Genomic DNA, 47730 nt, shown 5'->3' on the forward strand with positions numbered 1-47730 from the left:
CATCGCCAGAACACCGCCGCCTGCGTTTCTCTTTCCAATTCAACAATGTCAAAGACCAAACCGGCTTCCGCCAGCCCCGCCAACCAATCCGTCGGCGGCGAGGAGCGGCGTATCTAGTCGCCACCCCCGAGAGTGTCAATCAGCCTTTTTCGACTTTTTGCGACACCCCCGTCCCGCTTTCGTGCGGCCAGGGGGCAGGTTCGCGGGAAATCCCCTGATCGATCAGGGAAATTCCCCCTCGGCGCGCTCCGAGAGGCCAAAAACTATATCGGGGTTCTTCGTGGTTGAACGCCCTGTTGAACGTCCAGCCTGCGGTAACGGCGCAGGCGCGCCTGAGTTCCCCGGAGAGGGTTCCGCAAGGTCGCGCCTTCCGCCCCATCGCCGACCGGTGTTACTCCTGCTGCAAATCGCAGTTCGGGGGGACGCTCATGGCGCAGGACGCCGCAGACGCTCAGGCCAATGAGGGCGCGAAGGCGCCGTCCATGCGCACCGTGGTGGTGGCTTCATCCGCCGGCACCGCGTTTGAGTGGTACGACTTCTTCATCTTCGGGACCCTGGCGACAGTCATCTCGCGAAACTTCTTCGCGGGGCTCAATGAGACCGCAGGCCTGGTCGCGGCCCTGGCCCTGTTCGGCGCCGGCTTCGCCTTCCGCCCGCTGGGCGCGCTGATCTTCGGGCGCATGGGCGACCGGGTCGGACGCAAGGCCGCCTTCCTGATCACCGTCACCCTGATGGGCGGGGCGACGCTCGCCATCGGCTTCCTGCCCACCTACGAGCAGGCTGGCCTGATCGGTCCCGCCCTGTTGATCGTCCTGCGCATCCTCCAGGGCCTGGCGCTTGGCGGGGAGTATGGCGGCGCGGCCATCTATGTGGCCGAGCATGCGCCGGACCATCGGCGGGGGGAATATACAGGCTGGATCCAGACCTCGGCCGCCTTCGGCCTGATCGGCGCCCTGGTGGTGATCCTGGTCACCCGCCGCGTCGTCGGCGAGGAGGCGTTTGTCGACTGGGGCTGGCGCCTGCCCTTCCTGGTGTCGGCGGGCCTTCTGGCCATCTCCATCTTCATGCGCCTGAAACTGGCTGAGAGCCCCAGCTTCGAGCGGCTCAAGGCCGCGGGCGAGGAGGCCAAGGCCCCCTTCGCCGAGGCCTTCGGTCAATGGGGCAATCTGAAGCTCGTGCTTCTGGCCCTGTTCGCCTTCATGAGCGCCCAGGGCGCGGTCTGGTACACTGCCTTTTTCTACACCCAGATCTTCCTGGAGCGGTTCCTGAAGGTGGCGCCGGCCACGGTGAACACCCTGATGATCTGCGCAACGCTCGCCAGCGCGCCGCTCTATGTGTTTTTCGCATGGCTGTCGGACCGGGTCGGACGCAAGTGGGTGATGTGGTTTGGCATGACGCTGGCCCTCGTCGCCTTCTTCCCCGCTTTCAAGGCCTTGACCCTGGCGGCCAACCCGGCCCTGGCCGAGGCCCAGGCCGCCACCCCCGTCGTGGTGGTCGCCGACCCGGCCGACTGCGCCCTGCAGTTCGACCCCGTGGGCCGGGCGCAGTTCATCTCGGCCTGCGACATCGCCAAGACGTCCCTGGCCAATGCAGGCGTCTCCTATGACAACCTCGCCGCGCCGGCCGGGACGCTGGCCCAGGTGCGGGTGGGTGAAACGGTCGTCTCCTCCATCGACGGCAGCCAGCTCGCAGCCGATGACCTGAAGGCCGCAAGGGCCCAGGTGGATGGCGAGATCCGCGCAGCCCTGGCGGCTGCCGGCTATCCGCCCCAGGCCGACCCGGCGCGGACCAACCTTGCGGCGGTGTTCGGCATCCTGATGATCTTCGTGGTGGCGGCCACGGCCCTCTACGGCCCCATGGCGGCGACCCTAGTGGAGCTGTTTCCCACACGGGTCCGCTACACGGCCATGTCCCTGCCCTATCATATCGGCACGGGCTGGGTGGGCGGCTTCGTGCCGTTCAGCGCCTTCGCCATCGTGACGGCGACGGGCAACATCTATTCAGGCCTCTGGTACCCGGTGATCTTCACCGCCATCAGCGTGGTGGTCTGCCTGTTCCTGCCGGAGACCAAGGGCAAACCCCTGGACTAGATCTGCGGGGCGGCCAGCATCACCTCGACCGCGATACCGGAGTCGGCATAGGCGCGCAGGGCTTCGGCCTGGGGCATGACGGTGATCAGGCTCACCACCTTCAGGCCCTGGCGCGCCAGGTCGATCAGGTGGTCTGGCGTCGCGGCCTCTGGCGCGACCCGCTCGGCGTCGCGGCGGGCCATGCCGACGATCTCAGGATCGGCGTCGAGCGGGATGATCAGCACATCGGCGCTGGCCAGGGCGCGGCTGGCCCGCAGGGTGATCAGGTCGGCCGGTCCCCGTCCGGCGACGAACTGCAAGCGGCCCGGCTGGGGCGCGTCTTCCGAGAGCGCCTTGCGCAGTAGAGCTTCGGCGGCCTCCATATTCCCCGCCATGGCCGCGTCCGCGGCCGGGCCTTCGAGCGCCTGGCGCAGAAAGGCGCGACGCCGGGGCAGCTCGGGCAGGGCTTCGCGCACCTCGTCCTGCATCCTGCGGAACAGGGCGGCGATGCGCCCGGTCCCCTCTGGGATGCGGGTCTCGATGGTATTGCGCAAAAGGGTGGCCAGCATGGGCGAGGCGCCGCCGGTGCCCACCGCAGCCACCACCTCGCCCCGGTCGATGACCGCCGGCGTCGTGAAGTCGCAGAGCGGCGGGCGGTCGACCACATTGACCGGAACCCGGGCGGCCCGGGCGGCGGTGACCGCGGCCTGGACGAACAGATCATCGGCGCTGGCGATGAAGACCAGACTCGCGCCGGCATAGGTGGCCGGCAGATAGGCCTGGGCGTCATCGACCCGCACCAGGCGGGCCGGCGAGCCCTCGAACAGGCGAGCCTTGGCCTCGGCGCCCTCGCCGGACCCGGCGATCACGATCTTGGCGCCGGCCAGGGGGAAAAAGGCGGGAAAGGCGTCCAAGATCCTGCTCCTTCAGCCGGTGACGCAGCCGCGATAGGGCGCCCCGGCGGCGCCGTCCAGGCTCGCCTCGACGCCCTTGGTCGTCAGTTCGACCCCACCGGCCGAAAAGCGCGCCCCTGAGCCCGAGGGCGCGTGCGGCAGGCGGTAGGAGCGTCCGCCGGCCTGAACCACAGCATGTTCCCCCGACAGGGCGTAGGCGGCGACGAACCGCTTCCCTTCACGGCAGGCATAGGTCATCGGCGCGTCAGTGGCGTCCTCCGGGCCAGGCGCCGAGCGCAGGGGCGAGACGAAGCCGGCCGACGGCGCCGTTGGCCCAACGGTGGAGCAGGCGGTCAGAGACGCGGCGGCGGCGGCCACCAGCGCCAAACGCAGCGGCAGGCCAGGCCCAAGAAGCGAAGTCATTTGAGCGTCTTCATATAGGCCACGATGGCCGCGCGATTATTGGCGTCCGGAACGGCGACCATCATGCGCGTCCCTGGCGCGAACGCCATCGGCTTCGCCAGATAGGCGTCCAGGGCCGCGTCGCTCCAGGTCCCGCCCTTGGCCTTCAGGCCCGCGGAATAGGCATAGTCACTGCGGCCTGCGATGGGGGCGCCGGCCACCCCGGTCAGGGTGGGCCCCGCCGGCGTGCTCTTGTCCCCGTGACAGGTCTTGCACTGAAGATTGAACAGACGTGCGCCCGTCGATGAGGCCGCCTGAGCCTGGGTCAGACCCGGCGCCGCCGCCAGGAGGAGGCCAGCCAGCAGGACCGGGAGGCGGAGGTTGGTGGCGCGGACCGATGGGGTCATGAGGGTCTCCAGGAACGGGGCCGATCACGGCGTCGGGAAATTAGGTAGCGCAGTTAGATCACGGGCGCATCAAGACTGGGCCCGTCGGCTCGGGTCGGGGCTTACCTTGCCACCTGAGCGGCGTTAAGATCATGCTCCAGCTCTGCAACGCCTAAGGATCGTCATGGCCATCACCCTCGATGTGAATGGAAAGCCGCTTAAGGTGGAGGCGGCCGCCGATACGCCCCTGTTGTGGGTGTTGCGGGATGAACTGGGCCTGACTGGAACCAAGTACGGCTGCGGGATAGCTCAATGCGGCGCCTGCACCGTCCTGGCCGACGGCGCGCCGATCCGCTCCTGCCTGACGCCGATCTCGGCGCTGGGGAGCGCGAAGATCACCACCATTGAGGGCCTGGGGGGCGACCACCCCCTGCAGCAGGCCTGGGTGGCGCTGGACGTGCCCCAGTGCGGCTACTGCCAGTCGGGCCAGATCATGTCGGCCGCAGCCCTGCTGGAGCAGTCGCCCAAGCCAACGGACGAAGAGATCGACGGCGCCATGGCCGGCAATATCTGTCGGTGCGGCGCCTATCAGCGCATCCATGCGGCGATCAAGGTGGCGTCGGGCCAGGCCCCGGCCACAGCTTCCCCCCAGACTGACGCCTGACCGGACGGGATGAGAGCCATGAACGCACCCTTTTCCCGCCGCGCCGCCCCTTCGGGCGAGGGCCTGTCGCGCCGCCAGCTAATCATCACCGCCACCGCCGTGGGCGGCGCCCTGATGGTCGGCTGTTCCCCCACCGACCTGCTGGCGGCCGGCGCCGAGGGCGAGACCGGCCCGTTTGGCGCCTTCGTCAAGATCGCCCCGGACGGTGCGGTCACCCTGGTCTGCAAGCACATCGAGTTTGGTCAGGGGACCCATGCGGGTCTGGCGGCCATCGTCGCCGAGGAGCTGGACGCCGACTGGAGCAAGGTCGGCTGGGAGCATGCGCCTGCCAACGCCAAGCTCTACGCCAATGGCGGCCTCGGCGCGCAGCTTACCGGCGGGTCGACAGCGATAAACAATTCCTGGGACCAGCTGCGCAAGGCCGGGGCCGCGGCCCGGGCCATGTTCGTCCAGGCCGCCGCCAACCGCTGGAACGTTCCGGCCGGTGAGATCACGGTCAAGGACAGCGTCGTCGCCCACGCCACCTCGGGCCAGTCGGCCGACTTCGCCGCCCTGCTGGCTGACGCGGCGCAGGTGGCGCCGCCGGCCGAGCCGACGCTGAAGGACCCGGCCCAGTTCACCCTGATCGGCACCGACCGGGTTCGGCGCAAGGACAGCCTGGCCAAGAGCACCGGCCAGACCCGTTTCACCATGGATGTCCAGGCCGAGAATCTGCTGGTGGCCATGGTCGCCCACCCGCCGCGCTTCGGCGCCAAGGTGGCGAGCTTTGACGCCACGGCGGCCAAGGCGGTGCCCGGTGTCGTCGAGGTCTATGAAATCCCCACCGGCGTGGCCGTGGTGGCTGAAACAACCTGGGCCGCCAAGCAGGGCCGCGACGCGCTGACCGTCAACTGGGACGAGGCCAAGGCCGAGACCCGCAGCTCCGCCGCCATCGCCGAGCGCTTCCGCGATCTGGCGGCGGGTTCAGCGACGCTGGCCAGAGGCGAGGAATGGCAGGGCTTCGAAACAAAGGGGGATGTGTCGGCGCAAGCCGGCGGTCAGGCCCTCGAGGTCGCCTATGACTTCCCCTACCTCGCCCACGCCACCATGGAGCCGATGAACTGCGTGGCCCAGGTGGACGGCAACAAGGCCAGGCTCGCCTTCGCCTCCCAGGGGCCGACCCTGGACCAGCTGAACGTGGCCAAGGTGGTCGCCAACCTGCCCGGCGCCATCGAGATCGAAACCCTGCCGGCCGGGGGCTCCTTTGGCCGGCGGGCCAACTTCCAGTCCGATTTCGTGGTCGAATGCGTCCAGATCGCCCGCAAGGTGGGCGGAAACCGGCCGGTGAAACTGGTCTGGACCCGGGAAGACGACATGGCGGCGGGCTATTACCGCCCCCTGGTCCACCACCGGGTGCGGGTCACCACCGATACAGACGGCTATCCCAACACCTGGACCCATCGAATCGTCACCCAGTCGATCATGAAGGGCGCCCCCTTCGGCGGCGGCGGCGTCGACGAGACCGCGGTGGAAGGCGCCAAGGGCTCCCCCTATCTGAAAGCCACCCCGCATGTGGACGCCCAGCTGCTCACCCCCGACGCGGGCGTGCCGGTGCTCTGGTGGCGTTCGGTGGGCGCGACCCACACGGCCTATGTGATGGAGCACACCATCGAGCAGCTGGCCCGCCGGGCCGGCCAGGATTCGGTGGCCTATCGCCGGGCCCTCTATGAGAAGGCCGGCGCCAAGCGGCATCTGGCCGTCCTCGACCTGGCCGCCGAAAAGGCCGGCTGGGGCGAGCCCGCGCCTGAGGGCTGGACCCGCGGCGTGGCGGTGCACGAGAGCTTCGGCTCAGTCGTGGCCCAGGTGGCCGAGGTGAAGATGGAGAATGGCGAGCCCAGGGTCGGTCGCGTGGTCACCGCCATCGACTGCGGCACAGCCATCTCGCCCGACCAGATCGCCGCCCAGATGGAGGGGGGCACCTGCTACGGCCTCTCGGCCGCCCTCTATGGCCAGGTGACCCTGACCGAAGGCCGGGTCGACCAGACCAATTTCGACACCTACCGGGTGCTACGCCACAACGAGGCCCCCAAGGTCGAGACCTATGTCGTCGCCCAGCCCGCCGGGACCCATCCCACAGGCGTCGGCGAACCCGGCACCCCGGTGATCGGCCCAGCCGTGGCCAATGCGCTGCTGGCCCTGACCGGCGAGGCGATCACCGCCCAGCCGTTCGTGAAGGTCTAGGCGCCCGCCAGATCCTCGGGCCGATCGACGTCGAACAGGACGCCGTCGTCATCAGTCTCGATGAGGGCGAGGCGCGGGCCGAGGCCGGCGAGGGCTGTGCGCGCGCCTTCGTCGCCGGCGGCCTTACGGAGGTGACCGAGGAGGTCGGGCCCGAACAGCACCGGATGGCCCCGGCGGCCTTCGCAGATCGGGGCCGCCGCAGCCGCACCCGCCTTCACAGCCTCCACAAGGCGCGGAAGCAGGGCTGCCGGAACCTTCGGCATGTCGCCCAGAAGGACGAAGGTCCCGGCCGTATCCGCGGGAAGCGCTTCAGCCCCGGCCCGAAGGGACGCGCCCATGCCCTCGGCGTGATCTGCGGCGTGGACGCTCCGCAGGCGGGCGCCCTCGCCCCGTCTTTCTGCAAACGCCCACGAGACCTTGGCGACTTCATCGGCGTCAGATCCGGTCACCAGGATGATCGTCGAGGCGGGGCTCGCGAAGGCTGCCCCGAGCGCACCCTCGATCAGCGGACCGCCCTCGAAGGGCGCCAGCAACTTGCGGCCGCCGAACCGGCGGCCGGCGCCGGCCGCCAGGATGATGGCGCTCCAACTCGCCTCTTTGCGCGCGGCCCCTGTCGTCATCGCCTGCCCTCCCCTATGTTGCGCTAACGCCATGACGCCCTACGACGCCTCACCTTCGCAAGCGCCGTCCACGACGGCCGCACCGCTGATCGACGGCTTCGGCCGGACGGTGACCTATCTGCGGGTCTCGGTCACCGATCGATGCGATCTGCGCTGCGTCTATTGCATGGCCGAGCACATGGTCTTCCTGCCCAAGAAGGACCTGCTGACCCTCGAGGAGCTGGACCGGGTCAGCTCGGCCTTCATCGCGCTCGGCGTGCGCAAGCTGCGGATCACCGGCGGCGAGCCCCTGGTGCGCAAGGGGGTCATGGGCCTGATCGAAGGCCTGTCGCGACATCTGAAGTCCGGGGCGCTGGACGAGCTGACCCTGACCACCAACGGCACCCGTCTGGCGGAATTCGCCGGGCCCCTGGCCGGCGCCGGCGTGCGCCGCGTCAATGTCTCCATCGACACCCGCAAGCCCGACCTGTTCCGCCGCCTGACCCGCGGCGGCGACGTGGCCAAGGTGCTGGCCGGGATCAAGGCCGCGCAAGCCGCCGGCATCGCCGTCAAGATCAACGCCGTGGCCCTGGCCCAGGACAACGCCGCCGAGCTGCCGGACCTGATCGCCTGGGCCCATGGCGAGGGCATGGACGCCACCCTGATCGAGACCATGCCGCTCGGCGAAATCGACGAAGACCGCACCGACCAGTTCCTGTCGCTGACCAAGGTCCGCCAGGAGCTGGAGAGCTTCTGGACCCTGGAGGACATCCCCCTCTCCACCGGCGGGCCGGCCCGCTATGTCCGCATCGCCGAGACCGGCGGACGGCTGGGCTTCATCACGCCCATGACCCACAATTTCTGCGAGGGCTGCAACCGGGTGCGGCTAACCTGCACCGGCACCCTGCACACGTGCCTGGGCCAGGAAGACGCCAGCGATCTGCGGGGCGTCATGCGGGCCGGCGCCGATGACACAGCCCTGATTGAGGCCATCCGCCTGGCGGTGGACGGCAAGCCCAAGGGTCACGACTTCCGGATCGAGCGATCGGCGGCGCCGGCGCTGGCCCGCCACATGTCCACCACAGGGGGCTGAGGCGGTGACCCGGGTCCTGCTGTTTGGTCGCCTGAGCGACATCGCCGGCTGGCGGGAAAAGATCCTGGATCCCTCGCCCGCCCGCCTCTCGGACCTGCGCGCCCTGTTGACCGCTGACGACGCCGCCCTGGGCGAGGCCCTGGCCGCGCCCGGCGTCCAGGTGGCGCTGGACCAGGTGCTGGTGCGCGATGACGCGGCCCTGTCGCCCCGCTCTGAAGTCGCCTTCCTGCCGCCCATGAGCGGGGGCTAGGCCATGATGATCAGCCTCACCGACCAGGGCTTTGATCCCGGCCCGCTGCTGTCGGGCTTCTGCCGCGGGCGGGCCGAGACCGGCGCGGTGGCGAGCTTCACGGGTCTCGCCCGGGCCGAGGGCGGCGAGACGAAGATTTTGGAGCTGGAGGCCTATCCCGGCTTCACCGAGGCCCAGATCGGCGCCATCGCCGAGACGGCCCGAACGCGGTTTGATCTGCAGGACCTGATGATCGTCCATCGGATCGGCCAGATCGCGCCGGGCGAGCCCATCGTCTTCGTGGCGACGGCCGCCGCCCACCGCCGGGCGGCCTCTGAGGCCTGCGACTATCTGATGGACTATCTGAAGAGCCGCGCCCCCTTCTGGAAGAAGGAGCATGGCCCCGACGGCGCCCGCTGGATCGAACCGCGCGCCCAGGACCACGAGGACATCGCCCGCTGGGCCTAGACGCCCTGCGAGCCCTAGACGCACAGAGGAGCCGATCATGAACGCGCCTGCCTTCGCCCCCGGCGGCAAGATCGATGAGGCCAAGACCCTGGTCCCGGTCCGCATCGCCGTCCTCAGCGTCTCCGACACCCGCGATGAGACCACCGACACCTCTGGTCAGGTCCTGGCTGACCGGATCACTGGCGCGGGCCATGTCCTGGCGGGGAGGACCATCGTCCGCGACGAGGTCGAGGCGATCCGCGGCCAGGTGAAGGCCTGGGTGGCGTCGGGCGAGGTGGACGCGGTGATCACCACCGGCGGCACCGGCATCACCGGCCGGGACGTGACGCCCGAAGCCCTGCAACCCCTGTTCGACAAGACCCTGGACGGCTTCTCGGTCGTCTTCCACATGGTCAGCTACCAGACGGTGGGCCTCTCCACCCTACAGAGCCGCGCCACCGCCGGCATCATGAGCGGTGTCTTCGTCTTCTGCCTGCCCGGCTCCAACGGGGCGGTGAAGGACGGTTGGGACAAAGTGATTTCCGCCCAGCTCGATAGCCGCCACGGCCCCTGCAACATGGTCGACCTCATGCCCCGGCTGATGGAGCGATGAGCGGCCTGACCCATATCGACGAGACCGGCCGCGCCCATATGGTCGATGTCTCCGGCAAGGCGATCACGACCCGCGAAGCCGTGGCCGAAGGCTTCGTGCGGATGACGCCTGCGACCCTGGCGCTCGCCCTGTCCGGCGACGCCAAGAAGGGCGATGTGCGGGCCACCGCCGAAATCGCCGGCATCATGGCCGCCAAGCGCACCAGCGAGCTCATCCCGCTCTGTCATCCCCTGGCCCTATCCAAGGTCGAGGTCCGCGTGGCCCCGGGCGAAGGCGGCCTGTCGGTCACTGCGCGGGTGCGCACCACCGGCCAGACCGGCGTGGAGATGGAGGCCCTGACGGCCGTCTCGGTCGCCTGCCTCACTGTCTACGACATGCTGAAAGCCGCCGAGAAGGGCATGGTCATCGAGGCTGTGCGCCTAACCGCCAAGTCCGGCGGCGCCTCTGGCGACTGGTCCGCCGCATGAAGCTGCTGGCCGTCGAGGACGCCCGAGCCCGCATGCTGGCCGAGATCGCCCCCCTGCCCGCCGAGACCGTCCCCTTGCGCGCAGCCATCGGCCGGGTCCTGGCCGAGGATGTCAGCGCCATTCGCGACCAGCCGCCCTTCGACGCCTCGGCCATGGACGGCTGGGCGGTGCGCAGCGGCGACACGCCTGGGACCTTGCGCATCATCGGCGAAAGCGCTGCGGGTCACGGCTTTACAGGCGCCCTTGGCCCCGGCGAGGCCGTGCGCATCTTCACCGGCGCGGCGGTTCCGGCCGGCGCCGACGCCATCGTCATCCAGGAAGACGCCCGGCTCGACGGCGACTTCGTGACCACCCCGGAAACCCCCGCAGGCCAGCACCTGCGCCCCCGGGGCGGCGACTTCAAATCTGGCCAGGCCCTGTTGAGCGCCGGCCAGCGCATCGATCCCTGGCGCCTGTCGCTGGCCGCCTCGGCCGGCCGCGCCGAGGTGTCGGTCCATCGCGCGCCCAGGGTGGCCATCATCTCCACCGGCGAGGAGATCATCGAGGCGCCCGGCGTACCGGGGCCTTTCCAGATCTATGATTCCGGCGCGCCAGCCCTGCTGGCCATGGTCCGCGCCTGGGGGGCGGAGGCGCAAAAGCTAAAGCCCGTCCGCGATGACCTGGACGCCGTCATCGCCGCCCTACGCGACGCCGAGGCCGACCTGATCGTCACGGTCGGTGGGGCTTCGGTGGGCGACCACGACCTGGTGCGGGCTGCGGGCGAGGCCCTGGGTCTGTCGATGAAGGTGGCCAGCGTCGCCGTGCGGCCGGGCAAGCCGACCTTCTTCGGGGTCCTGGCCGATGGCCGCCGGATGCTGGGCCTGCCGGGCAATCCGGCCTCGGCCTTTGTCTGCGCCGAGCTGTTCCTGCGCCCGATCCTGGCCGCCTATCAGGGGGATCCCAGGCCCTTCGCCACCATCACCGCCCGCGCGGCGACGCCGCTGGGCGCCAACGGGCCACGGGAGCACTGGATGCGGGCGAAACTGACCCATCAGGAGGGCGCGATCAGCGTCGATCCCTATGGAGATCAGGATTCCTCGCTGGTCACCGTGTTCGCCGCGGCTGACGCGCTGTTGCGCCGTCCGCCGGGCGCGCCCGGCGTCGAGGCTGGGGGGCTGGTCGAGGTGCTGCCGCTGGCCCGCGCATAGCGCAGGGCGACGATCTCGCCGATCACCGACAGCGCCACCTCCCAGGGGGCCTTGCCACCGATGTCCAGGCCGATGGGGGCGTGCAGCCGCGACAGGGCCGCCTCACTGAGTCCGGCCGCCCGCAGGCGGGCCAGCCGCTCGGCCAACCGCGCCCGGGCGCCCAGCAATCCCACATAGAACGCCTTGGACGGCAGGGCGGCGCGCAGGGCGACCTGGTCGGTGGTCAGGTCATGGGTGGCGATGGCCACAGCCGTCCAGGGATCGAGGCCGATGGCCGCCAGGGCCTCTCCTGGCTCGTCCCGTCGATAGGCCACCTTGGCCAGGGGCGGCGGCTCGGTCGGTCCCTTGGGTCGCACCAGGGTGGTCTCGAAGCCCGACTGGCCGCCCAGGGCGGCGATGGCCAGGGCGGTGGGATCAGAGCCGACCACCACCAGACGGGGGACCGGCTCATAGTCCCGACGGATCGCGCCCGGCCAAGGCTCGGCGTCTTCAGGCGCCACGCAGACCCGGCGATGGCCGTCGCTTATCCAGACGCAGGGTTTGCGCTCAATCTGGGCGGTGACGAGTTTTGTCAGGGCGGGGTCGTCGCCTGCGACCTTCTCCAGGAAGATCTCGATCCGGGCCCCACAGAGCAACTGGATGTCGGGCCACGGGCTGCCCTCCCCATAGACCAGGGTGCGGGGTTCGCCGTCCTCCAGACAGGCCTGGGCGTGCGCGGCGACGTCAGATTCAACGCAACCCCCGGAAAAGTAACCGGAAACCACGCCCTGCCCGAAGACCATCTGGGTCCCCACAGGTCGCGGACCGCCGCCGCCCAAAGCCGTCAGCGTGGCCAGGACCAGGGGCGCGCCCGTCGCCGCGGCCGTTTGCAGGGCGGGTCGGACATCCTCATCGAGGCCGAAGATCGGCCATTGGGGCAGCGGTTCGATCATGGCTCAGATTAACCCCCGTGAAAGGTTCCAGATACGGGTTCTTTAGGCCTCACAGATAAGCATGCTCCCCGACAAGTGCAGTTCTTCAGAGCGTCCGCCCGCCCATGACCTCTCCGCTCGACAAGCTCGGCCTCGGTTCTGGCCAATTCGTCCTGGACCAGGCCTCGGTTCGCGGGCGTCCGGCCCAGGCCGAGATTCAGGACATCCTGTCCGTCGCCGCCCGGGCAGGTCTGTCGCTGTTCGACGTGGCCGGTCGTTCGGCCCAGGGCGAGACCCTGATCGGCGAAGCCCTGCCCAAGCCCATCCCCTTCCGGGTCTCCGTCACCACCATCCGCGCTGATCGCGGCCCCGACATGGTGGAGGCCGAGGTGCGCGCCTCGCTTCGCCGTCTGGGCGTGGCCCAGGCCGACTGCGTGCTCGTGCCCTCGGCTGCGGAACTGTTCGGCCCGCACGGCATGGCGCTGTGGACCCGCCTGCAGCAGCTGCGCGACGCCGGCGTCTGCCGCCGCATCGGCGTGGCGGTGTTCGCCTCAGACGATCCGGTGGGCCTGGCCCGCCGCTTCCGGCCCGACGTCATCCAGGCGCCGGCCAGCCTGCTGGACCAGCGCCTGCTGATCGACGGCACCCTGGCCACCCTGGCCGGCATGGGCATCGAGGTTCAGCTGCGCTCGATCTTCCTGAACGGCCTGATCTTCCTGCCGCCGGACCGGGCGCCCAACCATCTGAAGGCCGCAGCCAGCCGCATTTCCCGTGCCCGACGCCTGATTGCCGAGGGTCGCAGCGATCCGCTGCAGGCGGCCCTGGGCTTCGCCCTGTCGCGGCCCGAAGCCACGACCGTCCTGGTGGGCGTCACCTCGGCCGCCGAGCTGTCGGCGGTGATCGCGGCGGCCTCCAGCCCGCCCCCTGACCTGGACTGGGACGACATGGCTATCGACGATCCGGTGGCGCTCGACCCCAGCCAGTGGGCGGCCGCCTAGCGGCTCCAGACCCCATAGGGATCCACCGAGGTCCGGCCCAGGGCCTGGGCCACCGCCGGATGGGTCAGCTCGCCCTTCAGCACGTTCAGGCCCCGCGCCAGATGCGGGTCATCCTTCAGCGCCTCAAGCCCACGATCAGCCAGGGCCAGGCCAAACGGCAGGGTCGCGTGCACCAGGGCTTCTGACGATGTCCGCGGGGCGGCGCCCGGCATGTTGGCCACGCAGTAATGCACCACGCCGTCGACCACATAGGTGGGCTCGGCATGGGTGGTCGGCCGGGAGGTCTCGAAACAGCCCCCCTGGTCGATGGAGACGTCCACCAGAACCGAACCCGCCTTCATCCGCGCCAGATGCTCGCGGCGGACCAGCTTGGGCGCCGCCGCGCCTGCCGTCAGCACGGCGCCGATCACCACATCGGCCCGCAGCACCTCCTCCTCCACCGCGTCCAGAGTGGAGTAGCGGGTCAGCACCCGGCCCAGGAACATGTCGTCCAGCTCCCGCATCCGGGGAATGGAGCGCTCCAGGACCACCACCTCGGCGCCGAGCCCTGCGGCCATGCGCGCGGCGTTCATGCCGACCACGCCGCCGCCCAGGACGCAGATCCGGGCCGGCCGCACGCCCGGAACGCCCGAGAGCAAGAGCCCCATCCCGCCATTGTGCTTGAGCAGGGTCTCTCCGGCGGAAAAGACGGCGATCCGGCCGGCCACCTCCGACATGGGCGCCAGCAGCGGCAGCCCGCCGGCGCGGTCGGTCACCGTCTCATAGGCGATGGCCGCACAGCCAGAGGCCAGCAGCCCCTCGGTCTGGGCCGGGTCGGGCGCCAGATGCAGATAGGTGAAGAGGATGTGGTCAGGCGTCAGCCGCGCCCATTCCTGCGCCTGGGGCTCCTTGACCTTCACGATCAGCTGCGCGCCGGAGAAGACCGCGGCGGCGTCGGCGACCACCTTCGCGCCGGCCCGCTCATAATCCTGGTCGGCATAGCCGGCGCCCTCGCCCGCCCGGGTCTCGACCAGCACCTCATGGCCGTGCGCCACATATTCTCGAACCGCCGTGGGCGGCAGCCCGACACGATGTTCGTTCGGCTTGATCTCGCGGGGCACACCAACGCGCATAACCGCCTCCTGAAGGGCAGATTGTTTTATCAATCCCCAGGTCTGAGGGCGTAACCGTGTTTCGTCAACCCAGGACGCAGGCGTCCAGATTGTCCCGCCGGATGGTTCCGGCCGCGGCCTGGATCCGCCCCGTGCGGCGACGGACATAGGGGCCTGGGGTGTCGGCCTTGTAGCGCAAGGGACTGGGCAGGACGGCGGCCAGGCGGGCGGCCTGGGTGCGGGAGAGGTCCTTGGCGTCAACCCCGAAATTCTTCCGCGCCGCAGCCTGAGCGCCGTAGACGCCAGGGCCGAACTCGATGGAGTTCAGATAGACCTCCATGATCCGCGGCTTGCCCCACATCACCTCGATAAGGACGGTGAAATAGGCCTCAAGGCCTTTGCGGACATAGGAGCGGTCAGGCCACAGGAAGACATTTTTGGCCGTCTGCTGGCTGATGGTGGAGCCGCCCCGCACGCGATCGGAGGATTCGTTGTGCGCCAGCGCCTTGCGGATCGCTTCAAGGTCAAAACCGTGGTGACTGCAGAAATTGGCGTCTTCGGCGGCGATCACCGAGCGCACCAGATGGGGCGAGATGTCATCCAGGTCTAGCCAGCTGCGGCTGAAGCCTTGGCCCTCGAACAGGCGCTGGACCATCAGGATGGTGATCGGCGGCGGCAGGAAGCGATAGGCGGCGACCGTAAGCACTGGACCCACGAAGCCGATCATCAGGGCCAGGACCAGGAGGCCTCGCACGATGCGCCCAAGGCTCCGGCGCCGGGCGGGCTTCGCGCCATCGGCCGTCGGCGGCTCGGGCCTATCCCCAGGGGCGGTCGTGTCAGTATCGCTCAAGCTCGGCCATCCTTGCCTTGACCCTAGGCGGGGCTGCTAACGATGGGAAGACGGCGCGGCAAGCGTCCTAGCCCTGCAGGAGAGCGGCTCCATGAATGTCAGCCAGGCCGTGGCCCAGCGGATCTCCGTCCGCGCCTTCCGTCCCGACCCCGTGCCGGGCGCTCTGGTGCGCGAGATCCTGGAGGCCGCCGCCCGCGCGCCCTCGGGCGGCAATCTCCAGCCCTGGCGGGTCCACGCCCTTACCGGCGCGCCCCTGGAGGCGCTCAAGGCCAAGGTGAGGGAGAACCCGTTCGGCGAGACGCCGGAATACGACGTCTATCCGGCCAATCTTTGGGAGCCCCTGCGCACCCGGCGCTTCCAGTGCGGCGAGGATCTCTATGCGACCATCGGCATCCCGCGGGAGGACAAGGCTGCACGCCTGGCCCAGCTGGCCAAGAACGGCGAGCTGTTCGGCGCGCCCGTGGGGCTCTTCTTCAGCCTCGACCGCAAGGTGGGTCCGCCGCAATGGTCCGATGTGGGCATGCTGATGCAGACCATCATGCTGCTGGCGGTGGAGCAGGGCCTGGCCACCTGCGCCCAAGAATACTGGGCCCGCTATCCGCAGACGCTGGCTGAGGTTCTGAACCTGCCACAGGACCAGATGATCTTCTCCGGCATGGCGCTCGGCTATGCCGACGCGGCGGCCCCCATCAACACCCTGCGCACCCGCCGCGACCCCTTCGAGGTCTGGGGCGAGATGCTGGGGTTCGAAGGCTGAGGCGGGCGCCTAGGGCGCTTCGGCTATGCCGGCCGCGCCGTCCTCGTCGCCCCACGCCACGCGCTTGCCGTCGGCTGAGATGGCCAGGGCGGTGATGGCTGCGCCCTTTTCGGCCTTCAGCATCTCGATCTTCTGGCCCTCAAGGTCGCAGATCCAGAGCCGACCATCCTCGAGGCCTGCGGCGACCCGACGACCGGCAGGCGTTCCGGCCACCTGGGCCACCAGGGTGGAGGCGTCATAGCCGACCTCCGCGGCCTCCTTGCCCATGGGCCCGGCCGATCCGCCGAACGGCCAGATGACCACCCCTTGGGCCCCAGAGGTGGCCAGGAACTGGCCCTTGGACATGAAGACCAGGCTCTTCACCTTGGCCGGATAGCCGCCCATCCGCATGTTCTTCTCGTCGGCCACTCGCCAGCCGTGCAGCTGGTTTTCCTGCATTGATGACATCAGGAACTTGCCGTCCGGGCTCCAGGCGAGCGCGATATGGCTGCCGGCCCAGGCCAGGATGGTGGGCTTCTGTTCGGCGATCCGCGCAAACCACAGGTGGGCGCCGCCATAGACCGCCACCGCCAGACGCCGGCCCTTGGGATCGAAGGCCAGCCCCAGCGCCGAGGATTCGTGAGCGAAGGTGCGGGCGAAGTCCGGGTCGGCGGCGTCGCGCACATGGACCGTCTTTCCGGCCGCAAAGGCGATCAGCCCCGACTCGGGGCTGGCGGTCACCGCGTCGATCCAGCGCCCCTTGATTTCGGCGATCTCCTGAGGCCCGGATGTCCGCGACCAGACCAGGCGGCCATCATCGCCGCCGGTGACCACGCCCTCGCCCGATGGGTGCAGGCAGGCGCAGAGGATCGCGCCGTCATGGGCCTCGATCACCTCTCCGGTGTCGAATCTGACCGTCCCATCCCCGAGGGCGAAGACCCCCTGACCGGACTTGGTGAACAGGGCGGCAGAGACATAGGCGTCAAAATCATAGGGCATAGGGCTGCATAGACGGCGAACGCGGGTCTTGCCCAGGGGGCCGATGCAAGGAATCCAGGCGTCCGACGACGCCAGTTGCGGCGCCGCCCCGGTCCAACTGCATGAAACCCCCCGGCCGCCGGCGCCTTGAGACTTTACAATCGCGTTTCGACAGGCGAATGGTCGAGACGAAACGGACGGTCGCGGGCCTACGCGACCCTATGGGAAGGAATTGCATATGGCGGCGAAGCTGAGTGGCGGGGGCGGCTCCAAGTTCGACCTCGGCCAGAACAGCGACATCAACGTCACGCCCTTCGTGGACGTGATGCTGGTGCTCCTCATCATCTTCATGGTGGCGATTCCCGCCGCGACGGTGTCGATCAAGCTCGACCTGCCGCCGGCCATCCCGCCGCCGCCCGGCACCGTGGTGGAAGAGCCCACCCTGATCAACGTGCAGGAAGGCGGCGCGATCTTCATCGGCGAGCGCCCGACCACCCTGGCGACCCTGGCGTCGGATCTGGCGTCTGAGCTGGCCGTGCCGGTCCCCACCGAAGAGCGTGTCTATATCCGCGCCGACCGTACGGTGCGCTATGGCGAGTTCATGTCGGTGATGAACCAGCTGCAGACCGACGGCTACTTCCTGGTCGCCCTGATCAACGAAGAGCTCTCCTGATCCTCAAGGGCGTGACAACGTCGCGCCCAGACAGGCTCTGAACATGCGAACGCCCGCCGGATCACCGGCGGGCGTTTTCATTTGGGGTCTGGTCCAGGCCGCCGGCTAGGCCGCGCAGGCCTCGAAGCCGGCCTTGAGCTTGGCCTCATCCAGATTGCGGCCGATGAAGACCATCTTGCTGGACCTCGGCTCGCCCTCGCGCCAGTCCCGTTGGAAATCGCCCTCCAGGATCATGTGAACCGCCTGGAAGACCAGCCGGCGATCCTCGCCGGCCACGTCCAGAATGCCCTTGGCCCGCAGGATGTCGGGGCCCTGCTCCTGCAGGAGGGCGTTGAGCCAGTTGGTGACCCGGGTCCCGTTCAGGGGCTGATCGAAGGTCAGCGACACGCCGCGAATGCCGGCCTCGGCCACATGGTCGTGGCCGTGGTCATGTCCATGATGGTGGTCGTGCCCATGGTCGTGCCCATGGTCGTGATCGTGGTCGCAGGACTCGTCATGCACATGGCCAGGCTCGCCGTGGGCCGGATTGAGGAATTCCGGGTCCAGGCCCGTGATCCGCTCCAGGTCGAAGCCGCCCCGACCCAGCACCGCCTCCAGCGGCACATTCGACCGCTGGGCGCGATGGATGGGCGCCAGGGGGTTGATCCGCCGGATCTGCGCCTCCACCGCCGCCAGCTCGGCCGGGGTCACCAGGTCGGTCTTGTTCAGGATGATCTGGTCGGCGAAGGCGATCTGCTCGACGGCCTCGTGGCTGTCGGCCAGGCGCAGGGGCAGGTGCTTGGCGTCCACCACCGTGGTCACCGAGTCCAGTTGCGCCTTGGCCCGGACGTCGTCATCGACGAAGAAGGTCTGGGCCACAGGGCCTGGGTCGGCCAGGCCCGTGGTCTCGACGATGATGGCGTCGAACTTGCCCTTGCGCTTCATCAGGCCCGACAGGACGCGGATGAGGTCGCCGCGCACCGTGCAGCAGACGCAGCCATTGTTCATCTCGAAGACTTCTTCGTCGGCGCCGACGATGAGGTCGTTATCGATGCCCACCTCGCCGAACTCGTTGACGATGACGGCATAGCGCTTGCCGTGGTCCTCGCTGAGGATGCGATTGAGCAGGGTGGTCTTGCCGGCGCCGAGATAGCCGGTCAGGACGGTGACGGGGATTTTATCGGTCATGGGCCTCATCTAATCCCTGACCCGGCCCGAGGGAACAGGCTGGGGCGCGGTTCGGCGCCTAAGACACCCTTGACCTGGGCCTGGACGTTATAGACTAACACCGTTCGCGCCACGTCGGGGCGCCGCCCCGGAAACGCCCCAGTGTCCAAGGACCAAGAGACAAGGACTGCGACGCCCGCGCCAGGCCCCCTGGACGGCTTCCGCGCCGACCGGGTCTATCTGGGCGCCGATCATGGACGCAACGAGCGGCGAGTCTGGCTGGCGGCGGGCATCTGCGCCCTCACCCTGACCGCCCAGCTGGCCGGCGGCCTGGCCTTCAATTCCATGGCCTTGGTGGCCGGCGGCATCCATATGGCCGCCCATGTGGCCGCGCTCAGCGTGGCCGGCCTCGCCTATCTGCTGGCCCGCCGCTACGCCGCCGACCGGCGTTTCAGCTTCGGGGCAGGCAAGGTGGGCTACCTGGCGGCCTTCGCCAATGCGGTCGCCCTGGGGATCACCGCACTGCTGCTGGCCGGCGAGAGCCTCACCCACTTCAGCGGCGGCGCCGAGACCCACTTTCATGAGGCCTCGCAGCTCGCCGTGGCGGTCCTGGCCGTCAATCTCCTCTGCATGTGGCTGCTGCGCCCGGCCCGGGTCGCGCACGACCGCCAGGACGACGATGACGTCAATCTGCGCGGCGCCCATCTTCACCTGGCCGCCGATGTGGTGGTCTCCATACTCTCTATCGCAGGCCTGCTGGCGGGCGGGCGGCTGGGCTGGACCTGGGCTGATCCGCTGGCGGGGCTGCTTGGCGCCCTGCTGGTGGGCCGTTTCGCCTGGACCCTGGGGACCAGCGCCGGCGCCGTGTTGCTGGACATGACCCCGAGCCCCCGCCTGACCGGCGAGGTCCGCGGGCGGCTGGAGGCCCTGGGGGTCCGGCTGATCGACCTGCATCTCTGGCGTCTGGGGCCTGGCCACCACGCCGCCATCGCCGTGGTGGACGATCCCGAAGGGCGTCCGGCCCAGACATTCCGCGCCCAACTGGCCGACCTGGCCGGTCTCAGCCACCTGACCGTTGAGGTGCGCCACGCCCCGCGGGAAGAGTCCCGGGAATCCCCCGGGCCTGCGTTGACTCACCAGTCTGCGTCTGTATAAGTCCGCGGCTCTCGCCCGCGGGGTTTCTCGCGGGCGTAATCCTTTTTGTATTCAAGTCCAAGGCGCGAACCATGTACGCGGTGATCAAGACCGGCGGCAAACAGTACCGGGTCCAACCTGGTGACCTGCTTGTGGTTGAAAAGCTGGATGGCGAACCCGGCGCGAACGTCGCGTTCGGCGACGTCCTGATGCTGGGCGACGGCGAGACCGTGACCCTCGGCGCCCCCGTGGTGGACGGCGCCAGCGTCGAGGCGACCCTGATCGAAACCCGCAAGGGCGAGAAGGTGAAGATCTTCAAGAAGATCCGTCGCCAGGGCTACCGCCGGACCCGCGGCCATCGCCAGTTCGAGAGCGTCCTGCGCGTCACCTCGATCGCCGGCGTCGGCAAGACCGACAAGTGGGACGGCGAGGTCGACCTGACCCCGAAGTCCGTGTTGGACGCCCGGGCCCGCGGCCTGAGCACCGAAGTCCGCGCGCCGGTCGAGGCCAAGCCGGCCAAGGTCGCCGCTGAGCCCGCCGACGAGGCCGAGGCCCCCAAGGCCGCCGCCAAGCCGAAGGCCGACAAGGCGGCCCCCAAGGCTGACGCGGGCGAAAAGAAGGCTGCGCCGAAGAAGGCCGCCGCCAAGAAGGAATCGGACGCCGAATAGGCGTCCCACGGTTTAGGAGAGCACCATGGCTCACAAGAAATCTGGCGGTTCGTCGCGCAACGGTCGCGACTCGGCTGGCCGTCGCCTCGGCGTAAAGAAGTTCGGCGGCGAAGCTGTGCTGGCCGGCAACATCATCGTGCGCCAGCGCGGCACCAAGTATTACCCGGGCGCAAATGTGGGCATTGGTCGCGACCATACCCTCTTCGCGCTTGAGACCGGCGCGGTGAAGTTCATCACCAAGCGCGACGACCGCACCTATGTGACGGTGGTCCAGGCGGAGATGGCCGCCGCCGAATAGGCGGACCGCCTCTCTCCCGGTTCCGCCTCTCACGCACTGAGGCGGACCGGACAGGAAAACTCCGAACGGGGAGTCCGGCCGCCGGACTCCCCGTTTTCGTTTTCCAAGGGCTCCCGTCAGAGGGGCCGGGAGGATCAGATGAGCATTCCAGCCGACGGGCCGCCCGTCATCGCCACGTCCCGGTTACGGTTGCGCGCGCCCCGGGCCGCCGATGCGCCGAAGATCGCCGCCCTGGCCAATGATCCGGACGTGGCGCGGATGACGACCCGCATGCCGCACCCCTACAGTCTGGCCGACGCCGAGACCTTTCTGGAGGCCTGCGCGAGCCAGGATCCGGCGCGGGAGACCGTGTTCGCCATTGAGCAGGATGGCGAAGGGCTGGTGGGTATGCTGGGTTTTCATCCGGACGAGGACGGCCGCACGGAGCTCGGCTACTGGCTCGGCCGGCCGCACTGGGGCCAGGGCCTGGCCACCGAGGCGGCTGGGGCCGCCCTGGTCTGGGCGGGTCTGGGCTGGAAGCGGCGTTACCTGCTGGCCGGCCACTTCGCCGACAACCCGGCCTCGGGCCAGGTGCTGTGCAAGACCGGCTTTCTCTATACCGGCGACGTGGTCCTGCGCCATTCGCTGGCCCGGGGCGCGCCGGCGCCCACTCGCATGATGGTCTGGCTCGCCTAGCCCATCCCCATCTATGATATCGGGACCCGTCCCGCCGGTCCGACGCCGGCGGGACGGACCCACCCTGGAACGCCGATGAAATTTCTCGACCAGTGCAAGATCTATATCCGCTCAGGGAACGGCGGCGGCGGCGCCGTCTCGTTCCGGCGGGAGAAGTATATCGAGTACGGGGGCCCGGACGGCGGCGACGGCGGCCGGGGCGGCGACGTCTGGATCGAGGCGGTGGACGGCCTCAACACCCTGATCGACTACCGCTACCAGCAGCATTTCAAGGCCGAGACCGGCGAGCACGGCATGGGCCGCAACCGGCACGGCCACGCCGGCGCCGATGTGGTGCTCAAGGTGCCGGTGGGCACTCAGGTGCTGGACGAGGACAAGGAAACCCTGATCGCCGACATGGATCAGGCCGGCCAGCGTCTGCTGCTGCTCAAAGGCGGCAATGGCGGCTGGGGCAATGACCGGTTCAAGGGTCCGATCAATCAGGCGCCACGCCACGCCAATCCCGGCCAGGATGGCGAGGAGCGCTGGATCTGGCTGCGGCTGAAGCTGATCGCCGATGTGGGCCTGGTGGGCCTGCCCAACGCCGGCAAGTCCACCTTCCTGGCGGCGGTCTCGGCGGCCAAGCCGAAGATCGCCGACTATCCCTTCACCACGCTCGCGCCCAATCTTGGGGTTGTCGACCTCTCCACCAACGAGCGCTTCGTCATCGCCGACATTCCGGGCCTGATCGAAGGCGCCTCGGAAGGCGCAGGCCTCGGCACCCGGTTCCTCGGCCATGTGGAGCGCACCGCCGCGCTGATCCACCTGGTGGACGCCACCCAGGACGATGTGGCCGAGGCCTACCGGACCATCCGCCAGGAGTTGGCCGCCTATGGCGAGGGCCTGGAGGACAAGCGGGAAATCCTGGCCCTCAACAAGGTCGACGCCCTGGATGACGAGACCCGCGCGGCCAAGGCCGCCGAGCTGACAGAGGCCGCCGGCCACGCCCCGGCCCTGATCTCCGGGGTTTCCGGCGAAGGGGTGACCGAGGTGCTGCGGGCCGCCTGGGGCCAGGTGCGCGAGCGTCGGGCCGAGGAAAAGGCCGCGGTGGAAGGTCCCGAGCCGGGCTGGGCGCCGTGAGCCCGCTCGCCGGCGCCCACCGCATCGTCGTCAAGGTCGGCTCGGCCCTGCTGGTCGCCGCCGACGGGACGCCTGACCGCGCCTGGCTGAACGCCCTGTGCCTCGACCTCGCCCGCTTGCGGGCCCGGGGACAGCAGGTGCTGATCGTGTCCTCGGGCGCAGTCGCCCTGGGGCGGCGTCGGCTGGGTCTCACCCGCCGGGCGCTCACCCTGCCGGAAAAGCAGGCCGCGGCGGCGGCTGGCCAGTCGGCCCTGATGCGCGCCTGGGAAGAGGCCCTGGAGCCCCACGGCCTGTCGGCGGCCCAGATCCTGCTGACCCGGGACGACACCGAGGTCCGCCGGCGCTGGCTGAACGCCCGCGCCACCGTGGACACCCTGCTGGAGCTGGGCGTCGTGCCGGTGGTCAACGAGAACGACACCGTGGTCACCGAGGAGATCCGCTACGGCGACAATGACCGCCTGGCCGCCCGCGTCGCCCAGATGATCGGCGCCGACGCCCTGGTGCTGCTGTCGGACATCGACGGCCTCTACACGGCCGATCCCCGGCGGGACCCCGCCGCCACCCACATTCCCCGGCTCGCCCAGCTGACCCCGGAGATCGAAGCCATGGCCGGGGGCGCCAACGCCGGCGCAGGCGTCGGCACGGGCGGCATGGCCACCAAGCTGGCCGCGGCCCGGATCGCCCAGTCGGCGGGCTGCGCCACCCTCATCACGCTGGGCTCGCGCGCCGCCCCGCTGGGCGCCGTTGAGAACGGCGCCAAGGCTACGATCATCGAGCCCGCCGTAACCCCCAGCGCCGCCTACAAGGCCTGGATCGCCGGCTCGCTCTCGCCGTCCGGAACCATCCTGGTGGATGAGGGCGCCGCCCGGGCGCTGCAGGCGGGCAAAAGCCTGTTGGCCGCCGGGGTCCGCGGAATCGAGGGACGCTTCGGAAAGGGCGACGCCGTCAGCGTCCGTCTGGAGAGCGGGTCGGAGATTGGCCGCGGCCTCACGCGCTACGACGCCGCGGAGGCTGAGCGGATCTGCGGCCTGCGCTCCGACGCAATCGAGGGCGTGCTGGGCTATACGTCCGGCCCGGTGATCCACGCCGATGATCTGGCCGTGCTGCTGCCTGCGCCCGCCTGAGGCTGCGAGCGCCCTCGCAAGCCTTGAATTGCCCGGTCGCCGAAAGGGGCCTAGGTAAGGCTCATCCTGAGCATAACTGACGGATCGGACGATGGACGGGGCGAGGCCAGACAGGCAGGACCAGCGCGGCGCGCGCCTGACGGCGCTGAGCCCGGGCATGGCCATTCCCTATGGCGGCGATCGCCTGGCGATCGTCGACGACGCCCTCGCCGCCCGCTTCCAGGCCGGCGACCGGCTGATCATCCTGCAGGACACGGGCGACCTGTTGCATGTGCCGGCCGCTGAGCAGGCCATCGCTCAGGAAGCCGTCAGCCGGGCCCAGGCCGCCTTCGCCCGCATGGGGGAAATCGGCGACGACAAGATCAGCGCTTTTTTTGACGCCTTCGCCGCGCGCCTGGCCACGGACTCCGTCTGGGACGCCATCGCCGCGGCCAACGCCGAGGACCTGACCGGCGCGCAGAGCCGGGGCCGTTCCACCACGCGCCTCGCCCTCAGCTGCCAGATGCGTGACGACATGATCGCTGGCCTGCGGGCCTGGCGGGACGCCGCGCCCGCCCGGGGCCGGGTGATTGACGCCGTCGACCATGACGGCTGGCGGGTGGAGCAGGTGACCGCCCCCCTCGGCGTCGTAGCCTTCGTCTTCGAGGGCCGGCCCAATGTGTTCGCCGACGCCACAGGCATGCTGCGGGCCGGCAACACCGTGGTCTTCCGGATCGGCTCCGACGCCCTGCGCACAGCCCGCGCCATTGTCGAGGGCGCCCTGGATCCGGCCCTGGATGAGGCCGGTCTGCCCGCGGGCGCGGCAGTCTTGCTGGATTCCCCGGCCCATGCCGCCGGCTGGGCCATGTTCGCCGACTCCCGGCTTGGCCTGGCGGTCGCCCGCGGCTCAGGCCCTGCGGTCACCCAGCTGGGGGGCGTGGCCCGGCAGGCCGGCGTGCCCGTCAGCCTGCATGGGACCGGCGGCGCCTGGATGACGGCCGACGCCGCGGCTGACCCAGAGCGCCTGTTCGCCGCCGTCTTCCATTCCCTGGACCGCAAGGTCTGCAACACGCTCAACGTCTTCTGCGTCACCCGCGACGCGGCCGAGACCCTCGTCCCCATCTTCCTCTCGGCCCTCGACGCCGCCGCCGCCCGCCGAGGCCACGGGGTGAAGCTGCATGTGGTCGAGGGCGACGAGGCGGTTCTGCCGCAGGCCTGGCGCCTCGCCAGGGTTCAGGTGTCCCGCGCCGAAGGCCTGAGCGACGAGGCCAAGGTCGATCTCCTGCCGCTGGCCGAGCTGGGTCGCGAATGGGAGTGGGAAGAGACGCCCGAGCTGACCCTGAAGGTCGTGGATGACCTCGGCCACGCCATCAGCCTGTTCAACCGCTACAGCCCGCAGTTCTGCGCTAGCCTGATCAGCGAGGACGCCGAGGCCCAGGCCCGCTTCTACGCCAGCCTCAACGCCCCCTTCGTGGGCGACGGCTTCACCCGCTGGGTGGACGGCCAGTATGCGCTGAACAAGCCCGAGCTTGGCCTGTCCAACTGGGAATTCGGCCGGTTGTTCGCCCGGGGCGGCGTGCTGGCCGGCGACGGGGTGTTCACCGTCCGGGCCCGGGTGCGGCAGAGCGACATCCATCTGGATCGCGGCGGGGCGCCCACCCCCGCCCGCCGCGCCTGAGGCCGATCGCCATGTGGTTCGCCGGCCCTGCCCGCCGACTGCCCGCCGCTGGTCGGCCAGGGGCCCTGCGCCTGGGCTTCCACCTGGAGCCGGGGATGCGGGTGGGCCTGTTCGGGGGCTCCTTCAATCCGGCCCATGAGGGACACGCCCATGTGGCCGAGACCGCCCGGCGGCGGCTTGGCCTGGATCTGGTGGTCTGGTTGGTCTCACCGCAGAATCCGCTGAAGTCGGCCCACGAGACCGCACCCCTGGCCACGCGCCTGGCCGGCGCCCAGGCCTTCGCTCGGCAGCGCGGCATGGCCGTCTCCGACGCTGAGACCCGGCTGGGTTCGCGCTACACCATCGATACGGTGCGGGCGCTCAAGGCCCGATTTCCGGGGGTCGATTTCGTCTGGATCATGGGCGCCGACAGCCTGGCGACCTTTCACCGCTGGCGCGGCTGGACCCAGATCATGGCTGAGACGCCGGTGGCCGTGGTCTCGCGGCCCTGGATCTCCCTGAAGAGCCGGACCTCCCCGGCCGCCCGGCGCTTCGCCCGCCACCGGATCGCCTCGGCCCAGGCCCGCCGCCTGCCGGGCCTGGCCCCGCCAGCCTGGGTCTTCCTCCGCGGGCCATTGAATTTCCAGTCCTCCACCGCCCTGCGCGAACGGATGCGACCCACCGACCTGTGACATCTGCACATGGCCCCTGACCGGGGCGCTCAATCGTGCTATGATGGTCTTTGCGTGGACTTTAGAGGAGTTTCCCGCTGAATAGTGAAGCCGCGCAGCGCGCGCAGGAGACCGCCGGCTCAGCCGTCGGATCCTCGGACGTCCAGGCCAGAATCGAGGCCCTGGAGCAACTTATACTGAGCCGCCTCGACGAGGATCAGGCCCAGGACGTGGTGGTCATCGACCTGACGGGCAAGAGTGCGGTGGCCGATGGGCTGATCGTGGCTTCTGGCCGGTCGCAGCGTCATGTGGGCGCCATCGCCGATCACCTGCTGCGCGCCCTCAAGGAGCATGGCTATGGCCGCGCCCGGGTCGAGGGCATGCCGCACTGTGACTGGGTGTTGATCGACACCGGCGACATCATCGTCCACCTGTTCCGTCCCGAAGTCCGCAGCTTCTACAATATCGAGAAGATCTGGTCCCTGGACGCTTCGGGCCACGCCGTCCCCACATCCTGACGAGGCGGACTTGCGGGTCGTGATCCTCGCCGTGGGCCGTCTGGCCCGCGCGCCGGAGACCGAGCTCGTGCGCCTCTATGCCGACCGCGCCACCGCCGCGGGCCGGGCCCTGGGCCTTGGTCCGGTTGAGATCGTCGAGGTGGAAGGCCGCAAGCCCGGCAAGGCCGCCGAGGCCGAGGCCCTGCGCCCTCATTTCAAGGACGCCCACGTCCTGGTCTGTGACGAGCATGGCCAGTCGCGGACCTCCCGGGCCTTCGCCGAGGAGATCGCCCGCCTGCGGGATGACGGAACCCGGCGGCTCGTCCTGGTGATCGGCGGCGCGGACGGCCTCGATCCGGCCCTGATGGGCGAGGCCCAGGGACGGATGGCCTTTGGTCCCCAGACCTGGCCCCACGCCCTGGTCCGGGCCATGCTCGCTGAGCAGGTTTATCGCGCCGTCACCATCCTGGCCGGGAGCCCCTACCATCGTGACTGAGGCCTGGGTTCAAGCGCGCGGCAGAGCTGTCACAGGGCTGATCCTGGCCATGGGTCTGGCCGGCGTGAGCCTCGTCGTCGCCGTCGCCGCCCCGGCCGGCGGGCTGCGGCTGGAGACCCTGGACGCCCGTGAGCAGGCCCTCAACGCCGAACGCGGCGAGAACGACAACCAGCTCGCCCGCCTGCTGTCGGTCCTGCAGCAGTTGCGCCAGGACCCGCCGCCGGCCTTGCTTGTGAAACCCGATGACGCCCGTGACGCGGTGCGGGCCGCCATACTCGTCAAGGCCATGACGCCGGAGCTGCAACGCCGCGCCATGGTCTACGCCGCCGAGGCCACCGATCTTGCCCGGCAGCGGCGCCTGGCAGCGGTCGCCAGCGAGAGCCTGTTCACCGCAGAGAGCGAGCGCGCCGAGGCCAGGCCTACGCCTGAGGCGGTGGATCCGAGCGGCGCGGCCCTGCGAGGCTACGCCACGGCCCCGGCGGAGGGTCTGTTCGACGGCCCCCTGCAAGCGCCTGAAATTCTATTGCCCCCGGCTGAGGGGGCGGTGACCCACAAGTTCGGCGAGGCCCTGCATGGAACAGCAAGGCATCAGGGACAGACGATCCTCACCGCTCGGGGCGCCCGTGTACAAAGTCCGGGCGCCGGGCTGGTGCAGTATGTGGGACCGGTGCGTGGATGGGGCGTCATCTTGATCTTAAGGATGAGCGGTGGATACCATCTGGTTCTGGCGGGCCTCGATCGCGTGAGCGTCGAGGTCGGGCAGACGGTGGCGGCGGGCGCGCCGGTGGGCTGGATGGCCGACGACGGCGCAACGTCCTCGGAACTCTATCTTGAGGTCCGCGAGAAGGGCGCGCCGGTGGACCCTGCGCGCTGGCTAAAAAAAGAAGCGGGCTGACCCGCTCGTGGGGACTACAGACGCGCATGGCGGCATCAAATCGCCGCAAAGGGAGCCTTAAGGCTAGGGCTATGAAGCAGTATCTGATGATCGGCGCGGCGGCCTTCGTCCTCGGGGCGGGCTCCATGGCCTATGTGAGCCAGCAGGCCCAGGCCTCGGCCCAGCAGCCAAAGGCCCAGACCTATCGGATGCTGGAGCTGTTCGGCGATGTCCTGGACACAGTCGAGCGGCAGTACGTCACTGACGTCGACCAGAGCAAGCTGATCGAGTCGGCCATCGACGGCATGCTCACCTCGCTTGACCCCCACTCGGGCTATCTGAACCGGGAGAGCTTCGACGAGATGCGTGACCAGACCCGCGGCGCCTACGGCGGTCTGGGCATCGAGGTCACCAGCGAGGATGGCGTGGTCAAGGTGATCTCGCCCATGGACGGCACCCCCGCCTTCAAGGCCGGCATCAAGGCCGGCGACTACATCACCGCCGTGGACGGCGCCAGCGTGCTGGGCATGACCGTCAGCGAGGCGGTCAAGCAGATGCGCGGCAAGCCCGGCGAGCCGGTGGTCCTGAGCATCGCCCGGGAAAAGAGCGAACCCTTCGACGTGACCGTCGTGCGGGAAATCATCGAGCCCAAGTCCGCCGTGGCGCGGATGGAGGGGGACTACGGCTTCCTGCGGGTCTCGGCCTTCAACGAACGCACCACCGATGAGGCCGAGCGGGTCTTCACCGAACTGCGCGCCGCCAATCCGCAGATGAAGGGGCTGATCCTCGACCTGCGCAACAACCCTGGCGGCCTGCTCGACCAGGCCGTGGGCCTGTCGGACCTGTTCCTGGAAGGGGGCGAGATCGTCTCCCAGCGGGGCCGCAACGCCCGCGACGTGGAACGTTACAACGCCCGTCCCGGCGACATCGCCGAGGGTCTGCCGATCGTGGTGCTGATCAATACCGGCTCGGCCTCGGCGGCCGAGATCGTCGCTGGCGCCCTGCAGGACCGCAAGCGCGCCGAACTGGTCGGGCTGACCAGCTTCGGCAAGGGCTCGGTGCAAACCGTGATCCCCCTGCGTGGCGGCATGGACGGGGCGCTGAAGCTCACCACGGCCCGCTATTACACGCCGTCGGGCCGTTCCATCCAGCAGACCGGGATTGAGCCGGACCTGGAGGTGGCCGCCAGCCGGACCGAGGCCCAGGCCATCGCCAACCGGGCCTTCCAGTTCAGCGAGGCCTCCCTGCGCAACGCCCTGACCGCCGGCGAGGGCCAGTCTCGCCGGGGCGCCCACGAACCGGCCGAAGCTCCGCCGGAATCCTTCGACGAGGAGAAGGACTTCCAGCTGGTGCGGGCGCAGGACGTGCTGAAGTACGGCTCAGTCGCCGCGACGCCCAAGCTGCCCAAGCCGGAGGCCCGTCTGGCCGAGGTGATCGGCGCCGGCCGCGACAAGGTGGCGACGGCGCCCAAGGCCAACTGATCCGCGTCCTGAGGCCTTCCCCCGGGACCGCTTAAGGTGTTCGTTAACCATGTTCGCGCAGAACCGGGGCTAGGCTGGTCTGCAGGATAGGGTTCGGCGAGCCATGGCGAAGTTTTCCAAGAAGAGCCTGACGCCGGCCACGGCGTCACCCAAGCCCGGCGGCGCAGGCGCCCTTGGCCATGTCCGCATGGCCCTCGCCAACCCCTATATCAGCGCCAGCGGCGCGGCCCTGCTGTTCCTCCTGACCCTAACAGCCCTGGTCATGATCATCGGTGACCCCAAGGCGGGCGCGCCGGTCATTCGCCTGCCATTGGCCCAGGCCGTAGTGGCCGCCGCCCCGCCCGGCTGGCGCGAGGCGCTTACCGCGGACGGATCTGGTCCAGGGGTGGTCGAGGAAGTCTTCGAACTCTCGGAAACCCCCATCCCCGACGCTGAGGCCATGGGTGAGGCGGTGATCACCATGCCGGGCGCCTCGGCCGCCCGCAGTCACCAGCCCCTGCCGCCGGCGCCGATCGCGGGGCTGCACAATCAGGGGCCCAATGGCCCCCTGCCGGTGATCGCCGCCAATGGCCGGACACCGGCCCAGGCCTATGCCCGCCCCTTTCAGTCCAACGGCAAGCCCAAGGTCAGTCTGATCGTTGGCGGCCTGGGCCTGAACAGCCGAGCGACTCGCGAGGCCATCGAGACCCTGCCTGGCGAGATCACCCTGTCCTTCGTGCCCTATGCCGAAGGTCTGCAGGGCTGGATCGATCTGGCCCGGGAACATGGCCATGAAGTGCTGCTCGAGACGCCCATGGAGCCTGTGGACTATCCCGACAATGATCCGGGTCCCTATACCCTGCTGGCCAGTTCCGGTCCGGCCGAGACCAGCCGACGGCTGGAGTGGCTGCTGTCGCGGGCCACCGGATACTTCGGCCTGACCAACTATCTGGGCTCCCGCTTCCTCAATTCCGATCCAGCCATGGCGGCCTTCACGACGGTGTTGAAGACCCGCGGCCTGGCCTTCATCGATGATGGCCAGGCGGCCGGCCGCGGGCTTGGGATTCCGCGGGCCTCGGCAGGGCGGATCATCGACGATCAGCTCTCGAGCGAGGCTATCGACCAGCAGCTGCTGGCCCTGGAGGCCCAGGCGCTGCAGAACGGCCAGGCCCTGGGCTCGGGCTTCGCCTATCCCCTGACCATCGCCCAGGTGGCCCAGTGGACCCAGGCCGTGGAGTCCAGGGGCTATCAGCTCGCGCCAGCCTCGGCCCTGACCCGCCGATGAGCTCAGAACCTGACCTGCCCGAGCGCCTGGCGCCCTATCGTCCCAATGTCGGGGTGACCCTGTTCCGCCCTGACGGCCGGGTCTGGATCGGCCGCCGCGCCGGAACGCCTGGGCCGCACAACTGGCAGTTTCCGCAAGGGGGCGTCGACGCCGGCGAGGATCTGCAGGAAGCCGCCCTCCGGGAGCTGGCCGAGGAGACCGGGGTGCGGTCGGTGACGGTGCTGGGGCGCACTGACGGCTGGCTGACCTATGACTTCCCACCTGAGCACGCGGGCTCGCCCATCGGCCGCAGTTGGAAAGGCCAGCGACAGGTCTGGTTCGCCCTTCGCTTTGACGGGGATGACGAGGAGATCGATCTGGAAGCCCATCCACCGGCTGAATTCGACGCTTGGCGCTGGGGACGTCTTTCGGAGACCCCCCAAATCGTGGCGCCGTTCAAGCAGGCCATATACAGACAGGTCGTGGAGGCCTTCGCGGTCTTCGCCGCCGGCTGAGCAAGGCCCTTCGGACTCCGGGGAACAACATGGCCGCACCCGTCATCATGGTGCACGGCGCCTTCTGCGGCGACTGGACCTTCGAGGCTTTCGAGGCCCCCTTCATTGCTGCGGGGCATGCGGTCCTCCGCCCGGCCCTGCGGGGCCATGGGATGGGGGACGCCGCCTCAGCGGTGGTGAGCGTGTCGATGCTCGACTATGCCGCCGACATCGCTGAGCTCTGCCGCAGCCAGGCTGAGCCGCCCGTTCTGGTGGGCCATTCCATGGGCGGCCTTGTCAGTCTGCTGGCCGCGCGCCGGGCGCCGGTGGCCGGGCTGGTGCTGCTGGCCCCCTCGCCGCCCTGGGGGGTCGCCGGCTGGTCCCTGGAGGAAGGCGTGACCGCCTTCGGGCTTCACCTGATGGGACCCTTCTGGAGCCAGGCGGTGACGCCGGACCGGAACCTGATGCTGCGCTACAGCCTCGACCGGCTGGCGCCCGGCGACCGGCGACCCATCCTTGAGCGGCTGTGTCCGGAGAGCGGGCGGGCCTTGTGGGAGACCCTGAACTGGTGGCTGGATCCGATGATGACCACGAGCCTCGGGGGACAGACGACGGCCCCCGCCCTGGTGATGGTCGGCGAAAAGGACGTGGTGCACCCCCCCGCCACGGCGCGTCTGACCGCCAGCCGTATCGGGGCTGAGCTGGAGGTGCAGCCGCAGATGAGCCACTGGCTGCCGGGGGAGCCGGGGTGGCAGGCGGTGGCCGGGCGGGCCCTGACCTGGATCCAGGCCAGGGCCGCCAGCTGACATCCGGACCCGGCCGCCAGGGCCGGGCCAGCCTTAGAAGCTGCGCTCGCTGAACAGCAGCGTCGCCTGGTCGTAGCGACGGTCAAGCGGGGTGTCGTCGGGGTTCTTCAGCTGAACAAAGACGAGGCCGGTAGATTCGGCGTCGGTGAAATGCTCCCAGGCCAGGGTGATGCGCTTCACATTGTCCGGCCCCACGGCGAAGTCGTTACGCTGCAGGCGCAGGCGGGGCTGCTGCAGGAAGGCCCAGATGTTCAGGGCGTCGACGATGGGCTCTTCGGCGCCGACGGCATAGTTGATCTGCACATTGCAGACATTGTCGTTGGCGCCCTTGGGCAGGACGGAGATGACGTAGTTGCGGTCGCCGCCAAGACCCAGCTGGTAGCTGCCGGAGCGGCGGTCACGGCGCATGCCAAGATCCTGAGCGACCTGCTCGACAGTCTTGCCCTCGCGCACCATGGGCAGGCAGGCGCGGGTCAGGACTGAGAGCACCGTGGCGCCATCGCCCGAGGTGGGCAGGGTCGGCGGGGGCTCGGCAGGCGCTGCGGCTGGGGCCACAGGCTCCGCCGGCGCGGCGGGCGCGGCGACGGCGTCAGGCGCAGGCCCGGCGTCCTGGGCGAGGGCGGGGCTAGAGAGCCCGGCGATCAGGAGGAGGCTGGCGATGACGGTGCGCATGAGTGTTTCCCTGACTTGATGCTCCGTTCGGAGCTTGTCGGCATCACACTAAAGCCCGGCCGTCACTGCAATAGCTGTCACGCGCGTTTTACGAGTCAACAGGCGGGCTGGTCGCCTGACAGGCGTCAGACGACCGCGGGGGCCGCCTGTTCAGCCAGGATGGTGAGACCGGTGGCGGTGACGTCGGCGAAGCCGCCCTTCACCTCATAGATGGTCTCACGTCCCTCGTTGCGCACGATCACCCGACCCTCGCGCAGGGTGGCCATGAAGGGGGCGTGGCCGGCCAGGACCCCGAAGTCACCTTCGGTTCCCGGCGCGTCCACCTGATCGACCAGTCCGGAATAGAGTTCCCGTTCCGGCGAGACGAGGGAGAAGTGCAGCTTGTCCGCCATGATCCCTAGGCTTCCGACGCGAGCTTCTCGGCCTTGGCCACCGCATCCTCGATGGTGCCGACATTGTAGAAGGCCGGCTCAGGCAGGTGGTCGTACTCGCCGTCGCAGAGCGCCTTGAACGAGCGGATGGTGTCTTCCAGGCTGTCGAAGATGCCGGGCGTGTTGGTGAACTGCTCGGCCACGTGGAAGGGCTGCGACAGGAAGCGCTGGATCTTCCGGGCGCGGGCCACGATCAGCTTGTCCTCTTCCGACAGCTCATCCATGCCCAGGATGGCGATGATGTCCTTCAGCGCCTTGTACTGCTGCAGGATCTCCTGGACCCGACGGGCCACGGCGTAGTGCTCCTCGCCGATCACCAGGGGGTCCATGATCCGCGAGGTGGAGTCCAGCGGGTCCACGGCCGGGAAGATGGCCTGGGCGGCGATGTCGCGGCTCAACACGGTGGTGGCGTCAAGGTGGGCGAAGGAGGTGGCCGGAGCCGGGTCGGTCAGGTCGTCGGCGGGCACGTAGATGGCCTGGACCGAGGTGATCGACCCCTTGTTGGTGGAGGTGATGCGCTCCTGCTGTTTGCCCATCTCGGTGGCCAGCGTCGGCTGATAGCCCACGGCCGAGGGGATGCGGCCCAGCAGAGCCGACACTTCCGAACCCGCCTGGGTGAAGCGGAAGATGTTGTCGATGAAGAGCAGCACGTCTTTGCCCTCTTCGTCGCGGAAGTACTCCGCCTGGGCCAGGCCGGTCAGGGCGACCCGGGCGCGGGCGCCGGGGGGCTCGTTCATCTGGCCGTAGACCAGGGCGCAACGGGAGTCGCCGCCGCCTCCAGGCTGGTTCACGCCGGACTCGATCATCTCGTGATAGAGGTCGTTGCCCTCGCGGGTGCGCTCACCCACGCCCGCCAGAACCGAATAACCGCCATAGGCCTTAGCGATGTTGTTGATCAGCTCCTGCATGGTCACGGTCTTGCCCACGCCGGCGCCGCCGAACAGGCCGATCTTGCCGCCCTTGGTGTAGGGGCAGAGCAGGTCGATGACCTTAATCCCGGTGACCAGGATTTCGGCCGAGGTCGACTGCTCGGCGAAGGAGGGCGCCTCACGGTGGATGACGCTGGTCATGGTGGTCTGGATCGGACCGCCTTCATCGATCGGCGCGCCGATGACGTTCATGATCCGGCCGAGCGTACCCGGACCCACCGGAACGGTGATGCCGGCGCCGGTGTCGGTCACAGGCTGGCCGCGGGTCAGACCCTCGGTGGTGTCCATGGCGATGGTGCGGACGGTGTTCTCGCCCAGGTGCTGAGCGACCTCCAGGACCAGGCGGAAGGGCTCGCCGGTGCGCTGGTCGGTGTTGGTGGTCTCAAGGGCGTTCAGGATCGCCGGCAGGTGGCCGACGAACTCGACGTCGACGACGGCGCCGATGACCTGGCTGATCTTGCCGGTGGCCACCGCCGCAGCAGCGGTCGGCGCCTGGTCGCCGGCGGCGGGGGCGGCGGTCTTCTTGGCCGCGGTCTTGCGAGCCGGGGCCTTGGCGGGCGCCGCAGCGTCCGCAGCCACGGTGGCGGCCGGCGTATTGGCGGGAGCCTTCGGGGTCGTAGCCATGGTGCTGTTCTCTTGCTCTAGATCGCCTCGGCGCCGGAGATGATCTCGATCAGCTCCTTCGTGATCTGCGCCTGACGTGTGCGGTTATATTGCAGGGTGAGGCTGGCGATCATGTCGCCGGCGTTGCGGGTCGCGTTGTCCATCGCCGTCATCTGGGCGGCGTAGAAGCCGGCCTGATTCTCGAGCATGGCCGAGAACAGCTGAATGGTCAGATTGCGGGGAAGAAGGGTCTCGAGGATCGCCTCTTCCGACGGTTCGTATTCATAGACCGCGCCCTTGAGATCCACCGGCGGCGCATCGACCACCACCTCGGCGGGGATCAGGCGGCGTGCGGTCGGAACCTGACTGACCACGGACTGGAAGCGGCTGTAGACCAGGGTGACCACATCGACCTCGCCCGCCTCGAACATGGCGGTGACCCGATCGGCGACAGCCTGGGCTACATCCATGGAGGGCGAGCCGCCAGCGTCGATGGTCTCGACGATCTTCTCGCTGTGCAGGCGGCGCAGTTGGTCGCGGGCCTTCTTGCCGACCACCAGGAGCTTAACCTCCTTGCCGGCGGCCTGCAGGGTGCTGATCCGTTCCCGGGCGGCGCGGACGATGGAGGTGTTGAAACCCCCAGCGAGGCCGCGGTCCGATGTGGCGACCACGATCAGGTGGCGCTCATCCCGGCCGGTGCCGGCCAGCAGGCGCGGCGCGGATTCCCCACTGACGCCCTGGGCGAGGTTGGCGATCACCGAAGCCATTCGCTCGGCGTAGGGGCGCGCGCTCTGGGCGGCGTCCTGCGCACGACGAAGCTTGGCCGCGGCGACCATTTGCATCGCTTTCGTGATCTTCTGCGTGGCTTTCACGCTTCCGATCCGATTGCGCATCTCCTTGAGGCTGGCCATCCCTTGGGGTCCTGGCCGGCTTAGGCGAAGGTCTTGGTGAAGGCGTCCAGAGCGCTCTTCAATTCGGCTTCGAGGTCGGCCTTCAGTTCCTTCTTGGTGCGGATGGCGTCCAGAAGGCCCTGATGCTTGCCGTGCAGGAAGCTGAGCAGCTCAGTCTCATAGCGGCTGACATCGGCCACGGCGACGCCGTCGAGATAGCCCCGGGTGCCGGCATAGATCACGCAGACCTGCTCTTCGACCTGCTGCGGCGAGTACTGGGGCTGCTTCAGCAGTTCGGTCAGGCGGGCGCCGCGGGCCAGCATGCGCTGGGTGGTGGCGTCCAGGTCGGAGCCGAACTTGGCGAAGGCGGCCATTTCCCGGTACTGGGCGAGCTCGCCCTTGATGGGCCCCGAGGCGGTCTTCATGGCCTTGATCTGGGCCGAGGAGCCCACGCGGCTCACGCTGATGCCGACGTTCACGGCCGGGCGGATGCCCTGGAAGAACAGGTCGGTTTCCAGGAAGATCTGGCCGTCGGTGATCGAGATCACGTTGGTCGGGATATAGGCCGACACGTCGTTGGCCTGGGTTTCGATGATTGGCAGAGCGGTCAGCGAGCCAGAACCATTGTCCTCGTTCAGCTTCGCCGCGCGCTCCAGCAGGCGGCTATGCAGATAGAAGACGTCGCCGGGATAGGCTTCGCGGCCCGGCGGGCGGCGCAGCAGCAGGGACATCTGGCGATAGGCGACGGCCTGCTTGGACAGGTCGTCATAGATGATGACGGCATGCATGCCGTTGTCGCGGAACCACTCGCCCATGGCGCAGCCGGCGAAGGGCGCCAGGAACTGCAGGGGGGCGGGCTCCGACGCCGTGGCGGCCACGACGATAGTGTATTCCAGGGCGCCGCGCTCTTCGAGAGTCTTCACGATCTGGGCGACGGTCGAGCGCTTCTGACCGATGGCCACATAGATGCAGTAGAGCTTCTGGCCCTCATCGCCCGAGGCGTTGACGGCCTTCTGGTTCAGGATGGCGTCGATGGCCACGGCGGTCTTGCCGGTCTGACGGTCGCCGATGATCAGCTCGCGCTGGCCGCGGCCGACGGGGATCAGGGCGTCAATGGCCTTCAGGCCGGTCTGCACGGGCTCGTGCACCGACTTTCGCGGAATGATGCCAGGGGCCTTCACGTCGGCGCGGCGACGCTCGGTGGAGACGATGGGACCCTTGCCGTCGATGGGCTCGCCCAGCGGGTTGACGACGCGGCCGAGCAGGCCCTTGCCCACCGGCACGTCCACGATCTCGCCGAGGCGACGGACTTCGTCGCCCTCACCGATGGCGCGGTCGTCGCCGAAGATCACGACGCCGACATTGTCGCGCTCGAGGTTCAGGGCCATGCCCTTCACACCGGCCTTGGGGAACTCGACCATTTCGCCCGCCTGGACGTTGTCGAGGCCGAAGACCCGGGCGATGCCGTCACCGACGGACAGAACCTGACCGACGTCGGAGACGTCGGCTTCCTCGCCGAAATTGGCGATCTGCGACTTGAGGATGGCCGAAATCTCGGCGGCGCGGATGTCCATGTTCTTACGCTCTCTTGAGGGCGAATTTCAGCGAGTCGAGCTTCGTACCCAGCGAAGCGTCGAACAGACGGGAGCCGACCCGGACCTTGATGCCGCCAAGAATGGACGGATCAACCTGGGTCTCAATTTCAGGATCCTTGCCCAGGGCCTGGCGCAGGGCCGCGGCGACGCCCGCGGCCTGAGCCGGGGTCAGGGGCAGGGCGGTCGTGACATGCGCCGAGACGACGCCACGACGCTCGGCGGACAGGGCCTGATAGGCGCTGATCACCGAGGACAGGGCCGAGGCCCGGCCATTGGCCGAGATCAGACCCAGAAACTTGATGGTGGTCGGATCAAAGCCGGCCTTGCGGGCCACGGCCAGGAGGCCCTTGGCCTTGTCCTGGGCGGTGAAGGCCGGTGAGGACAGCAGGACGCGCAGATCACGGCTGTCGGCCATCATGGCCTTCAGCGACCTGAGGTCGGCTTCCACCGCCGCAATCTTGTTCTCGTCATTCGCGAGGTCGAACAGGGCCTGGGCATATCTGCCACCCACATTCGAAGTCCTGGAATCGTCCGCCACTATATGTCCGCCCGGTGCGTGTCTAACAGCCGCTACGAAGGGATCTTCGTCTCAGCTAAAGGCTTGAAAGCGCTTGAAAAAGCACGGCGCCGAAGAAGGAGGTCCGCCCCCCGGCCCTAAGCCGCGCGCCTGATAGCACGCGATTTTAGGCGCCGCAACCGAACCGGCGCCTCGGAATCTCGCCAATCGCCCTAGTCGGGGCTCGAAACTCCCAACCGGCGGAAGACCGCCGAGCCGGTCGCGGCCAGGGCGCCGTCGGCCTTGAGCACCCGGCCGTGGGCGAAGACGAGGGTCCGCGTGGTCCGCTCCACCGCAGCTTCCAGGGTCACGGTCTCGCCGGCCTGCAGCGGCGCGCCGTAGTCCAGGGTCAACGAGACCGGCGCCAAGGCCTCGCCGCTGGCGGCCGCGAGCGCGACCTCGATCAGGGCGGCGGCCGCGCCGGGACCAGTGGGAACCTGGCCGGCGGTTCTGACGGGCGCGGTGGAAGAGGTGGGAAGGACTGAGGTCATGGCCGCGGTCCTTTAAGCCGCCCGGCGGAAAAGAAAAGGGCGCCGGAGGTCCGGCGCCCAGTTTGACAGACTCGACTGATACGGCTGGGAGAGTCGCTCTAGTTGTTGGCGGCCTGTTGGGCGGGCCGGGCCGAGGCGTTGCAGGCCTCCAGACGTTCGGCGTCGAACGCCCGGGTCCCGGACTCGAAGGCCGTCACCGGTCCGAAGCGGCTGGCGATATCCTTGCAGGTCGCCGGGATGAAGGTGCGGCTGTTGGAGACAGTGGCCACACAGGCCTCGCCTTCGCACCAGAAGACGGCGCTGCCAGCGACAAGGCGGGTGCGCTCGGCCACCGACTGCTCAAGCTTGGCCGTGACCAGGGTCTGGGCGGTCGCTTGGCCGGCCAGGGCGAACGTCATCAGGGCCGCGGCGGCGGCCAGGGTGGAACGGATCATCATTGCCATAACTCCGGCGTTGGGGAGGGAGCGGCGCAGGAACAACGCCGGCCGGCCGGTGGACCCTGCGATCCCCTCGCTCGGGTCCCTCGAACTAAGCAACGCTAAGATAACGGCGTTAAGATCGATCGCAACCGCCATTTGCGCACCGCGGGTATGCAGGTTTGGATAGGCGCAGCCCGCGGCCGCCCTGGAACGGCCCCGTTCATGTCCCATCAATCCTGTCGCGCCTTTTCTGGGCTTCGGATAAAGAAAGCCGCCCGCGGGCGCCTGCACCTTCAAGACCAACGGCTGGAATCCAGATGGCCAATTCGCAACCGCCCCGATCGCAGCGGCCCGCCGGCGGCGGTGGCCGGGCCCGGCGCACCCCGCTGCAGGCGGCGCTCTACTGGGGCGCGGTGCTGTCCGTCTGGGGCCTGATCTTCGTGGCGGCCTTCTTCGCGGTGTTCGCCGTCGACCTACCCGACACCTCGAAACTGTTCGAGGTCGAGCGGCAGCCGTCCATCTCCTATCTGGACCGGTCCGGCGCCCTGGTGGCGGTCCGCGGCTCGCAATATGCCCCGCCCGTGGACCTGGACACCCTGCCCGACTACGTGCCGAAGGCCTTCATCGCGATCGAGGACCGCTGGTTCTACTGGCACCCGGGCTTCAACCCATGGGGCATCGTCCGCTCCCAGATCTACAATATGACCAGCGATGGCGGCCCCCTGCGCGGCGGCTCGACCATCACCCAGCAGCTGGCGCGCAATCTCTTCCTGACGCCGGCCCAGACCTATCGCCGAAAGGCGCAGGAGCTGATCCTGGCCGTCTGGCTCGAGCTGCGCTTCTCCAAGAAGGAGATCCTCGAACTCTATCTGAACCGGGTCTATTTCGGCGGCGGCGCCTACGGCATCGAGGCGGCGTCCCAGCGCTATTTCAACAAGCCCGCCCCACAGCTGACCATCGGCGAGTCCGCCCTGCTGGCTGGCATGATGAAGGGCCCCTCCCGCTACAGCCCCGTTTCCGCCACCGAGCGGGCGGCGCGGCGCGCCACCATCGTCCTGGACGAGATGGTGCGGCTGGGCGCCATCACGCCGGAACAGCGGACCGAGGCCTTCAACAATCCGGTGCGGGTCAATCCGACCCTGGCCAACCAGCGGGCCCAGTACTTCGTCGACTGGATCGACGACGAGGTGCGCGGCCTGGTGGGCGAGCCCACCGACGATCTGGTGGTGGAGACCACCCTGGACCTGCCGATCCAGACCGCCGCCGAACAGGCGGTCCGGCGTGGGGTCGCCGCCGGCGCCGATCAGGGCATCGGTCAGGGCGCCCTGGTGGCGCTGGATGGCGAGGGACGGGTGCGGGCCTATGTGGGCGGCGCCGACTATGCCGAGAGCCAGTTCGACCGGGCGGCCATGGCGCAACGTCAGGCGGGCTCGGCCTTCAAGCCCTTCGTCTACCTCACCGCCATGGAGCAGGGCCGGACGCCCAATGTCCGCATGGTCGACGAGCCCCTGCGGATCGGCGACTGGGAGCCGCGCAACTATAATGGCGAATTCCGCGGCGAGATGAGCCTGCAGCAGGCCCTGGCCCAGTCCACCAACACCATCGCCGCGCGACTGGCCAACGAGGTGGGCACCGGCAATGTGGCGGCCACGGCGCGGCGCCTGGGCATCACCGGCAAGATCCAGCTGGACCCGTCCATGGCCCTGGGCGCCGTGGAGGTCACACCCCTGCAGATGGCCCAGGCCTATGCGCCGTTCGCCAATGGCGGCTTCAAGGCCCAGGGCTACGGTATCGAGCGCATCCGCACCGCCGATGGCCGGGTGCTCTATGACCACAATGTGGACAAGCCGCAGCGCCAGGCGGTGATCGGCTCACCGGCCCTGCAGTACATGAACCAGATGATGCGCGGCGTGGTCACCAGCGGCACCGGCACGGCGGCCCAGGTGCCCAACTATGATCTGGCCGGCAAGACCGGCACCACCAACGATTATCGGGACGCCTGGTTCGTCGGCTACACCGGCGGCTTCGTGGCCGCCGTCTGGGTGGGCAAGGACGACAACACCACCATGCGCCGGGTGTCGGGCGGGGCCGCGCCGGCGCGGATCTGGCGGGACTTCATGGGTGCGGCGCTGCCGCGGCTCAACGCCCAACCGATCCCGGGCGGCGTGATTGAGCCGCCGCAGACGACCCCGGTCGCCGACCCCATCGGTGACCTGCTGGACGGGGTAGGCGGCATGATCGGCGGCGGCCCCGATCCAGCCCCCGCAGAACCCGCCGCGGCCAGTCCGGAACAGATCCCCTACTGACCGGCCCCGTCGACGCCGATGGCGTGGAGGCGGGCCCCGTGGGTCCGCAGCCAGGCCCGGTGCGGGGCGGGGTCGCCCACCAGGGTCTCGACCAGCGCCCAGAAGCGCGGGCCGTGGTTGAGTTCGCGCAGATGGGCGCATTCGTGCGCGGCCACATAGTCGGCCACCGGCAGGGGCGCCAGGGCCAGACGCCAGGAATAGCGGATGACCGCCGGCTGACCGCCTGTGGGCGGTTTGCACGATCCCCAGCGCGACCGCGCGTCGGTGAGCACCACCTTGGGCATGGGGGCGCCGAGCGCCTCGGCATGGATGCGGGTCAGGTCGGTGAGCCCCTCCAGGGCCTGCTTGCGCAGCAGCCGCTGAGCGGCGCGGGCGAACCCTTCGCCTTCCCCCTGCGCGGTGATCTCGGCTGAGCGTCCATCTTCGGCCGGCCGCCAGCGGGCCCGCCCCGCCTGGTGGAGCAGGCGGACGGGGCGTCCCATGAGCGACAACTCCACCCCCGGAACCAGGGGCTCAGCCTGCGGGAGTTCGGCCAGTCGCGCGGCGATCCAATCGATCCGGTCGCGGGCGAAGGCCGCAGCCTCCCCCAGGCGCCGGGGCGAGGGCGCGGTGGCCACCACCTCGCGGCGGCTGCGGTCCAGCCGAAGGGAGACGCGCCTGGCCCGCGGATGGACTTTCAGGCGGATGACGGCGCCGGCGATCTCGATCCGGTCGCCGTCGACAAAGGTTCGGCCAAAGGGACTCATGCCCCTCCAGATTTACGGGCGGTCGGCGCTCTTGTGAAAGCGGCTTTCGTGCAGGGCGATGAACTCCCGCACCCGGGGATAGATCTCCTCGCGGAAGCGACGGCCGTTGAAGACCCCATAGTGGCCCACATGGGGCTGGATGTAGTCGGCCTTCAGCTCGCCCGGCAGGTTGGCGCAGAGATCGTGGGCGGCCTGGGTCTGGCCGATGCCGGAGATGTCGTCATTCTCCCCCTCGACGGTGAGCAGGCCGACATCGGTGATGGCGCCGGGATCGACCCGGCGACCGCGATGGATCAGCTCGCCCTTGGGCAGCAGGTAGCGCTGGAACACATAGTCGACGGTCTGGAGATAGAACTCCTCGGTCAGGTCGAGGACCGAGAGATACTCGTCGTAGAATTCCAGGTGCTTGTCGGCGGAGTCCCCGTCATCGGCCATCAGGTGGTCGAGATACTTCAGATGGGCTTCCTTGTGCCGGTCGAGGTTCATCGACATGAAGGAATAGAGCTGGACGAAGCCCGGATAGACCCGCCGGCCCATGCCGGGATAGGGCGGCGGGGCGGTGTAGATCATGTTCGAGGCGAACCAGGCGAAGGGGCGCTCCTCGGCCAGCTGGTTGGTCACCGTCGGCGAATGTCGCGCGTCGATCGGCGAGCCCATATAGGTCATCGACGCCGGGCGGGCGTCATCGCCCTCCTCGGCCATCAGGCTGACGGCGGCCAGAACCGGCGGGCCGGGCTGGCAGACGGCCACCACATGGGCCCGGGGGCCGACCACAGCCAGCATCTGGCGCACATGGTCGATGTAGTCGTGGAAGTCGAAACGCCCCTCCAGCACAGGCACGGAGCGGGCGTTCTCCCATTCGGTGATGTAGACCTCGTGGTCGGGCAGGAAGGCCTGCACCGTGCCGCGCAGCAGGGTGGCGTAGTGCCCGGACAGGGGGGCGACGATCAGGACGCTGGGCTGCGGCCCTCGACGTCCGGCGCGGCGCAAGGCGCTGGCGTCGCGGCTGAAATGGGTGAGCTTGACCCAGGGCGAGCTCCACACCGTCTTGCGGGTCACCGGCACGGTGTGTCCGCCGATCTCCACCGAATCAATCCCCCAGTCCGGGCGCCGATAGCGCCGAGTGAGGTTGGAGAACAGGTCGGCGGTGGCGAACATCCGGCGGCCCAGATCGGTGTTACGCGCCGGATTGAGCGGCGAACTCCAGAAATCCCGGGTCAGCAGCGCCGTCAGCCGCAGGGGCGCGGCGCCATAATAGCTGGTCTCGTGCAGGGTGTAGAGCATCTGCTTAAGGTCCTTGTGCACCGCAACATATCATGCGGAGCCTTAACGGAGTCCAGCCTTGGCCGTTCCCCCAGGCCCTGGACGCCGCGGCGAGGGGTCACACCCGGACGGGCGGGACTCACCCCTCCTGCATCGCCGAGCGGATCAGCCGCGCCATCTCATCAGGGGCCAGGCCATAGGCCAGCACCCGGTTGAACCGACCCTTCGGGTCCATCAGATAGGCCGCCGTGGAATGGTCGATGGTGTAGTCGGGACCCTCGCCGGACTTGCGGTAGTAGACATAGTAGGACTTGGCCACCTGCTCGATCTGCTCGGGCGTCCCGGTCAGGCCGACCACGCCCTCCGGAAAGGCCTCCAGGCTGAGATAGGTCTTCAGCTGTTCAGGCGTGTCGCGTTCCGGATCGACGGAGATGAATACGGTCTGCAGGTCCGCCCCCCGGGGTCCCAGCTGATCCTGGGCGGCGGCCACCGCCTGCAGCGTCGAGGGACAGATGTCCGGACAGTAGGTGAAGCCGAAGAAGACGACGCTCCAGCGACCTTCCAGGATCGACTGGTCGACCGCCTGCCCGTCCTGGTTCACCAGCTCGAACGGGCCGCCCACATCGGCCTGGGCGCTGGAGCCGCCGGCCGGACCCTCGGTCCGCCAGAACAGGGCCGCGCCTGCCGCGAGGCCGAGAAGGGCCACCAGGGCGATGATGATCAGCGAGCGTTTCGACATGGCGCGACCTTTCGCAAGGGAGTCGATCTTCGTTTGGGGCTCGCCACGACCGCCGATCTCGGTGATCCTGTCTTGGCCATGGCCCTGAAGAACGACGGATCGGCGGGCCTGAAAGACCCCTTGGGTCTCGATAGGCAAAGCACCGCCCTACTGCAAGGCGAGCTGGCCTGGGACGAGGCGGTCCTCGGCCAGGGAAGGCTGCGCATTCGCTCTGTGGTGACCCTGCGCTGGGTCATGCTGGCCAGCGAGGCCGCCGCCCTGACCCTGGCGGCCGTGGTCTTCGCCCTGCCCGCCCCCTACGCCATCTGTTTCGGCGTCATTGGCCTGTCGGCCTGGGTGAATCTCCTGGTGGGCATCGCCACGCCAGGCCAGCGCCTCCTGCACCCGGTCGAGGCGACGCTCCAGCTGGGCTTCGATATTCTCAGGGTCGCGGGGCTGGCCGCCCTGACGGGGGGCGTGGTCAATCCCTTCGTGGTTCTGATCCTGCCGCCCCTGGCCCTGGCCGCCGCCACCCTCTCCCTGCGCCCGACGGCGACCCTGGCGGCGGTGGCGGCGGCCAGCTTGGCGGTCATCAGCCTCTACGCCTATCCGCTTCCCGGCGCCGGAATCCTGGACGCCGCGCCGCTCGGCTATCGCCTGGCGACCCTGGCCGCCCTGTTCTTGGCCCTGGGGATCAGCGCCGCCTTCGTACGCGAGGCCGCCCAGGAAACCGCCCGCCGGGCCTTGGCCCTGGATGTCACCCAGGCGGTGCTGGCGCGGGAACGTCGCCTCTCGGCGCTGGGCGGGCTGGCCGCGTCGGCGGCCCACGAACTGGGAACACCGCTCGCCACCATCGCCATCGTCGCCAAGGAGATGGCCCGGGAGGCGGTCACGCCCCAGGTGCGGGAGGACGCTGAACTGTTGATGGCCCAGGCCCAGCGGTGCCGGGAGATCCTGGCCCGGCTGACCGAAACCCCCGGCGCCTCCGATGAGGTTCACGAACGCATGAGCCTGCTGCAGCTGCTGCAGGAGGTCATCGAGCCGCACCGGGACGTGAAGGGGGTCCGGCTCGAAGCCATCGTCACCGGCGCGCCGGACGCCCGCAAGCCGGGCATCAAGCGCATGCCCGAGGTGATCCACGCCATCTCATCCTTCGTGGAGAACGCCGTCGACTTCGCCGCGTCCGAGGTCCTGGTCACCGCCCGCTTCGACGCCGACACCATCTCCCTGGAGGTGCGTGACGACGGCCCCGGCATCGCCCCGGAGATCCTCGCCCGGCTGGGGGAGCCCTATGTGACCAGCCGGCCGGGCGCCGAGGGATCGAGGACCGGCCATGTGGGGATGGGCCTGGGTTTCTTCATCTCCAAGACCCTGCTGGAGCGAACCGGGGCCAGGGTCACCTTCCAGAATGGACGCCCCAAGGGAGCCGTGGTGTCCGTTCGCTGGCCGAGAACCCGAATTGAGTCGGCGCACGGCTAGTCGCTGGCGTCGGCCCCTTGCGAACCCGACCCGGCGCACGCCACAATGACTACACGCACGGAGGGAGGCCCGCACGCGCGGGTGGCAGAGATGAGCGACCTGAGCACCCAGATCGAGGGCCTGGCCGACAAAAGCCTGCTGCTGCTCGATGACGACACGGCCCTGCGAACACGGCTGGGACGCGCCCTCGAGGGCCGCGGTTTCGAGCCCGTCCTGGCCGCCAGCGTCACCGAGGCCCTGGCCGCAGTGAAGGTCTATCCGCCGGCCTTCGCCGTCCTGGACATGCGCCTGGAAGATGGCACTGGGCTGAGAGTGGTGGAGGCCGTCCGCGAGGCCCGCCCCGACGCCAAGATCATCATGCTGACCGGCTATGGCAATATCGCCACCGCCGTGGCCGCGGTGAAGGCCGGGGCCGTCGACTATCTGTCCAAGCCCGCCGACGCCGACGACGTGGCCCGCGCCCTGCTGGCCCTGCCCGGGGACGTCGCCGCCCCGCCGGAAAACCCCATGAGCGCCGATCGGGTGCGGTGGGAGCATATCCAGCGGGTCTATGAGCTGTGCGGCCACAATGTCTCGGAGACCGCCCGGCGGCTGAACATGCACCGGCGGACCCTGCAGCGGATCTTGGCCAAGCGCGCCCCGCGCTGAACACCTAAAGGCTGAGCGCCGCCCCGGCCCTCAAGGCCGCCAGCCGCCCGAAGGCGACGGTCAGGGCCTTGCGCCGCGCCCCGGCAAGGCTCGCCACCGGCGCTTCACGCAGAACCGCCCCGCCAAAGGCGTCGGCCACGATCAGGCCCGGGTCCTCAGGAAGGATATCCTGGGGGAATTCCGGGGCCACAGCGAAGGCGAAGGCGTCGCAATAGGGCGCATATTCCCGCCATTTCAGATCGGTCCGGTAGTCTTCCAGGCTGGACTTCACCTCGACGATGAAGAGGTCGCCCCGGCGTCCCAGGGCCATCAGATCGGCTCGCCGGCCATTGGGCAGGCATACCTCGGTCAGCGGCGCATAGCCCAAGGCCGCCAGCAGGCGGGCCGCGCCGCGGGTCACCGCCTGGGTGATCTGTGGGCGCGAGGCCGGGGCGCAGGTGGTGAGGACGAGATCCATGCCGCCACAATGTTCGGGCTTCGTTCCGGGCGCAAGGGGGCGCCGGCGGGCCTCAGCGGACCTGCTGCGGGAATTCCAGTTTCGAGGTGTCGTAGCCGAGCTGCTTGATGCGGGCGATGGCCTGAGCGCGGACCGAGGCGGTCAGCTGCGGGGCCTTGGACAGCAGCCAGACATAGTTGCCGCCCGGCGTGCCCATGATCAGCCAGCCCTGGTCCGTGCGATGGTCGAGCACCCAGTATTCCTGGTTCATCACCCCACCGAAGAAGGAGAGCTTGAACTTGGCGTTCTTCACCGGATCGACCGGGGTGGCGCTGGCCTTCCATTCCTTCTTTGGCCCATCGGGGGCGCCCCTGCGACAGGTCTGCACCACCGAATAGCCGGCGCCCGCCCGGGTCCAGTCGGCGGTGGCCGCCTCGCAGGCCTTCTGCATGGCGTTGGGGGTGCGGGCCACCTCGTACCAGCGGCCGGTCATCTTGGTCAGCTCAACCTGGCTGGCGGGCTCTGGCGCAGCCGCGCTGGCCATCGGCGCGGCGGCCAGCAGGGCGGCGGCGAGCGCCAGGCCGGGGACAAGGCGGTGGAAGGCAGGGGTGATCAGCATGCGCCCGAAGATAAAAAAACAATGCGCCCGGAACAAGGACGCCCGCCGACACGGGCCGGCGGGCGTCGCAACCGTGGTCAATCGGTGGGCTATTCGGCCGCGATGGTGACGGGCTTCAGGGCTCGTTCCTTGAAGTTGATCGCCTGCAGATAGATGATGCCTTCCTCGGCGATGTCGTCGCCGACCATGCGGTCGCCTTCGTTCTTCAGCTCCTCCATGTCCACATACATGCCGTAGAAGGCCCGCGTGCGGTCGGTGATGATGCCGGCGTTCAGCAGGGTCTTGATCAACACCCGGAAGATGTTGGTCGATTCCTTCATGTCCTCGCGGCGGGCCTCGTCGGTGGCCAGCTTCTGGATTTCTTCCAGCACCTTGTCGGGGTCGAGGCCGAACTCCTCATAGAGGTCGCGCTGCTCGCTGGGCGAGACGAGATTGAACAGCAGCACCTGGAAGCAGTGGGCCGCCCAGTCCTCGATGATCTCGTGTTCCTGCGGGCTCAGCTTGGGGATGGTGCGGTCGGCCCAGATCTTCCCGAACTTATGGTGGAAGGCCTCGTCGGTCATCACCAGCTGCATCAGCTTGCGGCCGAGCGGGTCGTTGAGCTTCTGGTAGAAGGTGGCGAAGGCGCCCATGGCCAGGCCTTCCACCAGCATCTGCATGCCGATGATCTTCTTGTAGACCTCCGGCGAACCGATGATGTCCACCAGCAGGTCCTGCAGGACCTTGGTGCATTCCACCGGCCGGCCCCAGCGGGCCTTGATGTACTTGGCGAAGGCCGTGACGTGACGGGCCTCTTCGCGGGTCTGGTTGGCGGCGTATTCCTGCGCCCCCTGGTCCAGCAGCACGTGGCAGAGGCTGGCCGACAGGTTCAGCGCCCCCTGTTCCCCGTGCAGGATCGAGGAGAAGGACCGCAGCAGCGACTTGTTGATGAACTGGGCCCGCAGGCTCGGGGTGTTCAGGTGGCTGCTGACATATTCGGTCTGCAGGGCGACGTTCAGGTCCTCGGGCACCAGGGGCTGGTTGTCCATGTCCCAGGGCTCGTCGAAGTCGATGTACTTCTT

General features: G+C 69.0%; 52 protein-coding genes and 1 pseudogene. 30 read left to right on the top strand and 23 right to left on the bottom strand.

Features of this window, described 5'->3' with window-relative positions; translation table 11 throughout:
• The first annotated feature begins 428 nt into the window (after positions 1-428).
• Positions 429-2090: an MFS transporter gene (locus Q8N19_RS03545; protein WP_305588255.1), complete on the top strand. Its 1662-nt coding sequence runs from the start codon at positions 429-431 to the stop codon at positions 2088-2090.
• On the opposite strand, the gene Q8N19_RS03550 is transcribed toward Q8N19_RS03545, so the two are convergent.
• Genes Q8N19_RS03550 through Q8N19_RS03560 form a run of 3 tightly spaced genes read right to left on the bottom strand, consistent with a single transcriptional unit; the run spans position 2087 to position 3771 of the window.
• The gene (locus tag Q8N19_RS03550; protein ID WP_305588256.1) at positions 2087-2983 is read right to left on the bottom strand and encodes an NAD(P)-dependent oxidoreductase; all 897 of its coding nucleotides are present in this window, start codon (positions 2981-2983) and stop codon (positions 2087-2089) included. The two genes, Q8N19_RS03545 and Q8N19_RS03550, sit on opposite strands and share 4 nt — an antisense overlap.
• Positions 2984-2995: 12 nt before the next feature.
• Positions 2996-3385: an MliC family protein gene (locus tag Q8N19_RS03555; protein ID WP_305588257.1), complete on the bottom strand. Its 390-nt coding sequence runs from the start codon at positions 3383-3385 to the stop codon at positions 2996-2998.
• The gene (locus Q8N19_RS03560; RefSeq protein WP_305588258.1) at positions 3382-3771 is read right to left on the bottom strand and encodes a cytochrome c family protein; all 390 of its coding nucleotides are present in this window, start codon (positions 3769-3771) and stop codon (positions 3382-3384) included. Before Q8N19_RS03560 ends, Q8N19_RS03555 begins: the two co-directional genes overlap by 4 nt.
• 163 nt (positions 3772-3934) lie before the next feature.
• Here Q8N19_RS03560 and Q8N19_RS03565 point away from each other — a divergent pair, with 163 nt between their 5' ends.
• Positions 3935-4414: a (2Fe-2S)-binding protein gene (locus Q8N19_RS03565; protein ID WP_305588259.1), complete on the top strand. Its 480-nt coding sequence runs from the start codon at positions 3935-3937 to the stop codon at positions 4412-4414.
• A gap of 18 nt (positions 4415-4432) precedes the next feature.
• Positions 4433-6634: a xanthine dehydrogenase family protein molybdopterin-binding subunit gene (locus Q8N19_RS03570; protein ID WP_305588260.1), complete on the top strand. Its 2202-nt coding sequence runs from the start codon at positions 4433-4435 to the stop codon at positions 6632-6634.
• Here Q8N19_RS03570 and Q8N19_RS03575 read toward each other — a convergent pair.
• Positions 6631-7254 (bottom strand): nucleotidyltransferase family protein, encoded by a 624-nt coding sequence (locus Q8N19_RS03575; protein ID WP_305588261.1) that lies wholly within the window; start codon positions 7252-7254, stop codon positions 6631-6633. The two genes, Q8N19_RS03570 and Q8N19_RS03575, sit on opposite strands and share 4 nt — an antisense overlap.
• Positions 7255-7285: 31 nt before the next feature.
• Between Q8N19_RS03575 and moaA the strand changes: the two genes are divergently transcribed.
• From moaA to glp, 6 genes are read left to right on the top strand one after another with little or no spacing between them, the layout of a single operon-like run.
• Positions 7286-8326: a GTP 3',8-cyclase MoaA gene (moaA, locus tag Q8N19_RS03580; protein ID WP_305588262.1), complete on the top strand. Its 1041-nt coding sequence runs from the start codon at positions 7286-7288 to the stop codon at positions 8324-8326.
• A 4-nt stretch (positions 8327-8330) separates the two neighbouring features.
• Positions 8331-8576 carry a MoaD/ThiS family protein gene (locus tag Q8N19_RS03585; RefSeq protein ID WP_305588263.1) on the top strand — a complete coding sequence of 82 codons (246 nt, stop codon included), beginning with the start codon at positions 8331-8333 and terminating at the stop codon, positions 8574-8576.
• 3 nt (positions 8577-8579) lie between these two features.
• Complete coding sequence (locus Q8N19_RS03590) at positions 8580-9023, top strand: molybdenum cofactor biosynthesis protein MoaE (protein WP_305588264.1); 444 nt, start codon at positions 8580-8582, stop codon at positions 9021-9023.
• Positions 9024-9060: 37 nt separating this feature from the next.
• Positions 9061-9615: a molybdenum cofactor biosynthesis protein B gene (gene moaB, locus Q8N19_RS03595; RefSeq protein WP_305588265.1), complete on the top strand. Its 555-nt coding sequence runs from the start codon at positions 9061-9063 to the stop codon at positions 9613-9615.
• Positions 9612-10082: a cyclic pyranopterin monophosphate synthase MoaC gene (gene moaC, locus Q8N19_RS03600; RefSeq protein ID WP_305588266.1), complete on the top strand. Its 471-nt coding sequence runs from the start codon at positions 9612-9614 to the stop codon at positions 10080-10082. Before moaB ends, moaC begins: the two co-directional genes overlap by 4 nt.
• Positions 10079-11269, top strand: a complete 1191-nt coding sequence (gene glp, locus Q8N19_RS03605; RefSeq protein WP_305588267.1) for a gephyrin-like molybdotransferase Glp — start codon at positions 10079-10081, stop codon at positions 11267-11269. The genes moaC and glp overlap by 4 nt, the downstream gene beginning before the upstream one ends.
• A gap of 71 nt (positions 11270-11340) precedes the next feature.
• On the opposite strand, the pseudogene Q8N19_RS03610 reads toward glp, so the two are convergent.
• Positions 11341-12201: pseudogene (locus Q8N19_RS03610) on the bottom strand (XdhC family protein); the annotation flags it as partial.
• A 104-nt stretch (positions 12202-12305) separates the two neighbouring features.
• On the opposite strand from Q8N19_RS03610, the gene Q8N19_RS03615 reads away from it, so the two are divergent.
• Positions 12306-13178, top strand: a complete 873-nt coding sequence (locus Q8N19_RS03615) for a bifunctional regulator KidO (RefSeq protein ID WP_305588268.1) — start codon at positions 12306-12308, stop codon at positions 13176-13178.
• Here the strand turns inward: Q8N19_RS03615 and ald are convergent.
• Together ald and mtgA are read right to left on the bottom strand one after the other, a co-directional pair.
• On the bottom strand, positions 13175-14290 hold the full coding sequence (gene ald, locus Q8N19_RS03620; protein ID WP_305588269.1) for an alanine dehydrogenase: 1116 nt from the start codon (positions 14288-14290) through the stop codon (positions 13175-13177). The two genes, Q8N19_RS03615 and ald, sit on opposite strands and share 4 nt — an antisense overlap.
• A gap of 64 nt (positions 14291-14354) precedes the next feature.
• Positions 14355-15026: a monofunctional biosynthetic peptidoglycan transglycosylase gene (gene mtgA / locus Q8N19_RS03625; protein WP_305588303.1), complete on the bottom strand. Its 672-nt coding sequence runs from the start codon at positions 15024-15026 to the stop codon at positions 14355-14357.
• A 184-nt stretch (positions 15027-15210) separates the two neighbouring features.
• On the opposite strand from mtgA, the gene Q8N19_RS03630 reads away from it, so the two are divergent.
• Positions 15211-15876 carry a nitroreductase gene (locus Q8N19_RS03630; RefSeq protein WP_305588270.1) on the top strand — a complete coding sequence of 222 codons (666 nt, stop codon included), beginning with the start codon at positions 15211-15213 and terminating at the stop codon, positions 15874-15876.
• A gap of 9 nt (positions 15877-15885) precedes the next feature.
• Here Q8N19_RS03630 and Q8N19_RS03635 read toward each other — a convergent pair whose 3' ends face one another.
• A complete protein-coding gene (locus Q8N19_RS03635; protein ID WP_305588271.1) occupies positions 15886-16854 on the bottom strand; it encodes a WD40 repeat domain-containing protein in 969 nt (322 codons plus the stop codon).
• A gap of 217 nt (positions 16855-17071) precedes the next feature.
• Here Q8N19_RS03635 and Q8N19_RS03640 point away from each other — a divergent pair, with 217 nt between their 5' ends.
• Positions 17072-17506: a biopolymer transporter ExbD gene (locus Q8N19_RS03640; protein ID WP_305588272.1), complete on the top strand. Its 435-nt coding sequence runs from the start codon at positions 17072-17074 to the stop codon at positions 17504-17506.
• A 105-nt stretch (positions 17507-17611) separates the two neighbouring features.
• Here the strand turns inward: Q8N19_RS03640 and Q8N19_RS03645 are convergent, their stop codons facing one another.
• Complete coding sequence (locus Q8N19_RS03645; RefSeq protein ID WP_305588273.1) at positions 17612-18682, bottom strand: GTP-binding protein; 1071 nt, start codon at positions 18680-18682, stop codon at positions 17612-17614.
• Positions 18683-18814: 132 nt separating this feature from the next.
• Between Q8N19_RS03645 and Q8N19_RS03650 the strand changes: the two genes are divergently transcribed.
• From Q8N19_RS03650 to Q8N19_RS03720, 15 genes are all read left to right on the top strand, one after another.
• Positions 18815-19807: a cation diffusion facilitator family transporter gene (locus Q8N19_RS03650; RefSeq protein ID WP_305588274.1), complete on the top strand. Its 993-nt coding sequence runs from the start codon at positions 18815-18817 to the stop codon at positions 19805-19807.
• A 71-nt stretch (positions 19808-19878) separates the two neighbouring features.
• Positions 19879-20454: a 50S ribosomal protein L21 gene (rplU, locus tag Q8N19_RS03655; RefSeq protein WP_305588275.1), complete on the top strand. Its 576-nt coding sequence runs from the start codon at positions 19879-19881 to the stop codon at positions 20452-20454.
• A gap of 25 nt (positions 20455-20479) precedes the next feature.
• On the top strand, positions 20480-20752 hold the full coding sequence (gene rpmA / locus Q8N19_RS03660) for a 50S ribosomal protein L27 (RefSeq protein WP_293317373.1): 273 nt from the start codon (positions 20480-20482) through the stop codon (positions 20750-20752).
• Positions 20753-20890: 138 nt separating this feature from the next.
• Positions 20891-21427 carry a GNAT family N-acetyltransferase gene (locus Q8N19_RS03665; RefSeq protein WP_305588276.1) on the top strand — a complete coding sequence of 179 codons (537 nt, stop codon included), beginning with the start codon at positions 20891-20893 and terminating at the stop codon, positions 21425-21427.
• Between the two features lie 75 nt (positions 21428-21502).
• Positions 21503-22546: a GTPase ObgE gene (obgE, locus tag Q8N19_RS03670; RefSeq protein ID WP_305588277.1), complete on the top strand. Its 1044-nt coding sequence runs from the start codon at positions 21503-21505 to the stop codon at positions 22544-22546.
• A complete protein-coding gene (gene proB, locus Q8N19_RS03675; protein WP_371133781.1) occupies positions 22534-23670 on the top strand; it encodes a glutamate 5-kinase in 1137 nt (378 codons plus the stop codon). The genes obgE and proB overlap by 13 nt, the downstream gene beginning before the upstream one ends.
• Positions 23671-23827: 157 nt before the next feature.
• Positions 23828-25327, top strand: a complete 1500-nt coding sequence (locus Q8N19_RS03680) for an aldehyde dehydrogenase family protein (RefSeq protein WP_305588279.1) — start codon at positions 23828-23830, stop codon at positions 25325-25327.
• Between the two features lie 11 nt (positions 25328-25338).
• Positions 25339-25998 (top strand): nicotinate-nucleotide adenylyltransferase, encoded by a 660-nt coding sequence (locus tag Q8N19_RS03685; protein ID WP_305588280.1) that lies wholly within the window; start codon positions 25339-25341, stop codon positions 25996-25998.
• 77 nt (positions 25999-26075) lie between these two features.
• On the top strand, positions 26076-26495 hold the full coding sequence (gene rsfS / locus Q8N19_RS03690; RefSeq protein WP_305588304.1) for a ribosome silencing factor: 420 nt from the start codon (positions 26076-26078) through the stop codon (positions 26493-26495).
• A gap of 10 nt (positions 26496-26505) precedes the next feature.
• Positions 26506-26970 carry a 23S rRNA (pseudouridine(1915)-N(3))-methyltransferase RlmH gene (gene rlmH, locus Q8N19_RS03695; protein WP_305588281.1) on the top strand — a complete coding sequence of 155 codons (465 nt, stop codon included), beginning with the start codon at positions 26506-26508 and terminating at the stop codon, positions 26968-26970.
• Complete coding sequence (locus Q8N19_RS03700; protein ID WP_305588282.1) at positions 26963-27865, top strand: murein hydrolase activator EnvC; 903 nt, start codon at positions 26963-26965, stop codon at positions 27863-27865. Before rlmH ends, Q8N19_RS03700 begins: the two co-directional genes overlap by 8 nt.
• 71 nt (positions 27866-27936) lie before the next feature.
• The gene (locus tag Q8N19_RS03705) at positions 27937-29325 is read left to right on the top strand and encodes a S41 family peptidase (protein WP_305588283.1); all 1389 of its coding nucleotides are present in this window, start codon (positions 27937-27939) and stop codon (positions 29323-29325) included.
• Between the two features lie 103 nt (positions 29326-29428).
• Entirely contained in the window at positions 29429-30589 is a 1161-nt protein-coding gene (locus Q8N19_RS03710; protein ID WP_305588284.1) for a divergent polysaccharide deacetylase family protein, read from the top strand.
• Positions 30586-31083, top strand: a complete 498-nt coding sequence (locus Q8N19_RS03715) for an RNA pyrophosphohydrolase (RefSeq protein WP_305588285.1) — start codon at positions 30586-30588, stop codon at positions 31081-31083. The genes Q8N19_RS03710 and Q8N19_RS03715 overlap by 4 nt, the downstream gene beginning before the upstream one ends.
• A 29-nt stretch (positions 31084-31112) precedes the next feature.
• Positions 31113-31868, top strand: coding sequence for an alpha/beta fold hydrolase (locus Q8N19_RS03720; RefSeq protein ID WP_305588286.1), 756 nt, complete (start codon positions 31113-31115; stop codon positions 31866-31868).
• Positions 31869-31901: 33 nt separating this feature from the next.
• Here the strand turns inward: Q8N19_RS03720 and Q8N19_RS03725 are convergent, their stop codons facing one another.
• From Q8N19_RS03725 to Q8N19_RS03760, 8 genes are all read right to left on the bottom strand, one after another.
• The gene (locus Q8N19_RS03725) at positions 31902-32540 is read right to left on the bottom strand and encodes a hypothetical protein (RefSeq protein WP_305588287.1); all 639 of its coding nucleotides are present in this window, start codon (positions 32538-32540) and stop codon (positions 31902-31904) included.
• A gap of 125 nt (positions 32541-32665) precedes the next feature.
• Positions 32666-32932 carry an ATP synthase F1 subunit epsilon gene (locus tag Q8N19_RS03730; RefSeq protein ID WP_305588288.1) on the bottom strand — a complete coding sequence of 89 codons (267 nt, stop codon included), beginning with the start codon at positions 32930-32932 and terminating at the stop codon, positions 32666-32668.
• 5 nt (positions 32933-32937) lie between these two features.
• Positions 32938-34524 (bottom strand): F0F1 ATP synthase subunit beta, encoded by a 1587-nt coding sequence (atpD, locus tag Q8N19_RS03735; RefSeq protein ID WP_305588289.1) that lies wholly within the window; start codon positions 34522-34524, stop codon positions 32938-32940.
• A 17-nt stretch (positions 34525-34541) separates the two neighbouring features.
• Positions 34542-35414, bottom strand: coding sequence for a F0F1 ATP synthase subunit gamma (locus tag Q8N19_RS03740; RefSeq protein WP_305588290.1), 873 nt, complete (start codon positions 35412-35414; stop codon positions 34542-34544).
• A 20-nt stretch (positions 35415-35434) separates the two neighbouring features.
• Positions 35435-36967 (bottom strand): F0F1 ATP synthase subunit alpha, encoded by a 1533-nt coding sequence (atpA, locus tag Q8N19_RS03745; RefSeq protein ID WP_305588291.1) that lies wholly within the window; start codon positions 36965-36967, stop codon positions 35435-35437.
• A 4-nt stretch (positions 36968-36971) separates the two neighbouring features.
• Positions 36972-37526 (bottom strand): F0F1 ATP synthase subunit delta, encoded by a 555-nt coding sequence (locus tag Q8N19_RS03750; RefSeq protein ID WP_305588292.1) that lies wholly within the window; start codon positions 37524-37526, stop codon positions 36972-36974.
• 191 nt (positions 37527-37717) lie between these two features.
• Entirely contained in the window at positions 37718-38035 is a 318-nt protein-coding gene (locus tag Q8N19_RS03755; RefSeq protein WP_305588293.1) for a PaaI family thioesterase, read from the bottom strand.
• A gap of 98 nt (positions 38036-38133) precedes the next feature.
• On the bottom strand, positions 38134-38469 hold the full coding sequence (locus tag Q8N19_RS03760) for a hypothetical protein (RefSeq protein WP_305588294.1): 336 nt from the start codon (positions 38467-38469) through the stop codon (positions 38134-38136).
• A 302-nt stretch (positions 38470-38771) separates the two neighbouring features.
• Between Q8N19_RS03760 and Q8N19_RS03765 the strand changes: the two genes are divergently transcribed.
• Positions 38772-40760: a transglycosylase domain-containing protein gene (locus Q8N19_RS03765; protein ID WP_305588295.1), complete on the top strand. Its 1989-nt coding sequence runs from the start codon at positions 38772-38774 to the stop codon at positions 40758-40760.
• Here the strand turns inward: Q8N19_RS03765 and Q8N19_RS03770 are convergent.
• From Q8N19_RS03770 to Q8N19_RS03780, 3 genes are all read right to left on the bottom strand, one after another.
• The gene (locus Q8N19_RS03770) at positions 40754-41506 is read right to left on the bottom strand and encodes a M48 family metallopeptidase (RefSeq protein ID WP_305588296.1); all 753 of its coding nucleotides are present in this window, start codon (positions 41504-41506) and stop codon (positions 40754-40756) included. The genes Q8N19_RS03765 and Q8N19_RS03770 overlap by 7 nt on opposite strands.
• 12 nt (positions 41507-41518) lie before the next feature.
• Positions 41519-42790 carry a polyhydroxyalkanoate depolymerase gene (locus Q8N19_RS03775; protein ID WP_305588305.1) on the bottom strand — a complete coding sequence of 424 codons (1272 nt, stop codon included), beginning with the start codon at positions 42788-42790 and terminating at the stop codon, positions 41519-41521.
• Between the two features lie 118 nt (positions 42791-42908).
• Positions 42909-43508, bottom strand: coding sequence for an SCO family protein (locus Q8N19_RS03780; RefSeq protein ID WP_305588297.1), 600 nt, complete (start codon positions 43506-43508; stop codon positions 42909-42911).
• Positions 43509-43541: 33 nt separating this feature from the next.
• On the opposite strand from Q8N19_RS03780, the gene Q8N19_RS03785 reads away from it, so the two are divergent.
• The gene (locus tag Q8N19_RS03785) at positions 43542-44966 is read left to right on the top strand and encodes an ActS/PrrB/RegB family redox-sensitive histidine kinase (protein ID WP_305588298.1); all 1425 of its coding nucleotides are present in this window, start codon (positions 43542-43544) and stop codon (positions 44964-44966) included.
• Between the two features lie 90 nt (positions 44967-45056).
• A complete protein-coding gene (locus Q8N19_RS03790; RefSeq protein WP_305588299.1) occupies positions 45057-45614 on the top strand; it encodes an ActR/PrrA/RegA family redox response regulator transcription factor in 558 nt (185 codons plus the stop codon).
• Between the two features lie 4 nt (positions 45615-45618).
• On the opposite strand, the gene mmcB is transcribed toward Q8N19_RS03790, so the two are convergent.
• From mmcB to Q8N19_RS03805, 3 genes are all read right to left on the bottom strand, one after another.
• Complete coding sequence (gene mmcB / locus Q8N19_RS03795) at positions 45619-46071, bottom strand: DNA repair putative endonuclease MmcB (RefSeq protein ID WP_305588300.1); 453 nt, start codon at positions 46069-46071, stop codon at positions 45619-45621.
• A gap of 52 nt (positions 46072-46123) precedes the next feature.
• Positions 46124-46669 (bottom strand): lipocalin family protein, encoded by a 546-nt coding sequence (locus Q8N19_RS03800; RefSeq protein ID WP_305588301.1) that lies wholly within the window; start codon positions 46667-46669, stop codon positions 46124-46126.
• A gap of 89 nt (positions 46670-46758) precedes the next feature.
• A partial coding sequence (locus Q8N19_RS03805; protein ID WP_305588302.1) for a ferritin-like domain-containing protein occupies positions 46759-47730 on the bottom strand: 972 nt, incomplete at its 5' end.

This window comes from Phenylobacterium sp. (assembly GCF_030693405.1).
In the GTDB taxonomy this organism is placed as follows: domain Bacteria; phylum Pseudomonadota; class Alphaproteobacteria; order Caulobacterales; family Caulobacteraceae; genus Phenylobacterium.

Bases quoted from the DNA above. Each gene is read 5' to 3' on its own strand.
- Q8N19_RS03765 (WP_305588295.1), top strand. From the start codon at position 38,772: ATGGCCAATTCGCAACCGCCCCGATCGCAGCGGCCCGCCGGCGGCGGT.
- Q8N19_RS03615 (WP_305588268.1), top strand. From the start codon at position 12,306: ATGACCTCTCCGCTCGACAAGCTCGGCCTCGGTTCTGGCCAATTCGTC.
- Q8N19_RS03560 (WP_305588258.1), bottom strand. From the start codon at position 3,771: ATGACCCCATCGGTCCGCGCCACCAACCTCCGCCTCCCGGTCCTGCTG.
- Q8N19_RS03780 (WP_305588297.1), bottom strand. From the start codon at position 43,508: ATGTCGAAACGCTCGCTGATCATCATCGCCCTGGTGGCCCTTCTCGGC.
- Q8N19_RS03705 (WP_305588283.1), top strand. From the start codon at position 27,937: ATGAAGCAGTATCTGATGATCGGCGCGGCGGCCTTCGTCCTCGGGGCG.
- Q8N19_RS03720 (WP_305588286.1), top strand. From the start codon at position 31,113: ATGGCCGCACCCGTCATCATGGTGCACGGCGCCTTCTGCGGCGACTGG.
- Q8N19_RS03555 (WP_305588257.1), bottom strand. From the start codon at position 3,385: ATGACTTCGCTTCTTGGGCCTGGCCTGCCGCTGCGTTTGGCGCTGGTG.
- atpD (WP_305588289.1), bottom strand. From the start codon at position 34,524: ATGGCTACGACCCCGAAGGCTCCCGCCAATACGCCGGCCGCCACCGTG.
- Q8N19_RS03710 (WP_305588284.1), top strand. From the start codon at position 29,429: ATGGCGAAGTTTTCCAAGAAGAGCCTGACGCCGGCCACGGCGTCACCC.
- Q8N19_RS03725 (WP_305588287.1), bottom strand. From the start codon at position 32,540: ATGCGCACCGTCATCGCCAGCCTCCTCCTGATCGCCGGGCTCTCTAGC.
- Q8N19_RS03565 (WP_305588259.1), top strand. From the start codon at position 3,935: ATGGCCATCACCCTCGATGTGAATGGAAAGCCGCTTAAGGTGGAGGCG.
- Q8N19_RS03630 (WP_305588270.1), top strand. From the start codon at position 15,211: ATGAATGTCAGCCAGGCCGTGGCCCAGCGGATCTCCGTCCGCGCCTTC.
- moaA (WP_305588262.1), top strand. From the start codon at position 7,286: ATGACGCCCTACGACGCCTCACCTTCGCAAGCGCCGTCCACGACGGCC.
- Q8N19_RS03545 (WP_305588255.1), top strand. From the start codon at position 429: ATGGCGCAGGACGCCGCAGACGCTCAGGCCAATGAGGGCGCGAAGGCG.
- Q8N19_RS03570 (WP_305588260.1), top strand. From the start codon at position 4,433: ATGAACGCACCCTTTTCCCGCCGCGCCGCCCCTTCGGGCGAGGGCCTG.
- ald (WP_305588269.1), bottom strand. From the start codon at position 14,290: ATGCGCGTTGGTGTGCCCCGCGAGATCAAGCCGAACGAACATCGTGTC.
- Q8N19_RS03685 (WP_305588280.1), top strand. From the start codon at position 25,339: ATGTGGTTCGCCGGCCCTGCCCGCCGACTGCCCGCCGCTGGTCGGCCA.
- atpA (WP_305588291.1), bottom strand. From the start codon at position 36,967: ATGGACATCCGCGCCGCCGAGATTTCGGCCATCCTCAAGTCGCAGATC.
- Q8N19_RS03575 (WP_305588261.1), bottom strand. From the start codon at position 7,254: ATGACGACAGGGGCCGCGCGCAAAGAGGCGAGTTGGAGCGCCATCATC.
- rplU (WP_305588275.1), top strand. From the start codon at position 19,879: ATGTACGCGGTGATCAAGACCGGCGGCAAACAGTACCGGGTCCAACCT.
- glp (WP_305588267.1), top strand. From the start codon at position 10,079: ATGAAGCTGCTGGCCGTCGAGGACGCCCGAGCCCGCATGCTGGCCGAG.
- rpmA (WP_293317373.1), top strand. From the start codon at position 20,480: ATGGCTCACAAGAAATCTGGCGGTTCGTCGCGCAACGGTCGCGACTCG.
- Q8N19_RS03755 (WP_305588293.1), bottom strand. From the start codon at position 38,035: ATGACCTCAGTCCTTCCCACCTCTTCCACCGCGCCCGTCAGAACCGCC.
- Q8N19_RS03680 (WP_305588279.1), top strand. From the start codon at position 23,828: ATGGCCATTCCCTATGGCGGCGATCGCCTGGCGATCGTCGACGACGCC.
- Q8N19_RS03635 (WP_305588271.1), bottom strand. From the start codon at position 16,854: ATGCCCTATGATTTTGACGCCTATGTCTCTGCCGCCCTGTTCACCAAG.
- Q8N19_RS03770 (WP_305588296.1), bottom strand. From the start codon at position 41,506: ATGAGTCCCTTTGGCCGAACCTTTGTCGACGGCGACCGGATCGAGATC.
- Q8N19_RS03590 (WP_305588264.1), top strand. From the start codon at position 8,580: ATGATGATCAGCCTCACCGACCAGGGCTTTGATCCCGGCCCGCTGCTG.
- Q8N19_RS03665 (WP_305588276.1), top strand. From the start codon at position 20,891: ATGAGCATTCCAGCCGACGGGCCGCCCGTCATCGCCACGTCCCGGTTA.
- Q8N19_RS03775 (WP_305588305.1), bottom strand. From the start codon at position 42,790: ATGCTCTACACCCTGCACGAGACCAGCTATTATGGCGCCGCGCCCCTG.
- Q8N19_RS03760 (WP_305588294.1), bottom strand. From the start codon at position 38,469: ATGATCCGTTCCACCCTGGCCGCCGCCGCGGCCCTGATGACGTTCGCC.
- Q8N19_RS03715 (WP_305588285.1), top strand. From the start codon at position 30,586: ATGAGCTCAGAACCTGACCTGCCCGAGCGCCTGGCGCCCTATCGTCCC.
- Q8N19_RS03730 (WP_305588288.1), bottom strand. From the start codon at position 32,932: ATGGCGGACAAGCTGCACTTCTCCCTCGTCTCGCCGGAACGGGAACTC.
- Q8N19_RS03740 (WP_305588290.1), bottom strand. From the start codon at position 35,414: ATGGCCAGCCTCAAGGAGATGCGCAATCGGATCGGAAGCGTGAAAGCC.
- moaC (WP_305588266.1), top strand. From the start codon at position 9,612: ATGAGCGGCCTGACCCATATCGACGAGACCGGCCGCGCCCATATGGTC.
- Q8N19_RS03645 (WP_305588273.1), bottom strand. From the start codon at position 18,682: ATGAGGCCCATGACCGATAAAATCCCCGTCACCGTCCTGACCGGCTAT.
- obgE (WP_305588277.1), top strand. From the start codon at position 21,503: ATGAAATTTCTCGACCAGTGCAAGATCTATATCCGCTCAGGGAACGGC.
- Q8N19_RS03790 (WP_305588299.1), top strand. From the start codon at position 45,057: ATGAGCGACCTGAGCACCCAGATCGAGGGCCTGGCCGACAAAAGCCTG.
- mmcB (WP_305588300.1), bottom strand. From the start codon at position 46,071: ATGGATCTCGTCCTCACCACCTGCGCCCCGGCCTCGCGCCCACAGATC.
- Q8N19_RS03800 (WP_305588301.1), bottom strand. From the start codon at position 46,669: ATGCTGATCACCCCTGCCTTCCACCGCCTTGTCCCCGGCCTGGCGCTC.
- moaB (WP_305588265.1), top strand. From the start codon at position 9,061: ATGAACGCGCCTGCCTTCGCCCCCGGCGGCAAGATCGATGAGGCCAAG.
- Q8N19_RS03640 (WP_305588272.1), top strand. From the start codon at position 17,072: ATGGCGGCGAAGCTGAGTGGCGGGGGCGGCTCCAAGTTCGACCTCGGC.